This is a genomic window from Nocardioides sp. YIM 152588, from assembly GCF_040191335.1.
Lineage (GTDB): Bacteria > Actinomycetota > Actinomycetes > Propionibacteriales > Nocardioidaceae > Nocardioides.
The window spans coordinates 1-45813 of sequence record NZ_JBEGDJ010000034.1 but is presented as its reverse complement, the minus strand read 5'-3'; the positions used below and the strand labels follow the sequence as shown (position 1 = coordinate 45813).

At 73.1% G+C, this 45813-nt stretch carries 46 protein-coding genes and 1 pseudogene; 23 read left to right on the top strand and 24 right to left on the bottom strand.

All coding sequences use genetic code 11. The annotated features are described in order from the left end of the window. The 3 genes and pseudogenes from ABLM29_RS15565 to ABLM29_RS15555 all read right to left on the bottom strand — a co-directional run. A pseudogene (locus ABLM29_RS15565) lies at positions 1–304 on the bottom strand (thiol reductant ABC exporter subunit CydD); the annotation flags it as partial. 7 nt (positions 305–311) lie between these two features. After that, positions 312–1352: a cytochrome d ubiquinol oxidase subunit II gene (gene cydB / locus ABLM29_RS15560; RefSeq protein ID WP_349715086.1), complete on the bottom strand. Its 1041-nt coding sequence runs from the start codon at positions 1350–1352 to the stop codon at positions 312–314. 24 nt (positions 1353–1376) lie between these two features. Continuing rightward, entirely contained in the window at positions 1377–2837 is a 1461-nt protein-coding gene (locus ABLM29_RS15555) for a cytochrome ubiquinol oxidase subunit I (RefSeq protein WP_349715083.1), read from the bottom strand. Positions 2838–3052: 215 nt separating this feature from the next. Here ABLM29_RS15555 and ABLM29_RS15550 point away from each other — a divergent pair, with 215 nt between their 5' ends. After that, entirely contained in the window at positions 3053–3874 is an 822-nt protein-coding gene (locus tag ABLM29_RS15550) for a DUF1206 domain-containing protein (RefSeq protein ID WP_349715082.1), read from the top strand. 24 nt (positions 3875–3898) lie between these two features. Here the strand turns inward: ABLM29_RS15550 and ABLM29_RS15545 are convergent, their stop codons facing one another. The 6 genes from ABLM29_RS15545 to ABLM29_RS15520 form a co-directional block, all read right to left on the bottom strand. Continuing rightward, positions 3899–5089 (bottom strand): lipid-transfer protein, encoded by a 1191-nt coding sequence (locus tag ABLM29_RS15545; RefSeq protein WP_349715080.1) that lies wholly within the window; start codon positions 5087–5089, stop codon positions 3899–3901. After that, entirely contained in the window at positions 5086–5529 is a 444-nt protein-coding gene (locus ABLM29_RS15540; protein WP_349715079.1) for a Zn-ribbon domain-containing OB-fold protein, read from the bottom strand. Before ABLM29_RS15540 ends, ABLM29_RS15545 begins: the two co-directional genes overlap by 4 nt. 143 nt (positions 5530–5672) lie before the next feature. Then, positions 5673–7472: a VanW family protein gene (locus ABLM29_RS15535; RefSeq protein WP_349715078.1), complete on the bottom strand. Its 1800-nt coding sequence runs from the start codon at positions 7470–7472 to the stop codon at positions 5673–5675. A gap of 9 nt (positions 7473–7481) precedes the next feature. Beyond that, the gene (locus ABLM29_RS15530; protein ID WP_349715077.1) at positions 7482–7856 is read right to left on the bottom strand and encodes a DUF6113 family protein; all 375 of its coding nucleotides are present in this window, start codon (positions 7854–7856) and stop codon (positions 7482–7484) included. 18 nt (positions 7857–7874) lie between these two features. After that, positions 7875–8798 carry an N-acetyl-1-D-myo-inositol-2-amino-2-deoxy-alpha-D-glucopyranoside deacetylase gene (gene mshB / locus ABLM29_RS15525; protein WP_349715076.1) on the bottom strand — a complete coding sequence of 308 codons (924 nt, stop codon included), beginning with the start codon at positions 8796–8798 and terminating at the stop codon, positions 7875–7877. A 157-nt stretch (positions 8799–8955) separates the two neighbouring features. Continuing rightward, the gene (locus tag ABLM29_RS15520) at positions 8956–9228 is read right to left on the bottom strand and encodes a hypothetical protein (protein ID WP_349715074.1); all 273 of its coding nucleotides are present in this window, start codon (positions 9226–9228) and stop codon (positions 8956–8958) included. A 66-nt stretch (positions 9229–9294) separates the two neighbouring features. Here ABLM29_RS15520 and ABLM29_RS15515 point away from each other — a divergent pair, with 66 nt between their 5' ends. The 6 genes from ABLM29_RS15515 to ABLM29_RS15490 all read left to right on the top strand — a co-directional run bounded on the left by ABLM29_RS15515 (position 9295) and on the right by ABLM29_RS15490 (position 14775). After that, on the top strand, positions 9295–10410 hold the full coding sequence (locus tag ABLM29_RS15515; protein ID WP_349715073.1) for a hypothetical protein: 1116 nt from the start codon (positions 9295–9297) through the stop codon (positions 10408–10410). After that, positions 10407–10907: a nucleoside deaminase gene (locus ABLM29_RS15510; protein ID WP_349715072.1), complete on the top strand. Its 501-nt coding sequence runs from the start codon at positions 10407–10409 to the stop codon at positions 10905–10907. Before ABLM29_RS15515 ends, ABLM29_RS15510 begins: the two co-directional genes overlap by 4 nt. Before the next feature lie 182 nt (positions 10908–11089). Further along, positions 11090–12196, top strand: coding sequence for an ABC transporter substrate-binding protein (locus tag ABLM29_RS15505; protein ID WP_349715069.1), 1107 nt, complete (start codon positions 11090–11092; stop codon positions 12194–12196). A gap of 43 nt (positions 12197–12239) precedes the next feature. Next, positions 12240–13064, top strand: a complete 825-nt coding sequence (locus ABLM29_RS15500; protein WP_349715067.1) for an ABC transporter ATP-binding protein — start codon at positions 12240–12242, stop codon at positions 13062–13064. Positions 13065–13066: 2 nt separating this feature from the next. Then, a complete protein-coding gene (locus ABLM29_RS15495; protein ID WP_349715065.1) occupies positions 13067–13882 on the top strand; it encodes an ABC transporter permease in 816 nt (271 codons plus the stop codon). Next, entirely contained in the window at positions 13879–14775 is an 897-nt protein-coding gene (locus ABLM29_RS15490; protein ID WP_349715064.1) for an ABC transporter permease, read from the top strand. Before ABLM29_RS15495 ends, ABLM29_RS15490 begins: the two co-directional genes overlap by 4 nt. A gap of 516 nt (positions 14776–15291) precedes the next feature. On the opposite strand, the gene ABLM29_RS15485 is transcribed toward ABLM29_RS15490, so the two are convergent. The 4 genes from ABLM29_RS15485 to ABLM29_RS15470 all read right to left on the bottom strand — a co-directional run bounded on the left by ABLM29_RS15485 (position 15292) and on the right by ABLM29_RS15470 (position 19916). Beyond that, positions 15292–16767: a peptide MFS transporter gene (locus ABLM29_RS15485; protein ID WP_349715062.1), complete on the bottom strand. Its 1476-nt coding sequence runs from the start codon at positions 16765–16767 to the stop codon at positions 15292–15294. A 75-nt stretch (positions 16768–16842) separates the two neighbouring features. Continuing rightward, positions 16843–17004 carry a hypothetical protein gene (locus ABLM29_RS15480; RefSeq protein ID WP_349715061.1) on the bottom strand — a complete coding sequence of 54 codons (162 nt, stop codon included), beginning with the start codon at positions 17002–17004 and terminating at the stop codon, positions 16843–16845. Positions 17005–17160: 156 nt separating this feature from the next. Continuing rightward, positions 17161–18210, bottom strand: a complete 1050-nt coding sequence (locus ABLM29_RS15475) for a GNAT family N-acetyltransferase (RefSeq protein ID WP_349715060.1) — start codon at positions 18208–18210, stop codon at positions 17161–17163. Continuing rightward, complete coding sequence (locus tag ABLM29_RS15470) at positions 18207–19916, bottom strand: ABC-F family ATP-binding cassette domain-containing protein (protein WP_349715059.1); 1710 nt, start codon at positions 19914–19916, stop codon at positions 18207–18209. The genes ABLM29_RS15475 and ABLM29_RS15470 overlap by 4 nt, the downstream gene beginning before the upstream one ends. 105 nt (positions 19917–20021) lie before the next feature. Here ABLM29_RS15470 and ABLM29_RS15465 point away from each other — a divergent pair, with 105 nt between their 5' ends. Together ABLM29_RS15465 and ABLM29_RS15460 are read left to right on the top strand one after the other, a co-directional pair. Then, positions 20022–20705 carry a maleylpyruvate isomerase family mycothiol-dependent enzyme gene (locus tag ABLM29_RS15465; protein ID WP_349715058.1) on the top strand — a complete coding sequence of 228 codons (684 nt, stop codon included), beginning with the start codon at positions 20022–20024 and terminating at the stop codon, positions 20703–20705. A gap of 110 nt (positions 20706–20815) precedes the next feature. Further along, complete coding sequence (locus ABLM29_RS15460; RefSeq protein ID WP_349715056.1) at positions 20816–21787, top strand: zinc metalloprotease; 972 nt, start codon at positions 20816–20818, stop codon at positions 21785–21787. 58 nt (positions 21788–21845) lie between these two features. Here ABLM29_RS15460 and ABLM29_RS15455 read toward each other — a convergent pair whose 3' ends face one another. From ABLM29_RS15455 to truA, 3 genes are all read right to left on the bottom strand, one after another. Further along, entirely contained in the window at positions 21846–22895 is a 1050-nt protein-coding gene (locus ABLM29_RS15455) for an NAD(P)-dependent alcohol dehydrogenase (protein ID WP_349715054.1), read from the bottom strand. A 212-nt stretch (positions 22896–23107) separates the two neighbouring features. Next, the gene (locus ABLM29_RS15450) at positions 23108–23716 is read right to left on the bottom strand and encodes a class I SAM-dependent methyltransferase (protein WP_349715052.1); all 609 of its coding nucleotides are present in this window, start codon (positions 23714–23716) and stop codon (positions 23108–23110) included. Further along, positions 23709–24542, bottom strand: a complete 834-nt coding sequence (gene truA / locus ABLM29_RS15445; protein ID WP_349715051.1) for a tRNA pseudouridine(38-40) synthase TruA — start codon at positions 24540–24542, stop codon at positions 23709–23711. The genes ABLM29_RS15450 and truA overlap by 8 nt, the downstream gene beginning before the upstream one ends. Before the next feature lie 88 nt (positions 24543–24630). On the opposite strand from truA, the gene xseA reads away from it, so the two are divergent. From xseA to ABLM29_RS15430, 3 genes are all read left to right on the top strand, one after another. Next, positions 24631–25875, top strand: a complete 1245-nt coding sequence (gene xseA / locus ABLM29_RS15440) for an exodeoxyribonuclease VII large subunit (protein WP_349715049.1) — start codon at positions 24631–24633, stop codon at positions 25873–25875. Further along, a complete protein-coding gene (locus ABLM29_RS15435) occupies positions 25862–26095 on the top strand; it encodes an exodeoxyribonuclease VII small subunit (protein WP_349715047.1) in 234 nt (77 codons plus the stop codon). The genes xseA and ABLM29_RS15435 overlap by 14 nt, the downstream gene beginning before the upstream one ends. Positions 26096–26180: 85 nt before the next feature. Further along, positions 26181–27086 (top strand): hypothetical protein, encoded by a 906-nt coding sequence (locus ABLM29_RS15430; protein ID WP_349715046.1) that lies wholly within the window; start codon positions 26181–26183, stop codon positions 27084–27086. A gap of 46 nt (positions 27087–27132) precedes the next feature. On the opposite strand, the gene ABLM29_RS15425 is transcribed toward ABLM29_RS15430, so the two are convergent. After that, positions 27133–27723, bottom strand: a complete 591-nt coding sequence (locus ABLM29_RS15425) for a DUF4245 family protein (RefSeq protein ID WP_349715044.1) — start codon at positions 27721–27723, stop codon at positions 27133–27135. 131 nt (positions 27724–27854) lie between these two features. Between ABLM29_RS15425 and ABLM29_RS15420 the strand changes: the two genes are divergently transcribed. From ABLM29_RS15420 to glpX, 5 genes are read left to right on the top strand one after another with little or no spacing between them, the layout of a single operon-like run. Next, positions 27855–28250, top strand: coding sequence for a TOBE domain-containing protein (locus ABLM29_RS15420; protein ID WP_349715042.1), 396 nt, complete (start codon positions 27855–27857; stop codon positions 28248–28250). A 14-nt stretch (positions 28251–28264) separates the two neighbouring features. Next, on the top strand, positions 28265–29014 hold the full coding sequence (gene modA / locus ABLM29_RS15415; protein WP_349715040.1) for a molybdate ABC transporter substrate-binding protein: 750 nt from the start codon (positions 28265–28267) through the stop codon (positions 29012–29014). Then, positions 29011–29814, top strand: a complete 804-nt coding sequence (locus ABLM29_RS15410; RefSeq protein ID WP_349715039.1) for an ABC transporter permease — start codon at positions 29011–29013, stop codon at positions 29812–29814. The genes modA and ABLM29_RS15410 overlap by 4 nt, the downstream gene beginning before the upstream one ends. Next, the gene (locus ABLM29_RS15405) at positions 29811–30845 is read left to right on the top strand and encodes an ABC transporter ATP-binding protein (RefSeq protein WP_349715037.1); all 1035 of its coding nucleotides are present in this window, start codon (positions 29811–29813) and stop codon (positions 30843–30845) included. Before ABLM29_RS15410 ends, ABLM29_RS15405 begins: the two co-directional genes overlap by 4 nt. 10 nt (positions 30846–30855) lie before the next feature. Further along, positions 30856–31869, top strand: coding sequence for a class II fructose-bisphosphatase (glpX, locus tag ABLM29_RS15400; protein WP_349715036.1), 1014 nt, complete (start codon positions 30856–30858; stop codon positions 31867–31869). A 326-nt stretch (positions 31870–32195) separates the two neighbouring features. Here glpX and ABLM29_RS15395 read toward each other — a convergent pair whose 3' ends face one another. Continuing rightward, positions 32196–33038 carry an esterase/lipase family protein gene (locus ABLM29_RS15395; RefSeq protein WP_349715035.1) on the bottom strand — a complete coding sequence of 281 codons (843 nt, stop codon included), beginning with the start codon at positions 33036–33038 and terminating at the stop codon, positions 32196–32198. Positions 33039–33097: 59 nt separating this feature from the next. On the opposite strand from ABLM29_RS15395, the gene ABLM29_RS15390 reads away from it, so the two are divergent. Beyond that, a complete protein-coding gene (locus tag ABLM29_RS15390) occupies positions 33098–34024 on the top strand; it encodes an alpha/beta fold hydrolase (RefSeq protein ID WP_349715033.1) in 927 nt (308 codons plus the stop codon). Between the two features lie 218 nt (positions 34025–34242). Here the strand turns inward: ABLM29_RS15390 and ABLM29_RS15385 are convergent, their stop codons facing one another. Continuing rightward, entirely contained in the window at positions 34243–35253 is a 1011-nt protein-coding gene (locus tag ABLM29_RS15385; RefSeq protein WP_349715032.1) for an asparaginase, read from the bottom strand. After that, complete coding sequence (locus ABLM29_RS15380) at positions 35250–36107, bottom strand: arylamine N-acetyltransferase family protein (protein ID WP_349715031.1); 858 nt, start codon at positions 36105–36107, stop codon at positions 35250–35252. The genes ABLM29_RS15385 and ABLM29_RS15380 overlap by 4 nt, the downstream gene beginning before the upstream one ends. A gap of 207 nt (positions 36108–36314) precedes the next feature. Between ABLM29_RS15380 and ABLM29_RS15375 the strand changes: the two genes are divergently transcribed. Genes ABLM29_RS15375 through ABLM29_RS15365 form a run of 3 tightly spaced genes read left to right on the top strand, consistent with a single transcriptional unit; the run spans position 36315 to position 39425 of the window. Then, positions 36315–36905, top strand: coding sequence for a DUF4956 domain-containing protein (locus ABLM29_RS15375; protein WP_349715030.1), 591 nt, complete (start codon positions 36315–36317; stop codon positions 36903–36905). Beyond that, entirely contained in the window at positions 36902–37687 is a 786-nt protein-coding gene (locus tag ABLM29_RS15370) for a polyphosphate polymerase domain-containing protein (RefSeq protein WP_349715028.1), read from the top strand. The genes ABLM29_RS15375 and ABLM29_RS15370 overlap by 4 nt, the downstream gene beginning before the upstream one ends. A gap of 22 nt (positions 37688–37709) precedes the next feature. Further along, complete coding sequence (locus tag ABLM29_RS15365) at positions 37710–39425, top strand: carbohydrate-binding domain-containing protein (protein WP_349715027.1); 1716 nt, start codon at positions 37710–37712, stop codon at positions 39423–39425. 108 nt (positions 39426–39533) lie between these two features. Here ABLM29_RS15365 and ABLM29_RS15360 read toward each other — a convergent pair whose 3' ends face one another. Both ABLM29_RS15360 and ABLM29_RS15355 read right to left on the bottom strand, forming a co-directional pair. Next, positions 39534–40433, bottom strand: a complete 900-nt coding sequence (locus ABLM29_RS15360) for an RNA polymerase sigma-70 factor (protein WP_349715025.1) — start codon at positions 40431–40433, stop codon at positions 39534–39536. Next, positions 40430–41029 carry a carboxymuconolactone decarboxylase family protein gene (locus ABLM29_RS15355; RefSeq protein ID WP_349715024.1) on the bottom strand — a complete coding sequence of 200 codons (600 nt, stop codon included), beginning with the start codon at positions 41027–41029 and terminating at the stop codon, positions 40430–40432. Before ABLM29_RS15355 ends, ABLM29_RS15360 begins: the two co-directional genes overlap by 4 nt. A 105-nt stretch (positions 41030–41134) precedes the next feature. Between ABLM29_RS15355 and ABLM29_RS15350 the strand changes: the two genes are divergently transcribed. Beyond that, positions 41135–42823: a fumarate hydratase gene (locus tag ABLM29_RS15350; RefSeq protein ID WP_349715022.1), complete on the top strand. Its 1689-nt coding sequence runs from the start codon at positions 41135–41137 to the stop codon at positions 42821–42823. 192 nt (positions 42824–43015) lie between these two features. After that, entirely contained in the window at positions 43016–44398 is a 1383-nt protein-coding gene (locus tag ABLM29_RS15345; RefSeq protein ID WP_349715020.1) for a class II fumarate hydratase, read from the top strand. Positions 44399–44504: 106 nt separating this feature from the next. Here the strand turns inward: ABLM29_RS15345 and ABLM29_RS15340 are convergent, their stop codons facing one another. Then, complete coding sequence (locus ABLM29_RS15340) at positions 44505–44759, bottom strand: GlsB/YeaQ/YmgE family stress response membrane protein (protein ID WP_349715019.1); 255 nt, start codon at positions 44757–44759, stop codon at positions 44505–44507. A 75-nt stretch (positions 44760–44834) separates the two neighbouring features. Further along, a complete protein-coding gene (locus ABLM29_RS15335) occupies positions 44835–45491 on the bottom strand; it encodes an aggregation-promoting factor C-terminal-like domain-containing protein (RefSeq protein ID WP_349715017.1) in 657 nt (218 codons plus the stop codon). Positions 45492–45813 lie beyond the last annotated feature (322 nt).

Below are 45813 nucleotides of genomic sequence, written 5' to 3'. Positions count from 1 at the left end.
GGGCCCGCGCCGCGCGGCCCCGCAGGTCGGTGGCGACCGCGGACGCGGCCCGCGCGGCGGCGAGGTCGGTGACCGCACCGGTCAGGCCGCGCAGCGCCAGCAGGCCGAGCACGACCGCGGCCCAGGTGGCCACCGCGTCGCGGTCGAGCGCCGCCAGCACGAGGCCGGTGACCGCCCAGGCCTGGGCGATCACCAGCACCCCGGCCAGGATCGCGGACCCGGTCACCGCCAGCAGCGGGCCGCGGGCGGCCCGCAGCTGGCGGAGGACGCGCGGGTCGGTGGGGCGGATGCTCCCCTCGGGCACCGGCGCCTCAGCCGTCGGTGCCGGTCGCCCCGGCCGCCAGCGCGGCCTGCGGGATGTGGTGCACGCCGATCCGCTTCCGGAAGACCCAGTAGGTCCAGCTCTGGTAGGCCAGCACGATCGGGGTGAAGATCACCGCGACCCAGGTCATGATCTTCAGCGTGTACGCCGTCGCCGCCGCGTTCGTCGTGGTCAGCGACGTGCCGTCGGCCAGCGAGGTCGGCATCACGTCGGGGAAGAGCGCGGCGAACAGGCCGCCGACCGCCAGCGCGATGGCGACGAAGGTGCCGATGAACCCCCAGCCCTCACGGGTGGTGTACGCCGCGGCCAGGCCGGCGACCAGCGACAGCGCCGCGGCCACGAAGAGCACCGCCGAGAGCACCGAGCCGGTGTCGATCTGGGTCCAGACAAGGAAGAGCACCGCGAGCACCGCCGCGACCAGACCGATCCGCACCGCCAGGTTGCGCGCCTCGCCGCGGATCGGGCCCTCGGTCTTGAGCGCCACGAACATCGCGCCGTGGACCAGGAAGAGGGCCGTGGTGGTGAGGCCGCCGAGGATCGCGTACGGGTTGAGCAGCTCCCAGAAGCCGCCGACGTACTCCAGGTCGGCGTCGATCTTGACCCCGCGCAGGATGTTGGCGAACGCGACGCCCCACAGGAACGCGGGGACCACGGAGCCGAAGAAGATCGCCGCGTCCCAGCGCTTGCGCCAGGTCGGGTCGTCCCGCTTGGCGCGGTACTCGAACGCGAGGCCCCGCACGATCAGGGCGACCAGGATCAGCAGCAGCGGGAAGTAGAAGCCGCTGAACAGCGTCGCGTACCACTCCGGGAACGCCGCGAACGTGGCGCCGCCGGCGACCAGGACCCAGACCTCGTTGCCGTCCCAGACGGGCCCGATGGTGTTGATCATGACGCGCCGCTCGGGCGCCTCGGAGTCCTTGCCGCCGAGCACCGGCAGCAGCATGCCGACGCCGAAGTCGAAGCCCTCGAGGCAGAAGTAGCCGATCCACAGGACGGCGATGAGGATGAACCAGAGAGTGGTCAGTTCCATGACAGTCGTTCCTTCCCTGTCGGCTCAGTACGCGAAGGCCAGCGGCCGGTCGGGGTCGTTGTGGTCGTCGCGCACCTGCGGCTCCTGGAACGGCTCGGCGCCCTTGCGGATGTAGGTCAGCATCAGCTTCACCTCGACCACGGCGAGCGCGCCGTACAGCAGGGTGAAGACGATCAGCGAGGTCAGCACCTCGCCCGCGCTCACCCCGGGCGAGACCGCGCTCTCGGTGGTCATCAGGCCGAAGACGGTCCACGGCTGGCGCCCGGTCTCGGTGAAGATCCAGCCGGCCGAGTTGGCCAGCAACGGCATCAGCATCAGGGCGAACGCCCCGGCGGTCCACAACCGGCCGGTGGGCGCGCGCACGCCGCGGGTCACCCAGAGCACCACGGCGCCGAGCGCGGCGGCGGCCACGCCGAGGCCGATCATCCAGCGGAAGGTCCAGTAGGTCAGCGGGATGTAGGGGGTGTAGTCGCCCGGCGAGTAGTACGTCGTGCCGGGATCCTGCCCGTACTCCTCGATGTACTGCTCACGCAGCTGGTTGATGCCCTCGACCTCGCCGTCCCAGGTCCCCGTGGCGAGGAAGGAGAGCAGGTGCGGGGTGGTGATCGACCACTTCTCCTCGGTGCCGTCCGGGGTGCCGATCGTGAGCCAGGAGAAGGCCGCCGGCTGCTCGGTGTCGTAGAGCGCCTCGGCGGCGGCCATCTTCATCGGCTGCACCTCGGTCATCACCTTGCCCTGCAGGTCGCCGCTGATCGCGACGCCGAGGCCGGCGACCATCAGCAGCGCGGCGCCGGTGCGCACGGCCTTGCGGTACATCGGCTGGTCCGCCTCGAGCGTCGCGGGGGCGTCGCCTCCGCGCTTGCGGATCAGCTGCCAGAAGCCGACGGCCATCACGAAGGCGCCCGCGGTCATGTAGGCGGCGGTGATCGTGTGCGGGAACGTCACCATCTGCACCTTGTTGGTGAGCACGGCGGCGAAGTCGTTGAGCTCGGCACGGCCGGTCTCGGGGTTGAACTCGTAGCCGACCGGGTGCTGCATCCAGGAGTTCGCGGCCAGGATGAAGTACGCCGAGAGCAGGGTGCCGATGTGCGCCAGCCAGATGCAGGCGACGTGGAGCTTCGGGTTCAGCCGGTCCCAGCCGAAGATCCACAGGCCCAGGAACGTCGACTCGAGGAAGAACGCGACCAGGCCCTCGACCGCCAGCGGGGCGCCGAAGATGTCGCCGACGAAGCGGGAGTAGTCGCTCCAGTTCATCCCGAACTGGAACTCCTGCACGATCCCGGTCACGACGCCGATGGCGAAGTTGATCAGGAAGAGCTTCCCGAAGAACTTGGTCAACCGCAGCCACTCCGGGTTCTTCGTCCGGAGCCAGGCGGTCTGGTAGGCCGCCACGACTCCCGAGAGCCCGATCGTGATCGGGACGAACAGGAAGTGGTAGACGGTCGTGATCGCGAACTGCCAGCGTGCAATGTCGAGCGGGTCCACGAATGTGAACGTAGACCCAAAAAGTGCTTGTGCATACATTCACAAACAATCCTGAGGCTGTGATTCATCTCGCCTGTGAAGTTGCCGGGTTTCTCTCAGCGAACGAGGCCCGAAGGGCCCGGGAGACGCGGGACCTTCGACCGTAGACCCCGCCCCTGACCTGCGGCAATGCGATCGGATGCATACCCGGCGGCGGTCCTGGGGAGGGTGCCCCCATGGGCGACATCGGCGAGCAGGCACACACCGTCGGGCGGCGGGCACAGGACAGCGAGTGGCTGGAGCGGGCGGCGCGGTTCGGGCTGCTGACCTACGGCCTGGTCCACCTCACGATCGGCTGGCTGGCGATCCAGCTGGCCTTCGGGGACCGGTCCGGCTCCTCCGACAGCACCGGCGCGCTGCGGGCGCTCGCCACCCAGCCGTTCGGCGCGGTCGTCGTCTGGCTGGTCGCGATCGGGATGTTCCTGCTCACGGCGTGGCGCCTGCTCGAGGCCGCCGTCGGCGATCCCGAGAAGGACGGCGCCAGCGACGTCGCCTACCGGCTGAAGGCGGTCGGCCGCGCCGCGATCTTCGGCTACCTCGGTTGGGGAGCGGTCCGGATCGCCCTCGACGAGGGCGGATCGGGCGGGGGCACGGACTCGTTCACCGCGCGGGTGATGGACGCCCCGGCCGGCCAGCTGCTGGTCGGCGCGATCGGCGTCGGCATCATCGGGTACGGCGGCCACCTGGTCTGGAAGGGCTGCACCGACGGGTTCACCGACGACCTCTCCCCCGAGGCGACCTCGGGACGCGCCGGCACCGCCTACACGTGGATCGGGCGGGTCGGGCACGTGGCCAAGGGGGTCGCCCTCGGCATCGTCGGCGTGCTGTTCGTCAACGCCGCCGCCCAGCACCAGCCGAAGAAGTCCGGCGGGCTGGACCAGGCGCTGCGCGAGGTGCTCGACCAGCCCTTCGGCCCGTTCCTGCTCTGCCTGATCGGCGCCGGCATCGCGTGCTACGGCGCGTTCGCCCTGATCCGGGCCCGCCACCTGGACCAGTGACGGGCGCCGTGCGCCGGGCGCCCCTCAGCGGGCGAGCAGCACCGCCGAGCCGTGGCCGAACAGGCCCTGGTTGGCGGTGATCCCGACCCGGGCGCCCTCGACCTGGCGGCCGGTCGCCTGACCACGCAGCTGCCAGGTCAGCTCGCAGACCTGGGCGATCGCCTGGGCCGGCACGGCCTCGCCGAAGCAGGCCAGGCCACCCGACGGGTTGACCGGGATCCGGCCGCCCAGCGTGGTGTCGCCGGCGCGCAGCAGCACCTCGGCCTCGCCGCGCTTGCACAGCCCGAGGTCCTCGATCCAGTCGAGCTCCAGCGCGGTGGACAGGTCGTAGACCTCGGCCACGTCGACGTCGGACGGGGAGATCCCGGCCTCCTCGTAGGCCGCCAGCGCGATCGACTCCTTGAAGGTGCGCTCGGGCTCGCCGGCCACGGCCGAGCAGTCGGTGGCCAGCAGCGGCATGTCGATCACGGTGTTCGGGAAGGTCGGGGTGACCGTCGAGACGGCCTCCACGCGCACCGGGTCGACGAGGCCGTGCCGCCGCGCGTAGTCGAGGCTGGTCAGCACCACCGCCGCGGCGCCGTCGGAGGTGGCGCAGATGTCGAGCAGGTGCAGCGGGTCGGAGACCACCGCGGAGCCGAGCACGTCGGCGACGCCGACCTCCTTGCGGTAGCGGGCGTTGGGATTCTCCAGGCCGTGCCGGGAGTTCTTCACCTTCACCTGCGCGAAGTCCTCGCTGGTGGCCCCGTAGAGGTCCATCCGGCGGCGCGCGTAGAGCGCGAAGTACGCCGGGTTGGTCATCCCGAGCAACCGGAACCGCAGCCAGTCGGGGTCGTTCCACCGCTCCCCGGCGTTGGGCGCCAGGAAGCCCTTGGGCGTGGTGTCGGCGCCGACCACGAGGGCCACCTCCGACATCCCGGCCAGGATCCGGGCGCGCGCGGTGTCGATGGCCTGGGCCCCGGTGGCGCAGGCGGCGTACGACGTCGCGATCCGCGCGCCGTTCCAGCCCAGGGCCTGGGCGAAGGTCGACCCGGCGACGTAGCCGGCGTACCCGTTGCGGACGGTCTCGCCGCCGACCACCAGGTCCACGTCGGACCAGGCGATGCCGGCGTCGGCCAGCGCGGCACGGGCCGCGTGGACGCCGTACTCCACGAAGTTGCGGCCCCACTTGCCCCACGGGTGCATCCCGGCGCCGGCCACGGCGATGGCGTTGCTCATCGGCTCTCCTCCGCGGGCTTCCAGCGCCAGATCGTGCGCTCGCCCGTCTCGTCGGCGTTCAGCGTCTCCACGACCAGCTCCACCTCGGCGCCGACCCGGAGGTCGTCGACGCCGTAGCCCGCCGCGACCTGGCCCAGCACGACCAGCCCCTCGGGCAGCTCGACGGCGGCGAGCGCGAACGGCTCGAACGGCTCGGTGGCCGGCACGTACGGCGCCGGCGGCTGGTACTGGGCGTCGGTGTAGGACCACACCCGCCCGGTGCCCGAGAGCGGGACGGTCTCGTTCTCGGTTCCGTCGCACGCGGGGTTGCGGCAGAAGGTCGCGGCGTCCGCGGGGACGGGCGGGAAGACCAGGTTCGCGCAGGCGGTGCACCGGGACGCGAGCAGCCGGGGCTCGGCGCCGGTGGTGAACCAGCCGTCGACGGCGGGCGTGGCAGTCATGACCCTCCCAGGGCAAGCGGAACTAGAACGTGTTCTCACTCTAGCCCGAGGAGGCCCGGCCGGCGCAGGCCGATCCCAGCCGGTGGTTGAGGTGCGAGCGAAGCGAGCCTCGAAACCACCACCGCCGCCGCCTGTGGTCGGGGTCAGTCCTGCCCGCGGTCCTGGTCCCGCTTCTTCGGCTTCTCCGGCTCGGGCTGCTCGCAGCGCACGGTGTCGGCCGGCGTGTAGACGGTGTGGAAGTTCTCGGTGTGGTCGACCGTGGACTCGCCGGCCTTGCGGAACGTCCGCTTCACGTCGATCTGGAAGCCGGAGTAGCCGGTGAACGGCTCGCAGTCCGCGGTGGTCAGCGTGCGCGTGGCCGGCTCGACGTAGGCGTAGCGGTCGGAGGTCGTGGACTCGATGTCCCAGACCTTGGTGGAGTACATCTGCACGGTGACCACGCCCTGGCTGGAGTAGGTGCTGGGCTTCACGGTCGAGTGGATCAGCACGCCGTAGTCGGTGTCGTTGCGGAACCGGAGGTCGACCGTCGGCCAGGCCACGGTCGCCTCCCGGCCCACCGGGTAGCGGTCGATGTAGAACGAGTGCGGCTTGTGCTCGACGTCCTCGAGGCCGGCGAAGAACATCGCGTTGAACAGGGTCGTCGCCATCTGCGAGACGCCGCCGCCGTAGTCCTTCTTCAGGATGCCGTTGGAGATGATGTAGCCGACGGTGAAGCCGTTCTCCGCCGTCCGCTCGCCGACGGTGCCGTTGAGGGAGAACGTCTCGCCGGGCTTGAGCACGGTGCCGTCGACCAGCTCGGCCGCGCGGCCGATGTTGACGTTGCGGTACTCGGCGTGCGGGTAGTAGGTGGTGAACTCCGAGACCTTGCGCTTGATCTTCAACGCGCGGGCGTCGCGGGTGGTGAACTCGGCCTCCACCACGTCGGCCTCCACCTTGCCGGACCGCTCGCCCTCGGGGGCCGCGACCAGGCCGAGGAACACGTCGGTGACCGTGTCCGGGTCGAACTCGACGCCGGGCTTGGCCGGGACGACCTTCGGCTTGCCGTCGACCAGGCGCACGCTCGCGTCGACCGGCTCGCCCGAGGTGGTCGCGCTCTTCACCAGCCGGGTCAGCTGCTTCTGGTCGACCTCGGGCACCAGCGCGCCGTCCTCGTTGGCCATCGACAGGGCGGAGGCGTACTGCGCGGGCCGGAGCTTGACCTCGGAGTCGCCGAAGACCAGCGTGACCGGGCCCGACATCGCCGGGTTGGCGAACTCGTCGAGCGCCCGCTGCACCTCGGCGTCGCCGATCTCGGGCTGCGCGGCGGTCACCTCCAGCTCGACCTGGTCCCGCTCGTCGAGGTACGCCGCCACGATCGCGTCCTCGGCGGCGTCGGTGTCGACGGCGTCGCCCGGCACGGGGTCGATCACCTTGACGCCCTCCCGGGTGAACCGGATCGCGCCGTCGCGCGGCGGGATGCCGAGGCCCTCGGAGAGCTCGCCGAGCGTCTCGTCGAGCAGCTCCTCGTCGACGGCGACGACCGCCTCGGTCGAGCCGCCCCCGGTGAAGTAGTCCCACTGGCGCTGCGGGCTCCAGCTCTCCCCGGCGCCGGCCGCGTCGACCGACGCCTCGTAGTCGACGGCCAGGCCGATCTCGGCGGGCGTGACCGAGGCGGTGCGGTCGCCGGGTCCGATGCCGCCGCGGCTCACCGACAGCTCGATCGCCTCGTCACCGCGCGCCTCGAAGGCGTCCTCGAGCTCGGCGATCGCGGCGTCGCGCTCCATCCCCCCGACGTCGACACCGGAGATCGAGGCCCCCTGCGGCACCTTGTCGCCGGCGATCGCGTGGGCGCCGGCGTAGAGGCCCCCCGCGAGCAGCACGAGCACGAGCAACAGCACGATGACGAGTCGGCCGCCCGGCCGTTCCCGACCGGACCCTTCCCCGTCCTGGTCCCAGAACGTCACGCCCTCATCCTAGGAAACGGACGGTCGCCCGCCGTCGGAAACCCCCGGGCCGGCGCCCGAGTGGTCCGGACCGGTGGCCCGACCACGGACGCCGACCAGGCCGGCGACCAGCACCACGGGCACCCCGAGCAGCAGCAGGTAGCCCGCGACGTCGGCGGAGACGAGGAAGTCGCCCTCGGGGCGGGACAGGCTGAGCACCACCACGACCACCGACCAGGCCGCACCGAACGGCACGCGGCCCCAGCCGCCGGGCAGGGCGACCAGCGTCGCGGCGGTCGCGGCGAGCCCGAGCACCATCCCCCACCAGTAGTCGTGGAGCAGGACCGTGCAGGTCCCGACCGCCGCACCGAGCGGCAGGCAGGCCGCGGCCCAGAGGTAGCGCACGACGGCTCCGACCCGCGCTCAGTCGGGGTCGACGCCGGCGAAGAGGTCGTCCTCCCAGCCGTTCTCGCCGACGGGACCCGGCACGCCCTTGACGAGCCGGAACTGCTCCATCCCGAAGGCCTGGCTGCCGACGTTGTTGGAGAGCGCGAAGAACGGGCCGTCGGTGGTGATCTGGGTGGCGTGCGCGCGCAGGGCGTCCATCTTGCGCGGCAGGTAGGCGCTGGCATCCACCTCCGCCGTGATGTCCTCGTCGGGCCGGAACATCGGCGGCAGCGGTCCGTCCGGGTCCATCCCCTCGAACGTGGTGGTGTCGCCGGCCGCCCGCAGCCGCCGCAGCCCCTCGCGGATCCGGCTCTCGGCCATGGCGCCCCAGTAGATCTTGGGGATGTCCCACGCCTCCCCGAGGTCGCGCCGGTACGACGGCGCGGCCGCCAGCACGGCGCCGTACATCGCCACCCGGTGGGCCTGGATGTGGTCGGGGTGGCCGTAGCCGCCGAACTCGTCGTAGGTGACCAGCACCTGCGGCCGGACCTCGCGGATCACCTCGACCAGGCGCGTGGCGGCCTCGGTGAGGTCGGCGTGCCAGAAGGCGTTGTCGTGGATGTCGTCGGCGGCGACCGCGTGGCCGTCCTCGTGCCACTTCATCCCGGAGTCGCGGTAGGTGCCGAAGCCGCCGAGGAAGCGGTGGTCGGTGACGCCGAGCGCGGCCATCGCGTCGGCCAGCTCGCCGCGGCGGTGCTCGCCCAGCCCGTCGGTCCTGTCCGCCGCCAGGTGCTCCAGGTCGGGCACCAGGATCTCGCCCATCTCACCTGCGGTGCAGGTGACCAGCGTGACGCCGCGGCCCTCGGCGACGTACTTGGCCATCGTGGCGCCCTGCCCGATCGACTCGTCGTCGGGGTGGGCGTGGACCAGCAGCAGCCGCAGCGAGGGCGTGGAGCTCATGGCGACCAGCGTAGTGAGCGCCGCACGAGTGGTGGTTTCGAGGCTCGCTGCGCTCGCACCTCAACCACCGGCGGGCTCGCTGCGCTCGCACCTCAACCACCGGTTCCGGTGGTTGAGGTGCGAGGCGCCCCGGCGCCGAGCCTCGAAACCACCACCCCTACGGGCGCTTGATGCGCTTCGGCCGGTCGGGCAGCGGCAGGGGCGGCGGGGGCGCCTGCTCCGGCTCGTCGAGGTCCAGCCAGCCGTCGTAGGTCTCGACCAGCAGCTCGAGGACGATCTCGGGGGCGTCGGTGGTGACGGCCCAGGGGTGGTCCTCGTCGTCGTCCTCGCCCGACAGCCTCTCGCGGGTCACCTCGGCGGCGAACCCGCCCTTGACCAGGGCGAGGGCGGCCGTCCTGGCCTCGTCCTCGTCGAAGAAGATCCCGCGCACGTCCACCATCATCGCCCACCGGCCGTTCGACGGCCACGCGGCGGCACACCCGACTAGGTTGACGAGATGCCGTCCGATCGACCCCTCGTCCACCTCGCCCGCAGCGAGCCGGACGCGTACGACGCCGAGGCGGTCGTCGACGCGGTGACCGCGGCGGGCGGGGAGCGGGCCGGGCTGGACGGCGTGCTGGCGGACCTGTCGCGGCGCGGGCGACGGACGCTGGCGCCGCACCCGCGGCTGCTCGGCCTGGCGGTGGACCGGGCGCTGACCTGGGACGCGACGGACCGCCGCGACCGCGACTGGTGGCCGCAGGGCATCACCCACTCCGAGCGCACCGGCACGACCCGCCCGCTGCTGCTCGTCTCCTGGTACCACCGGGGCGAGGCCGGGGCGCGGGTCTCGGTGCTGGACCCGGCGACCCGGCGCTACCAGCACGTGCTGCTGGCGGAGCCGGTGCGCGCGGGCGACCACGCCGGGTCGGGGGTCGCGCTGCGCCCGCTGCGGGTCCACGCCGGCGGGCTGGTCTGGCACCGGCGCCACCTGCACGTGGCGGCCACCGCCCGCGGGTTCTTCACCGCCTCGCTCGACGACGTGCTGCGGGTGCCCGGCGGGGGCCGCGCGGGCGAGGGGGTGCTCGGGCTGGACCCGGCCGGCCACGCCTACGTCCTCCCGGTCCGGCACGCCTTCCGGGCCGGGTACGCCGAGGGCACCGAGCCGCTGCGCTACTCCTTCCTCAGCCTGGACCGGTCGGGCACGCCGCCGGAGCTGCTCGTCGGCGAGTACGGCCGTGCCGGGCAGTCCCGCCGGTTCGCGCGGTTCGAGGTCGACGACGCGACCGGCCTGCCGGCGTACTCCCCCGACGGCCAGAGCGTCAGCCCCGAGGACGGCGGGGAGCTCCGGATGCAGGGCGTCGCGGCCGCCGACGGCGCCCACTACGTCACGGCCTCCGACGGGCCGTGGCGGCCCGGGACGGTGTACGTCGGCCGCCCCGGTGCGCTCCGCGGCCGGCGCTGGGCCACGCCGATGGGGCCGGAGGACCTGACGTGGTGGCCGGCGACCGGCATGCTCTGGACGGCCACCGAGCACCCCCGCCGACGATGGGTCGTCGGGATGCGCAAGGACCGGCTGGACCGCTGGGCGGAGCGCGTCCGCCGCGACGACCCCCGAGGAGGGACCCGATGACCGACCCGACGAGCCCCGCGAGCACCGCCGGCGAGGACGAGCGCTGGCTGGCCGAGGCGGTCGCCGCCGCGCGGGCGAACGTGGCCGAGGGCGGCGGTCCGTTCGGCGCGGTGCTGGTGCGCGGCGGCGTCGTCCTGGGGCGCGGGCAGAACCGGGTCACCCGCGACCTGGACCCGACGGCGCACGCGGAGGTGATGGCGATCCGCGCGGCCTGCCTGGAGACCGGCGACTTCTCGCTGGCCGGGTGCACGCTCTACACCTCCTGCGAGCCGTGCCCCCTCTGCCTCGCGGCCTCCATGTGGGCGCGGATCGACCGGGTGGTCTATTCCGCCGACCGGGACGACGCGGCCGCCGGCGGCTTCGACGACCGCGCGTTCTACGCCGAGCTGCGCAAGCCCCGCACGGAGTGGTCGATGGCGGTCGAGCACCGCCGCACACCCGACTCCACCAGCCCGTTCGACACGTGGCTGGCCCACGAGGGCCGCACGCACTACTGATCCACGGGGCCGAGCGTGTCGCCCGTTCCTCGCGCCGCGAGACGATCGTCACACCCTCGCCAAACGAATTAACACTGCCGTAACAGAGGGCATCGGGCGGCGAAATCGGCGACTCCTAGCGTCGCGGCGCAGCAGCGCCCGCTGCTCTCGGGGTCCCGTACGTCCAGCCAGGAGACAACTCGATGTCGCTCGCCCACCGTCCCGCCCGTCGCGCACGCCGCGCCGCGGCCCTGACCATCGCCACGCTGCTGTCCGCGGCCACGCTGGCCGCCTGCGGCTCCGACGACGAGACCAGCGGCAGCGGCAGCGACGGCGAGGGCGTCTCGGACGCCTCGATCACCATCCAGTACTCCTGGATCAAGAACGAGGAGTTCGCCGGCGAGTTCTACGCCACCGAGAAGGGCTACTACGACGAGGCGGGCATCACCGACGTCACCGCGATCGCCGGCCCCAGCACCGGCGTCGCCGAGCTGATCGAGGGCACGGTCGACGTGGCGCTGAGTGACGCCGCCTCGATCGGTGCCGCGATCGCCGAGCAGGAGGCCCCGCTGAAGATCATCGGCGCCACCTTCCAGAAGAACCCGTTCACGATCCTCTCCCTCAAGGACGGCGCGGACATCACCACGCCCGAGGACCTGATCGGCAAGAAGATCGGCGTCCAGGCCTCCAACGAGAACGTCTTCAACGCGCTGCTCAACGCCAACGGCATCGACCGCGACGACCTGACCGTCGTCCCGGTCGAGTTCGACCCGACCCCGCTGATCAAGGGCGAGGTCGACGGCTTCATGGCCTACCTGACCAACGAGGCGATCACCGTCGGCGCCGAGCAGGAGGTCACCAACCTCGCGTACGCCGAGAACGGCGTGCCCTACGTCGCCGAGACCTTCTCGGTCACCGACCAGTTCCTGGCCGAGAACCGCGACCTGCTCAAGGCGTTCCTGACCGCCGAGATCAAGGGCTGGACCGACGTCTTCACCGAGCCGACCGAGGAGACCGTCTCGCTGGTCGAGAAGTTCTACAACGCGGGCGCCGACGCCGGCGACCTGAACGCGAACTTCGGCCCGCTGCCGGCCACCACCGGCGACAGCCTGGAGGCCGAGAAGGAGCTGATCTCCACCGAGGAGACCGAGGCCAACGGCCTGTTCACGATCTCCGACGAGCTCAAGGCGCAGACCATCGAGTCGCTGGCCGCCGCCGGCTGGGAGGTCGACGCGGACACCATGTTCGACACCTCGATCCTCGAGGAGATCTACGAGGAGAACCCCGACCTCGTGGACTACCTGTCCTGAGCCGCGCCCGACCACTCCCCGACGGAGAGACGTCGCCCACTCCATGACTCTCGACAACACGACCGGTGCCGGTGCCGGTGCCCACATGGGCACCGGCATCGGCATCGACGACCTCACCAAGACCTTCCGCAGCCGGGGGCGCACGACGGTCGCCCTCGAGGACACCCACCTGCACACGGAGCAGGGCTCGTTCCTGGCGCTGCTCGGTCCCTCGGGCTGCGGGAAGTCGACGATCCTGCGGATCCTCGCCGGCCTGGAGACGCCGAGCAGCGGCACCGCCCTCGTCGACGGCAAGACGCCGCGCGAGCTGCGCCGCGGCGGCGAGCTCGGCATCGCCTTCCAGGACCACGCGCTGCTCCCCTGGCGCACGGTCCGCAAGAACATCCGGCTGCCGTTCGAGGTGGCCGGCCTCAGCGTCGACAAGGACTACATCGCCGAGCTGATCGAGCTGGTGGGCCTCACCGGCTTCGAGGACGCCCGCCCGGCGCAGCTCTCGGGCGGCATGCGGCAGCGCGTCTCCATCGCCCGCGCTCTCGCCCTCAAGCCGTCGGTGCTGCTGCTCGACGAGCCGTTCGGCGCCCTCGACGACATGACCCGGCAGAACCTCAACCTGGAGCTGCTGCGGATCTGGACCGAGAAGCCCGCGACCACGCTGCTGGTCACCCACGGCATCTCGGAGGCGATCTTCCTGGCCGACAAGGTCGCGGTGATGTCGCCGCGACCGGGCCGGATCAAGGCGGTCATCGACGTCACGCTGCCGCGCCCGCGCACGCCGGAGATGATGCGCACCCCCGAGTTCCACGCCCTGGTCGACCAGGCCTCCGAGCTGCTCTTCGGCGCGGACGGCCGCGCCGAGGCCGAGGCCTGAGGATGGCCGGCGCTGACCGCACCCGCGGGGTGCCGCGGTGGCTGGCCGGGCTGATCGGCCTCGCCGTGGTGCTCGGCGCCTGGTGGCTGCTCGCCGTCCTGGTGTTCCGCCCCGAGCCCGGGACCACCTACACCCCGCTGCCCACCCCGTGGGCGGTGCTCTCCACGATGGCCTCGGACGGCTTCGCGCCGTACTGGAACATCTTCCAGGTCACCATCTCCGAGGCGCTGGTGGGCTTCCTGTGGGGCAACGGCCTGGCTCTCCTGCTGGCCTCACTGGTGCTCGTGGCCCCCTGGCTGGAGCGCGTCATCGTGCAGATCGCGGTGGTCACCTACTGCCTGCCGATCGTCGCCGTCGGCGGCATCGCGATCATCGTCCTCGGCGGCGCGGACGAGCCGGGCGGGCGCTCCTCCACCGCGGTCTTCCTGGCCGCCCTCTGCTGCTTCTTCACCACCGTGGTCGGCGCGCTGCTCGGGTTCCGCTCCGCCGACCGCGCCAGCCTCGACCTGATCTCCGTGTACGGCGGCGGGCGGTTCACCCAGCTGCGCAAGGTCCGCCTCGTGGCGGCGCTGCCCGCGATCCTCAACGCCCTGCAGATCGCCGTCCCCACCGCCCTGCTCGGCGCGGTGCTCGGCGAGTACATGGGCAAGATCGACGTCAGCGTCGGCACCCAGCTGATCAAGTTCCAGCAGGTGCTCGACTCCGAGCGCCTGTGGGCGCTGTTCCTGCTCAGCGCGCTGGTCGCGCTCATCGGCTACGGCCTGCTCGGCCTCGTGGCCCGCGTGGTCACGCCCTGGGTCTCCGGGAGGACGCGATGACCGCGACCACGACGACCGCACCGCCCGCGGCCCCGACCGGGAAGGAGCGCGCCCGCCGGCTCCGCAGCGAGCGCCGCGCGGCCCTGCTGCGGGCACTCGGCGAGGCGCTGTTCGGCGCCGTCGTCACCGTCCTGGTGGTGCTGCTCGGCTGGCAGCTGCTGCTCGCGGTGGTCGACGTCTCCTCCTTCACGGCCAAGGGCCCGGCGGACGTCTGGAACTTCCTCTTCGTCGACCAGCCCGGCGCGGACGCCGACGACACCGCGGCGGCGCACCGCGCCGCCCTGCTGCCGCTGGTCGGCCAGACCGCCACCGACGCGATGATCGGCTTCGTCGCCGGCATGGCGATCGCCGTGGCCCTGGCCCTGCTGTTCACGCTCTCCAAGACGGTCGAGGCCGGCGTGATGCCGTTCGCGCTCTTCCTGCGCAGCGTCCCGCTGGTGGCGATCGCGCCCGCGATCCTGCTGATCACGGGCCGCGGCACGGTCACGTCGGTCGCGGTGATCGGCAGCATCGTCGTGCTCTTCCCCGCGCTCGCGTCGGTGCTGTTCGGCCTGAGCCGGGCCAACCCCGACAGCGTCGACCTCGTCCACGTCTACGGCGGGTCGGACTGGGCGGCGCTGCTCAAGGTGGCCGTCCCGGGAGCGCTGCCGTCGATCTTCGCCGCCGCCCGGGTCTCGGTGCCCGGCGCGGTGACCGGCGCGATGCTCGCCGAGTGGCTCTCCACCGGCAAGGGCGTGGGCGGCGCGATCCCGCGGTTCACCTCCTCGATCCAGTACGACGAGCTGTGGTCGGCGATCGCGCTGATCACGTTCGGCACGCTGATCGTCTACAACCTCGTGCAGCTGCTGGAGAACGCGGTGCTGGCCCGGATGGGGATGACCGCCACCCAGTGAGGGCTACCGGCCGCCGCGAACCTGGCTGCGGCGCTCCGAGCTGGGGTTGGTCTTGCGGTGCGCCGGGTGCCGAGTGCAGGTGGCGCGGGTCGTGGCGCGGGTCGTGTGCCTGAGAACCCGATATGCCGGGGCGTGGAGCACACGACCCCGAGGCGGCACGCGCCGGCGGTCATGTAACACGCCGTCCACCGCACTACTCGGCGGTCTGCGTTGGTTCCATCCCGCCGCAACGCGCTCGAAGCACCGTGAACGACCGACCAGTCCGGCGGACAGCGTGTGACAGCACCCCGCAGCGGAGACCCGCTCGGCCCCGAGACCACGGCAGTGACGGCTGCCACCGCGGGGAACGCCGGCCGAGCCCGCGGAGGGAGCGACGAAGGAGCGACCGGAGCGGTCGAGGCGGGCTTCCCCGCGCGCAGCCGCCGCAGGCCGCCAGAACACCATGCACCGAGAAGTGCTCGACAGCGAGGCCGGCAGCGCGGCGCAGCGAAGCGGAGACGCGCTCGGCCAGTCGACTCAGTGCACGCCGGCCATCAGCCGCCGGATCGGCTTGGTGAACGCGAGGAGCAGCGCGCCGGCGGCGATCGCGGCCAGCCCGATCAGCAGGAAGTAGACGTGCTCGTCGCCGGGGTCGTAGTACTCGGCGAGCGTGCCGGACATCGCGGTGCCGAGCGCGACGGAGAGGAAGTAGATCGCGACCATCTGGGTCTTGAACTGCGCGGGCGCGAGCTTGGTCGACAGCGACAGCCCGGACGGGGAGATGAACAGCTCCGCGATCGTGAAGACCAGCAGGATCACCACCAGCGCGATCAGCGGCACGGTGTTCTCGCCCGAGGGCATGGGCAGGAAGAGCAGGAAGGCGCAGCCCATGATCACCGTGCCGACGCCGAACTTCACCGGCGTGGACGGCTGCCGGGGCCCGAGCTGGGTCCACACCGCGGCGAAGACCGGGGCCAGCAGGATGATGAAGACCGGGTTGATCGAGTTCACCCAGGAGACCGGCATCTCCCAGCCGAAGATGGACCGGTTGAGCCGCTCGTCGGAGTAGATGGTGACCACGGTGAACTGCTGCTGGTACAGCGACCAGAAGACGGCGTTGATGACGAAGAGCGGGACGAACGACCAGACCCGGCTGCGCTCGATCGCGGTCACGTGCGCGCTGGTCAGCAGCAGCGCGAAGTAGCCGACCGCGGCGACCAGGGTGACGCCGACGACCCAGTCGGAGAGGTTGTCGGTGTCGATCCACCCGACGGCCACCAGCGCGGCGACCAGGACCAGCGCACCGAGCCCCATGCCGCCGTACCGGACCCGCTCCGCCGGGCTCAGCGGGTTGGGCACGTGGTGGGTGCTCGCCGGCAGCCGCTTGCGGCCCAGCGCGTACTGGGTGAGGCCGAAGGCCATGCCGACGGCCGCGGCGCCGAAGCCCCAGTGGAACCCCTCGTTCTTCTGCAGCCACCCGGTGAGCAGCGGCCCGAGGAACGCGCCCAGGTTGATCCCCATGTAGAAGAGCGAGAAGCCGCCGTCGCGGCGCTCGTCGTGCTCGGCGTAGAGCGACCCCACCAGCGAGGTCGCGTTGGCCTTGACGCCACCGCTGCCGAGCGCGATCAGGACGAGGCCGACGCCGACACCGGCCAGCGCGGGGATCACGGCCAGCGCGATGTGGCCGCTCATCACCAGGATCGCGGAGTAGAAGAGCGTCCGCTCCGACCCGATCAGCCGGTCGGCCAGCCAGGCGCCCAGGATGGTGGCCAGGTAGACCATGCCGCCGTAGGCGCCGACGATGCCGGTCGCGGTGGCCTTGTCGATGCCGAGGCCGCCCTCGGCGGCGGAGTAGTACAGGTAGATCAGCAGGATGCCCTGCATGCCGTAGAAGCTGAAGCGCTCCCACATCTCGACGCCGAACAGGTTCGCCAGCGCCCTCGGGTGCCCGAAGAACCCGTGGTCGTCGGGAGGATCTGCGGCGTCAGGCTCCGGACCCGCACCAATGGTCACTCGGGTGAGATTGCCACCCCCCAGCCACACGGGGCAATACCCTCACCCGCCGGTCCCGGCGAGGTCGGGGCGGCGTCAGAGCCGGGCGAGGCGCACCTTCCAGCGGCCGAGCAGCACGACGGTGCTCGACTCGCGACGGTGCCGTCGGCTGTCGCGGGACAGCGGCGCGTCGTGGCGTACCGCCACGGCGTGGTCCGCGTGCTTGCCGCCACGCCCACCGCCGCCGTCGCCGCTCATCGCCGCATCCTCCAGGGCCGACTGGTCCAGAGCCGTCTGCTCCAGAAACGTCCTTCGCTTCATCATGACGACGCACTCCTACCCGGAACGGTTGTCCTTCAACCCCGAATGCGCACGAACCGGCTCGGCTGCGGCCCGACTGCGACCCGACGGCGCTCAGGCGGGCGCGGGCGCCTTCTTCTGCAGCTCACCGCTGCGGCCGGTCGGGACGAACCCCAGCTGCTCGTTGATGCCGATCATCGGGCCGTTGACCTCGGCGTTCCAGGTGACCAGGCGGCGGCCGTCGGCGAGCCCGCGGCGCTGGAGCTCGACCAGGTTGGCCACCTTGACCGCGATCCCGAGCCGGTGGCCCCGGTGCGCGGGATCCACCAGCGTGCCCCACTGGAAGACCCAGGTCGGGTCCGCGCTCGGCACGACCAGGTCCGTGTAGGCGGCGACCTCGCCCGACGCGGCGACCGCGAGCGTCCGGACGACCGTCCGGCCCTGGGCGACCAGCACGTCCTCGTGCTGCCGGAACGCCTCGACGTCGGCCGCCTCCTCCTCCCGCTCGACCTCGCCCATCGGCGCCTCGGTCATCAACCGGTTCGAGAGGGCGACGTACCCCGCGACCAGGTCGTCGGGCAGCCGCCCGACCACCGTGCGCAGCGTGTAGCCGCCGGTGTGCTCCGCGGCCTCCGCGGCCAGCCGGTCCAGCAGCGCGCCGTCGACCGGAAGGACCACCTCCCGCTGGATGTCGCCCAGCCCGAACGCGTAGCCGTGCGCCCGGCCGAACTCCACGCCCGGCGCGCCGGCGCCGTCCGGCGGACCGGCGTAGGGCCAGTCGGTCATGGCGCCGTAGCGGGTGCGCCCGTCCGCCCGGGCCACCTCCTCCAGCCGCGCCAGCACCGCACTGCCGTGGCCGCGGCGACGGTGGTCCGGCAGCACCCAGACCATGAGGTCGGCCGAGGTCAGGTTGTCCTGCAGCGGCAGCCGGATCTCCCCCGCCGCGACGACCGCGCCGTCGACCGTGCCCACGAAGATCTCCGTGCGGCGGTTCTTCTGCGGCGTCCGGAGGTCGGCGAGCACCTCGGGCAGGTACCACGGGGTGGCGTGCTCGCCGCGCTCGTGGCGGTCGACGGCGTTGATGACCTCCAGCCAGGCGGCCACCTCGTCGTCGCGCGCGACGTCCACCCGGCCCACTTCCAGCGCCGCACCGGTCGGGCTCACCGCGCGCGCTCCACCCGGGTCTCGTCCCACACCGGCACGTCGGACTCGTAGACCGTGCCGTCGGAGCCGAAGACGGCGAACCGGTCGAACCCGCGGGCGAACCACCGGTCGTGGGTGACCGCGACGACGGTGCCCTCGAACGCCTCCAGCGCGTCCTCCAGCGCCTCGGCCGACTGCACGTCGAGGTTGTCGGTCGGCTCGTCGAGCAGCAGCAGGGTGGCGCCGGAGAGCTCCAGCATCAGGATCTGGAAGCGCGCCTGCTGGCCGCCGCTGAGCGACTCGAACCGCTGCTCCCCCGAGGACGCCAGCTCGTAGCGGTCCAGCACCCGGCTGGCCTGCTCCCGGCCCATCCCCTGCCGGCCGCCCGGATGGCCGTCGCCGCGGTGCAGGATCTCCAGCAGCGTGCGGCCCACCAGCTCGGGGTGCTCGTGGGTCTGCACGAACCAGCCCGGCCGCACGCGCGCGCCGAGGCGGGCGCGGCCGCGGTGCTCCACCGGCGCGACGACCACGTCGCCGACCGGCTTGTGCTCGACGTCCGGGTCGCTGCCGCCGCCGGCCAGCAGCCGGAGGAAGTGGGACTTCCCGGAGCCGTTGGAGCCCAGCACGGCCAGCCGCTCGCCGTACCAGACCTCCAGGTCGAACGGCCTCATCAGCCCGGTCAGCTCCAGGCCCTCGCAGACCACGGCGCGCTTGCCGGTGCGCCCGCCGGACAGCCGCATGGTCACGTTCTGCTCGCGCGGCTGCTCCATCGGCGGCCCCGCCTCCTCGAACTTCCGGAGCCGGGTCTGGGCGGCCTGGTACTGCGAGGCAAGCCCGTCGTTGTACGCCGCCTTCTGCTTGTACATCAGCACCAGCGCCTTGAGCTTGGCGTGCTCCTCGTCCCAGCGGCGGCGGAGCTCCGCGAAGCGGGCGAAGCGGTCCTTGCGGGCCTCGTGGTACGACGCGAAGCCGCCCGGGTGGGTCCACACCGTGTTGCCCCCGCCGCCGGCGCCGAGCTCGACGGTGACGACGCGGGTCGCGGCGTTGGCCAGCAGCTCGCGGTCGTGGCTGATGAACAGGATCGTCTTCTCCGAGGCGGCGATCCGCTGCTCCAGCCAGATCTTGCCGGGCACGTCGAGGAAGTTGTCCGGCTCGTCGAGGAGCAGCACCTCCTCCGGGCCGGCCAGCAGGTACTCCAGCACGACGCGCTTCTGCTCACCGCCCGAGAGCGTGCGCAGCTCGCGGTGGCGCGCCCGGTCGTAGGGGACGCCGAGCGCCCGCACGGTGCACACGTCCCAGACCACCTCGACGTCGTAGCCGCCGGCGTCGCCGTAGTCGGCCAGCGCTGCGGCGTACCCCAGCTGGGTGGCCTCGTCGTCGGTGTCCATCAGCAGCCGCTCGTAGCGGTCCACCTCGGCCGCCGCGCGGCGCACGGGCGCCGGGGCCAGGTCGAGCAGCAGGTCCGCCACCGTCGGCGGGTGGCCGTCGCGGCCCGGCACCCGGTCGACCATCTGGCGCATCACGCCGAGGCCGCCGCTGCGCACCACGGTGCCCGCGTGCGGGCTGAGCTCGCCGGTGATCAACCGCAGCAGCGTGGTCTTGCCGGCACCGTTCGCGCCGACCAGCGCGACCTTCTGGCCGTCGCCGACGCGGAACGAGACGTCGTCCAGCAGCACCCTCCCGTCGGGGAGCTCGTACCGCACACCTGCAACATCCACGTGACCCACGAGGATGGATTCTCCCAGGGGCCGGCGCCGGAGCGCACCCCCATTCCCCCCCACCTCCCGGCCGTGGCCACCCCGTCGCCGGCGACGGGGTGCCAGGATGCGGGCATGCTCGACGCGCGGGAGTGGACGGACCTGCTGGCCACGGCGGCCGACGACCTGACCGACGTCCTGGCCACCGGCGACCTCGGCGCGGCCGTGCCGGCCTGCCCCGGCTGGACGCTGGCCGACCTCGCCGACCACGTGCGCGGCGTCCACCTGTGGGCCGCGCACGCGATCACCGAGGGCGACCCGAAGGGCGCCGCGCCGCCGGTCGGGCACGCCCGCGACGAGCTGCTGCCGGCGTACCGGGCCGCGGCCGACCGGCTGCTGGAGGTGCTGCGCGGCACGGATCCGCACGCCGCCGCCTGGACCTTCGGCGCCGAGCACACGGCGTCGTTCTGGTTCCGCCGCCAGGTCCACGAGGTCACGCTCCACCTCTACGACGCGCTGGCCTCGCAGGGGCGCGCCGGGGAGTGGCGGATCGACCCGTCGCTGGCCTGGGACGGCGTCGCCGAGGTGACCGGGATGTTCTACCCGCGCCAGGTGCGGCTCGGCCGGACCGAGCCGATGGCCGGCACCCTGCGGCTCGTCGCGGAGGACCTCGACGAGACGCTCGACATCGGCGAGGGCGGGCCGTCGGGGACGGTGGCCGGCACCGCCCACGAGGTGCTGCTCGTGGTCTGGAAGCGGCTGCCGGCCACCGACGAGGTCGCGGCCGAGCTGCTCCGTACCACGGCCCTCACCCCCTGAACCCGGGACCGAGTCCCGAATCGACGGTCCGGACCGGCGCGGCGATGGCGCCGGTTGACACCGCTCACTACGGTGCAGAGCACCGACCCCCAACACCGGAGGAGACCGCCGTGCGGATCCGCCCTGCTCGAGTCGCCGCGCTGGCCGCGGCCACCGTCCTGATCGGAGGGGGCACCGCCGCTGCTCCCGTCGCCGGCTCGGCCGCCGGCGCCAGCCCCGCCGTCGAGGACTGCCCGCCGAGCGCAGCCCGCGTGAAGGCGGGCTCGAAGGCGGAGGAGCCGGCGCTGTACGCGGCCAAGGACGCCAAGAAGTACGGCGTGGTCAAGGACGCCCCGCGGATGGCGAACGGCTCGGTGACGATCGAGACCGTCTTCCACGTCGTCTCCGACGAGAAGCCCAGCGACCTCGACCGCACCCGCCTGGAGGGCATGATCGACGCTCAGGTGGACGTGCTCAACGCCTCCTTCTCCGGCCAGACGGCCGCGGACGCGGCCGACTCCCCGTTCCGGTTCGACCTGGTCGACACCACCTGGACGGTCGACCCGGCGTGGGCGCACCCGACGCCGGGCAAGGGCGAGAAGGAGATGAAGACCGCGCTGCGGGTGGGCGACTCCGAGACGCTCAACGTGTACGTCGCCGACATCGGCGGCGGCCTGCTCGGCTGGGCCTACTTCCCCAAGGGCTACAACAACGGCCGCGACTACCTGGACGGCGTGGTGATCCTCGACGAGTCGATGCCGGGCGGCACGGCCGACCCCTACAACGAGGGCGACACCCTGACCCACGAGGTCGGCCACTGGATGATGCTCGAGCACACCTTCGCCGGCGCCTGCTCGGCCAGCGGCGACGGCGTGGAGGACACCCCCCGCGAGGCGTACCCGCAGTTCTACTGCGAGGAGTCCGACAGCTGCCCGCAGCCGGGTCTCGACCCGATCCACAACTTCATGGACTACACCGAGGACTTCTGCATGGACCACTTCACCGAGGGCCAGGTGGACCGGATGAACGACGCCTGGATCGCCTTCCGCCAGGGCGGCGACGGGGGCAAGACCAACAGCGGCAACGGCAACGGCAACAACTGACCGCGTCGTACCGCACGCACGGCCCCGCCGGGACTCCCCGGCGGGACCGTGCGTCGTCTCAGCCGCGGGTCGGCGCCACGACCGCGCGGGCGCTGAGCTCGCCGGCCTCCAGCCGCCGGTACGCCTCGAGGCCCTCGTCGAGCCCGAAGACCTCCACGTCGGGCGTGATCCGGCCGGCCCGGTAGAGAGCGACGACCTCGTGGAGCTCCTCCAGCGTCCCCCAGTAGGTGCTGGTCATCTCCACCTCGTAGGGCACCCCGAAGAAGCTCCACTCGAAGCTGCCGTCGGCGATCCCGACGATCGTGACCCGGCCGCGGATCGCGACGCTCGCCATCGCCAGCGCGATCGTCGGCGCGGCGCCGACGAAGTCGAAGACCGCGTCCACGCCCTTCCCGCCGGTCAGCTCGCGGATCCGCTCGGCCTGCCCCTCGCCGCCGGGGACGGTCACCGCGCCGGCCTCCTCGGCGCGGCGCATCGCGTCCTCGCGCATGTCCGTCGCGATCACGGTCGCGCCGGTGAGCGCCTTCAGGATCTGCACGCCCATCTGGCCCAGTCCGCCGAGCCCGATCACCAGGGCGTGCTTCCCGCCGCCGGCCAGCTTCGGCAGCGCCAGCTTGATCGCGTGGTACGGCGTCAGGCCGGCGTCCGAGAGCGGCGCCGCGGCCACGGGGTCGGCGTCCCCGAGCGGGACCAGGTTGCGGGCGGGCACGGCCAGGTACTCGGCCATCCCGCCGTCGCGGCCCAGGCCGCTGGCCAGGTAGGGCATGGTCGCGGCGTTCTCGCAGTAGGTGTCCTGGCCACGCGCGCAGGCCGGGCAGCGGCCGCAGCCGATGGGCCCGTACACCAGGTAGGCCCCACCGACCTCGACCCCGGTCACGCCCTCGCCCAGCTCCTCCACCCAGCCGGAGTTCTCGTGGCCGAGCACGAACGGCGGAGGCATCTGCGGCGGCGCCGTCTCGGCGTCGAAGACGCGGAAGATCGTGATGTCGGAGTGGCAGGCGCCGGCACCGGCGACCTTGAGCAGGACCTCGCCGGGCCCCGGCGTCGGCTTCGCGACGTCCGTGAGGACCGGGTCGGACTGGAACTTCTCGAAGACGATGGCGCGCATGGGATTCCCTTCGACGGCGTTGTCGCGGGCCGACCTCCGGCTCTCGGTCCACGCTAGGTCGCCTCCCGGCCGGCCGACACCGCCGAAGGTCCCGGGATGTCACGGCCACCGGTGGTTGAGGTGCGAGCGAAGCGAGCCTCGAAACCACCACGACCCTCGGTTTCGAGGCTCGGCGCCGGGGCGCCTCGCACCTCAACCAGCGGGCAGCGCGCTCAGGCGGGGCGGCGGACCTCGAGGATCCGGAAGCCCTTGGCGCTGGCCGGCCGCTCGGTCGGGTAGCCCTGCTCGACCAGCCAGCGCTGCAGCGAGTCGGCGCCGAGGTTCTTGCCGACCACCATCACCGCCCGGCCGCCGGGGACCAGCCGCGGCAGCCAGGTGAGCAGCAGCGCGTGCAGCGCCTGCTTGCCGATCCGGATCGGCGGGTTGGACCAGATCTCGTCGAAGACGGCGTCGGCGGCGACGCCGTCGGGCTCGACGGCGGCGTACCGGTCGGCGACGCCGAGCGCCGCCGCGTTCTCGTTCGCCAGCAGCAGGGCGCGGCGGTTGACGTCGACACCGGTCACGATCGCACCCGGGGCCGCGACGGCGCAGGCGAGCCCGATGACGCCGTACCCGCAGCCGAGGTCGAGGATCCGCCCGCCGGCCGGCGGCTCGGTCTCCCGGAACAGCACGGCGGTGCCGACGTCGAGGCGGCCGCGGGCGAAGACGCCGGAGCCGCTGGTCAGCTCCAGGTCCAGGTCCCAGACCGCCGCGCGGACCGGCACCCGCTCGAACGGCGCCGCCGGGTCGGCGGAGAAGTAGTGGTCCTCGGCCTCAGCCATGCGTCTCCTCCTCGGTACGCCGGGCGGAGGTGAGCAGGACCCGGGCGGCGAGGTCGGCGTCGTCGGGGTAGCCCACCTCCTCCAGGGTCAGCCCGTGTGCGTGCACCACCACGACGCCGGGGTCGCGCCGCCGGCCGGCCAGGATCTCGGCCGCCCAGGCGGGCTCGCGGCGCCCCTCCCCCACGGCGATCAGGCAGCCGACCAGCGCGCGGACCATCGAGTGGCAGAACGCGTCGGCCCTGACGTGGCCGACAGCGATCCCGTCCGCGTCGCGCGACCAGCGCAGCTCCTGGAGCGTGCGGATGGTGGTCGCGCCCTCGCGCTGCTTGCAGAACGCCGCGAAGTCGTGGAGGCCGACGAGGCCCGCGGCGGCCTCGTTCATCGCGTCCAGGTCGAGCGCGCGCGGCCACGCCAGCACGTGGCGGCGGCGCAGCGGGTCGACCAGCTCCGGACGGTCGGCGATCCGGTAGGCGTAGCGCCGCCAGAGCGCGCCGAACCGGGCGTCGAAGCCCTCGGGCGCGACGGTGAGGGCGTGGATGCGCAGGTCCGGGTCGAGGACGCCGTTCAGGCGGCGGGTGACCGGCTCCAGGCTGTCCGGCAGCCGGTCGACGACCTCGGCCGGCAGGTCGCAGTGGGCGACCTGGCCGCGGGCGTGGACCCCGGAGTCGGTGCGCCCGGCGCAGGTGACCTGCAGGGTGCCGGCCGGCACCCGCAGCACCGTGTGCAGCGCGGCGGTGAGCTCACCCTGGACCGTGCGGAGCGCGGGCTGGCTGGCCCAGCCCTTGAAGTCGGTGCCGTCGTAGGCGAGGTCGATCCGGATCCGCACCGCCGCAGCCTACGGCTCCGCGTGCTTTGCGGCACGACGGCGGGGCGCCGCGCACGCATCGTCGGGGGCATCACATAGGTTCGGCGGCGTGGCCATGGAGACCTCACCGGAGAAGCCGGCACCGGTCCGGCAGATCGCGAACGCGATCTCCGGCTGGGTGGACCGGCTGGGCGTGGTGTGGGTCGAGGGCCAGGTCGCCCAGGTCAGCCGCCGCCCCGGGCTGGGCACGGTCTTCCTGACGCTGCGCGACTCGGTCGCCGACGTCTCGATCACGGTGACCTGCTCGCGGGTGCTCTTCGACGGCCTGGAGCCGCCGGTGGTCGAGGGCGCCAGCATCCTGATCCAGGCCAAGCCGTCGTTCTACGCCAACCGCGGCACGCTCTCCCTCCAGGCCCGCGACCTGCGGATGGTCGGGCTCGGGGAGCTGCTGGCCCGCCTCGAGCGCCGCCGCCAGCTGCTCGCCGCCGAGGGGCTCTTCGCCGCCGAGCGCAAGCGGCCGCTGCCGTTCCTGCCGCGCAGGGTCGGCCTGGTCACCGCCCACGGCTCGGCCGCCGAGCGCGACGTCGTGGAGAACGCGAGCCGCCGCTGGCCCGGCGTGACCATCGAGCCGGCGTACGCGACGATGCAGGGCTCCCGCTCGGCCGCCGAGGTGATCGAGGCGGTACGACGCCTGGAGGCCCGCGACGACGTCGACGTGATCGTGATCGCGCGCGGCGGAGGCTCCGTGGAGGACCTGCTGCCCTTCTCCGACGAGGGGCTGGTGCGGGTGGTCGCGGCGGCGCGCACCCCGGTGGTCTCGGCGATCGGCCACGAGCCCGACACCCCGCTGCTGGACCTCGTCGCCGACGTCCGCGCCTCGACGCCGACCGACGCCGCGAAGCTGATCGTGCCCGACATGGCCGCCGAGGCCGCCGGGCTGGAGCACGCCCGGGCGCGGCTGCGCCGGGCGCTGGCCGGCTGGATCGCGCACGAGCAGACCCGGCTGGACGGGCTGCGCTCGCGTCCCGCGATGGCCGACCCCCGCGTGCTCCTCGACGCCCGGACCGCCGAGCTGGACGGCTTCCGCGACCGGATGCGCCGCACCCTCGGCCACCGCCTGGACCGGGCCGCCGACGACATCGGCCACCACCGCGCCCGCGCCCGCGCGCTCTCCCCGCTGGCCACCCTGCAACGCGGCTACGCGGTGCTGCAGGACGCCGACGGCCACGTCGTCACGAGCGTCGCGGGCGTCGCGGCCGGCGCGCCGATGAGCGTCCGCGTCGCCGACGGCCGCATCCACGTCACCACCACCGGCACCACCACCGCGACCGAGGAGTCCGATGAGCAGCAGTGAAGAGACCGAGCTCTCCTACGAGGCCGCGCGGGCCGAGCTGGTCGAGGTGGTCGCGGCACTGGAGGGCGGCGGCACGACGCTGGAGGAGTCGCTGGCGCTGTGGGAGCGCGGCGAGCGGCTGGCCACGATCTGCCAAGACTGGCTCGACGGCGCCCGCGAGCGACTGGACCTGGTGATCGCCGGCGACGCGGCCACGGACGACGACGCCGACGAGGACTGACGGCCCGACCGGTGGTTGAGGTGCGAGCGACGCGCGCCCTACCGTGAGGCAGGCGCTCCGCCCGCATCCCACCCCGGAGGCACCGATGAAGGTAGCCAGGCCCGTCGCAGTCGTCCTGGTCGGCCTGGTGGCCCTCGCGGCCCCGCCGCCCGCGCAGGGCGCGGAGGACACCACGCCCCCGGCGATCGCGGCCAACGACGCGGCGGCGTTCGTGGTGGGCAGCACGATCAACGCGAGCGACCCGACGATCAACGACACGTTCGACCGGTACACGACCGTCCGGCAGCGGCTCCGGTGGACGGTCACCGACGACTCCGGGAGCCTGTGCGCGTTCGACCTCTACCGCGCGGCGAACGAGGGCTACTCGCCCGGCGACGTCGACGAGCTCGACTACTACCGCCACCTGCTGTCGACGCCGAGCCAGCGACCGACACCCTGGCCGGGCGAGTACGTGGACACGATCGACGACTACGACGGCGCGCTGGGCAGCGGCGGCGACGCCCCCCGCGCCTGGGTGATGACGGCCGAGGACTGCTCCGGCAACACGTCGCGGTTCGACATCGTGATGTTCCGGGAGCTCAGCGTGCTCCAGGAGGACAACACCTACGCGACCGACTACCAGGGCTGGGGCACCACGGACCCGGGCAGCCTGAGCTACACCGGCACCTGGCGGAAGGTCTCCTGCGCGTGCGCGTCCGGAGCGGCCATGCGGAGGACCCGGGCCCGCGGCGCCTCCGTCACCTTCACCCGTACCTACGAGCGCGACGACCACGTCGCGCTCGTCATGGCGAAGGGTCCGAGGCGCGGTGCCGCCGACGTCTACGTGGACGGCGTCAAGCGGGCCACGGTCCGCACGCACGCGGCGAAGGTGCGGAACCGCGTCGTGGTCTTCGACCGGTGGATGCCGGCCGGCACCCACACGGTCCGGGTCGTCAACAGGGCCACGCGCGGCCATCCGCGGATCGACCTGGACGCCGTGCTGACCAACTAGGTGCGGCCCGTCGAGCCCTCCCAGCCGGTCGAGCCCGTCGAGACCCTCAGCCCCGGGCGACCTCGTCCCGCGTGAGCAGGTCGACGACCTGCTGCAGGTCCTCGGCCGGCGCGGAGCCGTAGACGAGCACGGCGGTCTCGCCGATCTCGACCGCGTAGCCGGTGTCGCCGCCCTCGTCGACGTACCCGTCCCACTCCGGGGCCAGGGCGTCGGCGGCGCCGCTGCTGTAGGCGTCGGTCTCGGTGGCGTCCTCGTCGACCCACCGGCGCACCAGGGCGGTGTCGGAGGAGTCCTCCTGCCGGATCCCGACGAAGTCCCCGTCGGCGGTCAGCAGGCGCAGGCCGAACACGTCCTTGTCCTCGTTGTCGAGGTCGACACCGGTCGCGGTCCACCCCTCGGGGAGCTCGCTCGGGTACGTGGCGGTCACCCCCGCGTCCTGGGCGGCGGCGACGGAGCCGAGGTAGTCGATGTCCTCCGGCTCGTAGACCGGCGTCTCCCGGAACAGTCCGGTGAACCAGAACAGGGCACCGAGGCCCAGGACCGTGACCACCAGCGAGACGACCAGCCCCGCGGTCGAGCGCTGGTAGCGGCCGGGCTTGCCGGCGGGCTGCGGGGTCGGCGTGGTCTCGGTGCTCATCGCCCGCCATTGTCCCCGACGCCGCCCACGCCGACCAAAGGGGCGCAGATGCCGGACGATCCGCCACCAACCAGATGCATCCGCGTTCCGATACCGGTGACAATCCGTCGCAGATGCGACACGCTGGGGGCATGACCGACTACCGCGTGGCCGAGGCGGCCGAGATCCTCGGCGTCAGCACGGACACGGTGCGCCGCTGGATCGAGGGCGGCCGGGTGCCCAGCCGCAGCGCCGACGGCCGCACGGTCGTGGGCGGCGTCGACCTGGCGGCGTTCGCCGCCTCGCTTGCCGACGAGGACGAGCGCACCCGCACCCGTGCGGACGCCGTCAGCGCCCGCAACCGCATGTCCGGCATCGTCACCAAGGTCGTCAAGGACACCGTGATGGCCCAGGTCGAGATGGTGTGCGGCCCGTACCGCGTCGTCTCCCTGATGAGCTCCGAGGCCGCCACCGACCTCGGCCTGGAGCCCGGCGTCCGCGCCATCGCCTCGGTGAAGTCCACCAACGTCGTCGTCGAGCGGCACTGAGGCGGCCGCACCCGATGCCCCGCCACCACCGGATCGCCCGCGCCCTCGCCGCGCTGCTCGCGCTCGGCACCGCGCTCTCGGGACTCGCCGGGTGCGCCGCCGCCGAGCCCCTGCGCGTGCTCGCCGCCGCCAGCCTCACCGACGTCTTCGGCGAGCTCGCCACCGACTTCGAGGACGAGCACGGCGTCGAGGTCGCCCTCTCCTTCGGCTCCTCCACCGACCTCGCCGAGCAGGCCGCCGACGGCGCCCCCGGCGACGTGCTGGCCACCGCCGACACGGCGTCGATGGCCGTCGCCACCGCCGCCGGAGCGGCCGCCCACCCCAGGCTCCTCGCCACCAACGTGCTCGTGATCGTGACCCCGCCGGGGAACCCGGCCGGCGTCACGTCCCTCGACGACCTGGCCGGCACCACGTGGGTGCGCTGCGCCGACGAGGCGCCCTGCGGGCGCGTCGCCACCGCGGTGCTGGCGGACCACGGCGTGGAAGCCGAGCCGGCCAGCCTCGAGGTCGACGTCCGGGCCGCGCTGGACAAGGTGACCTCCGGCGAGGCCGACGCCGCCCTCGTCTACGCGACCGACGCGGCCGCAGCGGGCGCGGCGGTGGAGACCGTGACGGTCCCGGGCGCGGCACGCGAGCGGACGACGTACGAGGTCGCGGAGCTCGACCAGAGCACCGACCCCGAGCTCGCGAGGGCGTGGGTCGACCTGGTCACCGGCGCCACCGGGCGGGCGGCCCTGCGACGGGCGGGGTTCGCGCTCCCATGACCGCGCGGACCGCAGACCCCCTCGGCCGGGTGCCGGTGGCACTGGTCGTTCCGGCCGCGCTCGCGGTGGCGCTGCTGCTGGTGCCGCTCGCCGCGATGGTCGCCGCCGCCGACCCGGCCGCGATCCTCGACGCCCTGCGCTCCCCCGCGCTGCAGGACGCCCTGTGGCTCTCCGTGCTCACCTCGACGCTCGCCATGCTGGTCTGCCTCGCGCTCGGGCTGCCGCTCGCCTGGCTGCTCGCCCGCGTCGCGTTCCGCGGGTGCCGCCTGGTCCGGGCCCTGGTCACCGTGCCGATGGTGCTGCCGCCGGTGGTCGCCGGCATCGCGCTGCGCGAGGCGTTCGGCCGCGGCGGGCTGCTCGGCGCCCCGCTGCTGGGCGCCACCGGGTTCGCCTTCCCCTACACGACCTGGGGCGTCGTGCTCGCCCACGTCTTCGTCTCCCTGCCGTTCGTGGTGATCAGCATCGAGGGCGGGCTGCGCTCCGCCGGGCAGGAGTACGACGCCGCCGCGGCCACGCTCGGTGCCTCCCGGTGGACCACCTTCCGCCGGGTCACCGTCCCGCTCGCGCTGCCCGGCATCGCCGCCGGGATGGTCCTCGGCTGGGCCCGCTCGCTGGGCGAGTTCGGGGCCACCATCACCTTCAACGGCAACTACCCGGGGACCACCCAGACGATGCCGACGCTGATCTACGTCGCCCGCCAGGCCGACGGGGACACCGCGCTCGCGCTGAGCCTGGTGATGCTGGCGGTCTCCATCGGGATCCTGGTGGCGCTGCGCGACCGCTGGCTGGTGCCGGGATGAGCGGGACGCCCGGCGAGCTGGCGGTCCGCGTCGCCGTACCGGGCCGCCTCGACCTCGCGTTCGACGTGCCGCGGGGCGCCGTGATCGCGGTCGTCGGGCCGAACGGCGCCGGCAAGTCGACGCTGGTCCAGGCCCTGGCCGGGCTCCAGCCCGCCACCGGGTCGGCGCTGATCGACGGCACCGACCTGCTCGCACTGCCGCCCCAGCGACGCCGCGTCGGGCTGGTCTTCCAGGACCGGCGCCTCTTCCCCCACCTGTCCGCCCGCGAGAACGTCGCGTTCGGCCCCCGCTCCCGCGGCGTCCCGCGTGCCGAGGCGCGCGCCGCGGCGCAGGACTGGCTGGACCGGCTCGGCGTCGGCGACCTGGCCGAGCGCCGCCCCGGCGAGCTCTCCGGCGGCCAGGCGCAGCGCGTCGCGATCGCCCGGGCGCTGGCCTGCGAGCCGGAGCTGCTCCTGCTCGACGAGCCGTTCGTCGGCCTCGACGTCGGCGTCGCCGCGGCGCTGCGGATCGAGCTCGCGCAGCACCTCGCGGACTTCGGCGGCACCACCTTCCTGGTCACCCACGACGCCCTCGACGCGCTCACCCTGGCCGACCACGTCCTGGTGCTCGACCACGGCCGGCTGGAGCAGGCCGGGCCGCCCGCGGAGGTCGCCGCCCGGCCGCTGACCGAGCACGCCGCGCGCATGGTCGGACTCAACGTCATCCGCGAGCGGACCCGGATCCGGGCGTTCCCGCCCTCGGCGGTCTCGGTCTCGCTGCACCAGCCGGAGGGGTCGGCGCGCCACCGGTGGCAGGGCGTCGTCCGCAGCGCCGCCCCGCACGGCGACGCGATCCGGCTCCGGATCGACCTCCCCGGCGGCCCGCAGACCGGTCCGCAGACCGGCCGGCCGGCCGTCGGGGAGCGGTCGCTGATCGCCGACGTCACACCCTCCGCGACCCGGGACCTGGCGCTGTCGCCGGGCCGCCCGGTCTGGGCCGCGGTGAAGGAGACGGCCATCACGTCGTACGACGTGCCGGCGGGCGCCGGTTAGTATTCGCCCCATGACCGACGCCTTGGCCGTGGAACCGCCCGCCCCCGACCGGAACCTGGCCCTGGAGCTGGTCCGGGTCACCGAAGCCGCCGCGATGGCCGCAGGCCGATGGGTCGGGCGCGGCGACAAGAACGGCGCCGACGACGTCGCGGTCCAGGCGATGCGGGTGATGATCTCCACCATCGGCATGGACGGCACCGTCGTCATCGGCGAGGGCGAGAAGGACAACGCCCCGATGCTCTACAACGGCGAGTCCGTCGGCGACGGCACCGGCCCCGCCTGCGACGTCGCGGTCGACCCGATCGACGGCACCACCCTGACCGCCAAGGGCATGACCAACGCCGTCTCCGTGCTCGCCGTCTCCCCGCGCGGCTCGATGTACGACCCGTCCGCCGTCTTCTACATGGAGAAGCTCGTCACCGGCCCCGAGGCCGCCGACGTCGTCGACATCCGCTACCCGGTCGCCGAGAACATCCACCAGGTCGCCAAGGCCAAGGGCTCCAACCCCTCCGACGTGACCGTGGTCCTGCTCGACCGCCCCCGCCACAGCCAGCTGGTCGACGACATCCGCGCCACCGGCGCCCGGATCAAGTTCATCTCCGACGGCGACGTCGCGGGAGCGATCATGGCCGGCCGCCCCGACACCGGCATCGACCTGCTGATGGGCGTCGGCGGCACGCCCGAGGGCATCATCACCGCCTGCGCCATGAAGTGCATCGACGGCGTCATCCAGGGCCGCCTGTGGCCGACCGACGACGAGGAGCGCCAGCGCGCCATCGACGCCGGCCACAACCTCGACCCCGACCACGTCCTCACCACCGACGACCTGGTCACCGGCGACGACTGCTTCTTCGTCGCCACCGGCATCACCGACGGCGAGCTGCTCAAGGGCGTCCGCTACCGCGCCGGCGGCGCCGTCACCCAGTCCCTGGTGATGCGCTCCCGCAGCGGCACCACCCGGACGATCACCTCCGAGCACCGGCTGAGCAAGCTGCGGAGCTTCTCGAGCATCGACTTCGACTAGCTGGGATGGCGCGAGCGCGTCTCCGCTTCGCTCCGCCGCGCTGCCGCGCGCGCCGTCGGCCGGCGCGGTGGTCGCGCGCCGCTGGCGGCTTGCCGCGGCTGCGCGCGGGGAAGCGCCGCTCGCGCCGTCCGGTCGCTCCTTCGTCGCTCCCTCCCGGCTCTCGCCGCGCGTTCCCCGCGGTCGCAGCCGCCATTCCGCCGAACCGGGGCTTGAGGCAGGCCGAACCGGGGCTTGAGGCAGGCCGAACCATGGCTTGGGGCAGGCCGAACCGGGGCTTGAGGCGCGTCAGGAGAGGGCGCGCCACCGAGGCGCGGGAGAACGGCGGGTCAGGCGGTGGCGCCGCCGGCGACCAGCCCGTCCTCGGACGCGGCCGACGCGGGCGCCTGGAGGACGAGGGCCTCGTGGACCAGGGCGATGGTCTTCGGGTCCACGACCAGGCCGACGTGCGAGCCCTTGACCTCGATCGCCCGACCCTCGGGGTCGATGCAGGCGCGCCAGTCGACGATCCCGTCGCCCTTGGAGTAGATGTTCGTCATCGACACGCCCTGCAGCGGCTGCTGGCTCTCGGTGAAGCTCGCCTCCGCGCACGAGCCGCCGACGCACTCCGCCGACATCACCCCCGGTACGCCGACGCTGCTGAGCTTGCTGAGCAGGCGCACGCCGCCGCTGAGCACCCGGTGGTGCGCGGCGGGGGCACGCATCGGCGAGCCCAGCGTGACGATGCCGGAGACGAGGTCGGGTCGGCGGACCGCCAGCCCGCGGGAGATCATGCCGCCGAGGCTGTGCCCGACGAGCTGGACGCGGGTGCCGCGGCGCTCGGCGATCTCCTCGAGCCTCTCCTCGACCAGGGCCGCCGCGTCGAGGACGCAGCCGACGTTGGCGTGGATGCCGGAGCGGTAGGTGCGGAAGCCGGCATCGCGCAGCCCGCGGGACATCGCGGTCAGCGTCCAGTCACCGGCGAGGAAGCCCGGCACCAGCAGCACCGGGTCGGGCGCGCGGGTCACGGCCCGCCGCGCGTAGGAGGTACGACGCCGGGTCCGCCGCGCGCTCGAGCGGTGCACCGCGAGCCGTCCGGCCTCGGCGGCCAGCGTGCCCTCGCGCAGCAGGGCGGCCAGAGGGGGACGTGAGAAGCCCTCCGGCATCAGGAACCCTGCCATGATCTGCGTCACATCAGTCATGTTACGTGCTAGAAACACAAACTGTTGGAAATTGTCTGCAAACTGGACATGTGACCAACGAACCCCCAACCTCGGCGGAGCTCATCGCGCCGCTCAGCCACGGGGTCGACCTCTGCTACCAGACCTTCGGCGACCCCGGCGACGAGCCGCTGCTGCTGATCATGGGGCTGGGCGGGCCGATGACCTGGTGGGACGTCGACCTGTGCCACCGCCTGGTCGAGCGCGGCTTCTACGTGATCCGCTACGACAACCGCGACACCGGCCGCTCGACCCGGCTCGAGGCCGGCGTCGGCCCCCAGCACGTGGCGCGCGCCTTCCTCACCGGCCGCACCGCAGCAGCGCCGTACTCGATGGCCGACCTGGCCGCCGACGCCGCCGGACTGCTCGACCACCTCGGCATCCCCGCCGCGCACCTGGCCGGGGTGTCGATGGGCGGCATGATCGCGCAGACCCTGGCGCTGGCCGCCCCCGAGCGGGTGCTCAGCCTGACCAGCGTCATGTCCACCACCGGTCGGCGCAGCGTGGGTCGCCAGCACCCCTCGCTCCTGCCCCTCCTGCTGACGCCGCGCGGAGGTGGCCGCGACGCCTACGTGGCCGCCAGCATCAAGGTGTGGCGCGCGATCAGCTCGCCGGGCTTCCCCGCCACCGAGGAGCACCTGGCCGAGCGGGCGGCGCTCACCTACGAGCGCGGCTACGCACCCGAGGGGGTGCTGCGCCAGATGATGGCGATCCTGACCCAGCCGGACCGCACGGCCGCGCTGGGCACGCTGCGGATGCCGGTCCTGGTGCTGCACGGCCTGGCCGACAAGATGGTCCACGTCTCCGGCGGCCGCGCGACCGCGGCGGCGGTCCGCGGGTCCGAGCTGATCCTCATCAACGGGATGGGCCACGACCTCCCGCCGACGCTCTTCGAGTCCTTCGCCACGGCGATCCGGCGCAACGCCGACCGGTCGCGCGCCGACCGGCACCGCGCCTGAGACGCCGGCGCCACGACCCCGGGGCCCCGCCCGGCTGGACAAACCCACCCCTCCTATACAAATGTGGCTTATGTCACACTTGTAACGGCGTGGACCTGGCCGCCCCGGTCAAGACGGAACGGGGACACCGGCGGCGGCCCGCCCCACCACCCGTCCGGCGCAGTATCGGGAGCTACCTGCGTCGGACGGGTGCTGGCGCGCCCGCGGCACCCCGAGGATCAGGGCCGACCTCGGTCGGCGAACGCCTCCGCGACGCCGCCGCCCAGGCCGGTCAGCAGCAGCGACCACAGCAGGAGGCGTGCCTTGACGGGCGGCAGCCACCCCGCGCCCACCGCACCACGCGCGAGGAGGTCGACCTCGGAGCCCGGGTAGCCGTACATCGCGCGGCCGGTGGGACCCGAGCCGGTCCGCGACGCGAAGACCACCGGCATCACGGCGGCGGCCCGGCCGACCGCCTCGGCCATCGCGGCCGACACGTGGCCCGCACCGAAGCCGGCGACCACCACGCCGTCGGCCCGGCCCGTCTCGGTGAGCACGTCGAGCAGCGCGCCGCCGTCGCCGAGGTGGGTGCCGACCAGCGCGACCCGCGGCAGGCCCGCCACCGGCATCGGGTCGGGCAGCGCCAGCCGCGCCGGGTGGCGGACCGTGGCGCCGTACACGGTGGCACCCTCGACCACGCGTCCGACCGGGCCGAACACCGGCGAGCGGAAGGCGCCCGTCGAGATCGAGTCCGTCTTGGCCACCCAGCGCGCCAGGTGGATCTGGTCGTCGAACGCGACCAGGACGCCTCGGCCGCGGGAGTCCGGCGCCGCCGCGCAGGTCACCGCCGCGACCAGGTTGGCGGGCCCGTCCGCGCCCGGCGCCTGCGGCGAGCGCATCGCGCCGGTGACCACCAGGGGCTCGGGCAGGTCCCAGAACAGGTCGAGCAGGTACGCCGACTCCTCCAGCGTGTCCGTCCCCTGGGTCAGTACGACGCCGGCGGCGCCGCCCGCGACCGCGGCCCGCGCCCAGGCCAGCGCGGAGAGCACGATCGACTCGTCCAGCGACCCGCTCGGCAGCATGGCCAGCGTCTCCGCGCTCAGGTCCGCGAGGGTGGCCAGGCCCGGCACGGCCGCGGTGAGGTCCGCGGCGCTCAGGCTCGGCGAGACGGCGCGGCCGTCGGCGGACGTCATCGCGATCGTCCCGCCGAGCGCTCCGACGGCGATCCGCGGCAGGTCGGGCGCGCTCACCGCGGCACCCCGGCCACCAGCCCCCGACAGGTCTCCAGCAGGCGGGCCCGCTCCTGCGCGGCCAACGGCACCTCCAGCAGCTCGAGCCAGCCGGTCAGGTCGACGGGGCTGATCCTGCGGTGCTGCGTGGGCTCGCCGGCGCGGCGCACCGTGACGGAGTCGTGGGTGAGCGTGACGTGCCGGTCGGGCAGGTAGCGGGCCACCATCAGGCCGGACCTGAAGTGGGAGGTGGGGAACGTGCTCGTGTAGTGGTGCCCGACCACGGGGTCGATCGGGTGCACCGGCAGCGCGTCGACGGAGTGGAGCCGCTGCCACCCGCCGTCCCGCATCCGGTGCAGCTCCCACCCCTCGGGGGCCGCGGCCACGCGGCTGCGCCAGCCGTAGTGGTCGGCCTCGACGCCGTCGCTGAGCGGGATAGGCCGGATCAGGCTCATCCCGAACCCGGGGTCGCACAGCCACCAGCGGTCGGCCAGCCGGACCGCTACCGTCATGTGCGTGCGGGCGCCGACGGCGGGCGTCCCGGTGTCGACGCGGCCGAGGTGCCGCCGTACCTCGTAGCCGAGCCTCTCCAGCACGGCCGCGAAGAGCGTCGCGTGCTCGAAGCAGTAGCCGCCCCGCCCGCGCCCGAGGAACTTCTCCTGCACCTGCGCAAGCCCGACGCCGGGGTGCTGCCCGAGCAGCACGTCGATGTTGTCGAACGTGAAGGTGCGCACGTGCGCCTCGTGCAGCGCGCCCAGCTCGATCAGGTTCGGCGCCGTCCGCTCGGGACCACGCAGCACGCCGACCCGGTCGAGGTAGGCGCCGAGGTCGAGGTCGGCGGTGTGCCAGGGGTCGAGCGGCGGGTGGTCGGGCACCCGGTCAGCCTAGTGGCCGGCCCCCGCCGACCCGTCTGCCCGTGGCCGGGTCGTGTGCCTGACGCCCTCCCACAGCGCGTTGTGAGGCACACGACGCCCACCGCGAGACGCTCACAGACGGCTCACAGGAAGGACAGGCGTCGCACCCAGGCTCGTCTGGCGCAATGAGGGAGTACGTTCACCGACCGTTTCCTGGGAGTTCGCCCGATGTCCTACCCGCTCATCGCAGCCGACCTGTTGGCCCTCGCCGTCCTCGTCTTCGGCCTCTTCTGGCACCGGGACGGGCGTCGCGAGCTCGTGGTCGCCTACCTGACGGTCAACATCGGCGTCCTCGGCGTCACCATGGCCCTCTCCAGCGCCACCATCGGCGCGGGCCTCGGCCTCGGCCTGTTCGGCGTGCTGTCGATCATCCGGCTGCGTTCCGAGGAGCTCGCCCAGCGTGAGATCGCCTACTACTTCGCCGCGCTCGCCCTCGGCCTGCTCGGCGGCCTGGCGCTCTCCCCGACCTGGCTCGGCTGGGCGCTGATGGCGGCGATCGTGGCCGCCGTCGCGATCGGCGACCACCCGTCGGTCTCGCCGCGCACGAGCACGAGCCAGATCCGCCTGGACCGCGCGTACGCCGACCACACCGAGGTCACCGCCCACGTCGAGCGGCTGCTGGGCACCGAGATCCTGAGCGTCGACATCGTCAAGCTCGACCTGGCCGACGACACCACCCTGGTCCGGGTCCGCAGCCGCGCCGCACGACCGAGCGGCCAGGCCGCCCCGGGCACCGTCGACCAGGTGGCCGGCCGATGACCGCGCTCGCCGTCCGGACCGTGACCACCGACCCCGTCAACGCCCTGGAGCCGATCGCGCTCGACGACCTCGTCGCCACCGCCGCGCTGCTGACCCGGGTGGACCGCAAGTACGTCGTACCGCTGGCGACGCTCGACGCGATCCTCGCGGAGCTGCCCGCCGGCGCCCGGGCGCTCGAGATCGACGGCAGCCGGTCCATGCGGTACCGGTCGGTCTACCTCGACACCCCCGGCCTGGACAGCTTCCACGCCGCCGGCCGCAGCCGCCGCCGGCGCTGGAAGGTCCGGACCCGCGAGTACCTCGACACCGGCGCCAGCTTCCTCGAGGTCAAGACCCGCGGCGGCCGCGGCACGACGGTGAAGGAACGCGTCGCGCACGCCGCCGCGCACGCCCCGGCCGGCAAGGGCGAGCGGCTGGTGACGGACCGGATCGGCGCCGACACCGCCGCGTCGCTGCGGCCCACGCTGGAGACCACGTACCGGCGCAGCACCCTGCTGCTGCCGTCGGGCGCCCGCGCCACCATCGACCGCGACCTCTCGGTCCGCTCGCTGCTCGCCGACCGGTCCGCCTCCGCCCAGCGGGTGGCGATCGTCGAGACCAAGTCCGGGGCCACCCCCGGCGAGCTCGACCGGCTGCTGTGGCAGCACGGGCTGCGCCCCGTCCGGATCTCGAAGTACGGCGCCGGCCTCGCCGCCCTGCACCCCGAGCTGCCGCGGATGAAGTGGCACCGCGCGCTCGACCACCACCTCGACCTGCCCCGACCCATCGCTCCCCGCGTCTGACCGCGAACCACCAGGAGACCCCGTGAAGAAGCTCGTCCGTGCCACCGCCACCGCCGCCGTCAGCGCGGTGGCCCTGCTCTCCCTGTCCGCCTGCTCCACCGACGCCGCCGAGACCGCGGCCGACACCGGCTCGGACACCGCCGCGACCAGCACCGCCGCCTCGGGCGACGCCCAGGAGCTGGCCCGCGGCAGCAGCAACTACGTGACCACCCTGGAGGACACCCACGCCGACGCCGACGACGGCGAGTACGACGCCGCCGACGCCACGACCATCGCGCTGAAGGATGGCGGGAGCAGCGTCGACGGCGAGGGCGCCGAGGTCGACGGCGACGTCGTCACCATCACCGACCCGGGCACCTACCTGGTCTCCGGCACGCTCAGCGACGGCCAGCTCGTCGTCGACTCCGAGGCCGACGGCAAGGTCCGGATCGTGCTGGACGACGCCGACATCACCTCGGCCTCCACCTCGCCGCTGTGGATCGTGGAGGCCGACGAGGCCGTGCTGATCCTGGCCGACGGCAGCAGCAACACCCTGGCCGACTCGAAGGCCTCCGGCGAGGACGACGAGGAGGACGACGCCCCGAACGCGACGATCTACTCGAAGGCGGACCTGACCATCGCCGGCTCCGGCTCGCTCGACGTGACCGGCGCCAGCGCCGACGGCATCACCAGCAAGGACGGCCTGGTCATCCTCGACGGCGAGATCACCGTCGACGCGGCCGACGACGCCATCACCGGCAAGGACTACCTGGACGTCGAGGGCGGCACCATCACCGTCACCGCCGCGGACGACGGGCTCAAGTCCGACAACGAGGACGAGGCCGACCTCGGCTCGCTGGCGGTCAACGGCGGCACCATCACCGTCGAGGCCGGCGACGACGGCCTCAAGGCCGAGGGCGCGCTCACCATCAACGACGGCAGCGTCACGGTCACGCAGTCGGAGGAGGGCATCGAGGCCGCCGACATCGTGATCGCCGGGGGGACGATCGACGTCACGTCGAACGACGACGGGATCAACGTCGCGGGTCCGGACGTGCTGACCGACGCCACGGCGACCAGCACCGACACCAGCACCGACAGTGACACGGACACCGGCGACGCCCAGCCCGCGGCCGACGGCGAGCGCCCCGAGCCCCCGAGCGACGGCCAGATGCCCGAGCGCCCCGAGGGCGACATGGGCGAGCGTCCCGAGGGCGGCCCCGGCGGCGAGATGGGCGGCGACATGGGCGGCGGTCCCGGCGGCATGGGCGGCGAGTCCGACACCGGTGGCGTGCTCACCATCAGCGGCGGCGACATCACCGTCACCGCGGACGGCGACGGCCTCGACTCCAACGGCTCGCTCGCGATCACCGGCGGCACCCTGGTGGTCAACGGCCCCGAGTCGTCGGGCAACGGCGCGATCGACGTCAACGGCAGCTACGTCATCGACGGCGGCACCGTGTACGCCGGCGGCAGCGCCGGCATGCTCGAGTCCCCCGACGCCGGGTCGGGCCAGGCCTGGCTGGTCGCCACGCTGAGCGGCACCGTCACCGCGGGCAGCACGATCGAGGTCCAGGACGCCGACGGCGACACGGTCGGCACCTTCACCGCGACCAAGGCGACCGCCGCCCTCGTGGTCTCCGCGGCCGACCTGGCCGACGGTGAGACCTACACGCTGGTGGTCGACGGCGCCGAGGTCGGCTCCGCCACCGCGGGCGAGTCCACCGGCGGCGGCATGGGCGGCGGTCCGATGGGCTGAGCCCGAGTCGGCACAAACTGACAGGCAGAGGCGCGAGTCGGCAGAAAGTTTCTGCCGACTCGCGCCGTGCGGTCTGGACCGGCCCGTCAGTTTCGGCCGACTCGCGCCTCACCGCGCCAGCGGGGCCGCCCGGTCGAGCCCGCCCAGCTTCTCGGGGTTGCGCATGATGTAGACCCGGCTGACCAGGCCGTCCACGACGTCCACGCTCACCACCGCGTCCAGGCGGCCGGAGTCGTCGATGCGGGCGCCGGGTGCTCCGTTGACCATGGCCGGCTCGATCACCATCGACGGAGCCATCGCCCGGAACCGGCTCAGCAGGAAGCCGACCTTCTCGGCGCCCAGCACCGGGTGCCGGACCGCGGGCACGAGGCCCCCTCCGTCGGCCACCAGCACCACGTCGGGGGCGAGCACGTCGAGCAGGCCCTGCAGGTCGCCGCCGTCGGCCGCTGCCAGGAATCGCTCGACCACCGCCCGCTGCTCGTCGCGCTCCACCGCCACCCGGGGCCGCCGGGCGGCGACGTGCGCCCGCGCCCGGCGCGCGATCTGGCGGACCGTGGCGGGCGACTTGCCCACCGCGTCGCCGATCTCGTCGTACGGGACGTCGAAGACCTCCCGCAGCACGAAGACCGCCCGCTCCGCCGGCCCCAGGGTCTCCAGCACGGTCAGCATCGCGATCGAGACGCTCTCGGCCAGCTCGATGTCCTCGGCCACGTCGCGGCCGGTCAGCAGCGGCTCCGGGAGCCACTCCCCGACGTACTCCTCCCGCCGCCGGGAGAGCGACCGCAGCCGGTTGAGCGCCTGCCGGGTGACCGTGCGGACCAGGTAGGCGCGGGGGTCGCGCACCTCCGCGCGGCCACCGCCGCCGAGCCCCTCCCAGCGCAGCCACGACTCCTGCACCACGTCCTCGGCGTCGGCGGCGGAGCCGAGCATCTCGTAGGCGACGGTGAACAGCAGCCCGCGGTGGGCCACGAACGGCTCGACGAGAGCACCGGCGTCCGGGTCGCTCATGCGTCCGACGGTACGCCGCCGGTCGCCGAGTGCGGACGCTCAGCGAGCGGCGCGAGCCCGCAGGCCGCCGCGAAGCCCTCGGACTCGATCCCCAGTGCGATGTTGGAGCGGGTGGTGAGGTTCGCGAACCCGATCACCGTGGTCAGCTCCAGCAACGCCTCGGGCCCGAGCTGGTCGAGCAGGCTCGCCACCATCTCGTCGGTCACCGTGGGCGGCGTCTGGCTCGCCGCCTCCGCGTAGCCCAGCACCTCGCGCTCCAGCGGGGTGAACGCCGTCGACTCCCGCCAGCGCGGCACCTCCCGGGCCTTGTCCAGGTCGAGGCCCTCGTGGTGGGCCATGAAGTAGTTGTAGTCGAGGCACCACGAGCAGCCGACGTACGACGCCACGGCCATGTGCGCGAAGGCCTTGAGGCCCGCGTCGCAGCGGTCGAGCCGCTGGATCCTCTGGCCCAGGCCCATGCTCGCCCTGAGCACCGGCTGGTGGTGCCACATGACGCCGAGCGACTCGGGCACCCGCCCGAGCATCCGGGTCGCGAACCGCTTCACCAGCGCGCCGTACAGGCCGGTGATCTCCTTCGGGGGGACTCGCGTGCTCATCTCTCTCCTCCTCGTTCACATCCGCCCCACCGCTCGGCGGGGTCACCCATCCAGACACCGGCCACGAATCGGCTGTGACACACGCGGCGGTTATCCTCCCGAGTTGTGGCTGAAGCAGAGTTCCGGTACAGCGACCTCCTCCCCACCGGCAAGGACGACACCCCTTACCGGCTGATCACCACCGAGGGCGTCGAATCCGTCGAGGGCCCGGACGGCCGGACCTTCCTCAAGGTCTCCCCCGAGGCGATCCAGAGGCTGACCGCCGAGGCGATGCACGACATCAGCCACTACCTGCGCCCGGCGCACCTGCGGCAGCTGCGCAAGATCATCGACGACCCGGAGGCGTCCGGGAACGACCGCTTCGTCGCGCTCGACCTGCTCAAGAACGTCAACATCTCCGCCGGCGGCGTGCTGCCGATGTGCCAGGACACCGGCACCGCGATCGTGATGGGCAAGAAGTCCGAGGGCGTGCTCACCGGCGCCGACGACGCCGAGGCGGTCAGCAGGGGCGTGTACGACGCCTACACCAAGCTCAACCTGCGCTACTCCCAGCTCGCGCCGCTGACGACGTACGAGGAGAAGAACACCGGCACCAACCTGCCGGCGCAGATCGAGATCTACTCCACCCCCGAGTCGTCGGGGAAGCCGGAGTACAAGTTCCTCTTCATGGCCAAGGGCGGCGGCTCGGCCAACAAGTCGTTCCTGTTCCAGGAGACGAAGGCGATCCTCAACCCGAAGCGGATGCTGACCTTCCTCGACGAGAAGATCCGCTCGCTCGGCACGGCCGCCTGCCCGCCTTACCACCTGGCGATCGTGATCGGCGGCACCAGCGCCGAGTTCGCGCTGAAGACCGCGAAGTACGCCTCGGCGCACTACCTCGACAACCTCCCGACCGAGGGCTCGATGGACGCCCACGGCTTCCGCGACCTCGAGCTGGAGGAGGAGGTCTTCAAGCTGACCCAGTCCTTCGGCATCGGCGCGCAGTTCGGCGGCAAGTACTTCTGCCACGACGTCCGCGTCGTCCGACTGCCCCGCCACGGCGCCTCCTGCCCCGTGGCGATCGCGGTCTCCTGCTCGGCGGACCGCCAGGCGCTCGGCAAGATCACCGCCGAGGGCGTCTTCCTCGAGCAGCTCGAGATGGACCCGGCCCACTACATGCCGGAGGCGGGCGTGGCCGAGGACATCTCCGGCGGCGAGGTGGTCGAGGTCGACCTGAACCGCCCGATGGACGAGATCCTCGCCCAGCTCTCGCAGTACCCGGTGAAGACCCGGCTCTCGCTGACCGGCCCGCTGGTCGTGGCCCGCGACATCGCCCACGCCAAGATCCAGGAGCGCCTGGACGCCGGCGAGGAGATGCCGGACTACATGAAGAACCACCCGGTCTACTACGCCGGCCCCGCCAAGACGCCCGAGGGCATGGCGTCCGGCTCCTTCGGCCCGACCACCGCCGGCCGGATGGACTCCTACGTGAAGTCGTTCCAGGCCGCCGGCGGCTCGATGGTGATGCTCGCCAAGGGCAACCGCTCCAAGCAGGTCACCGAGGCCTGCGACCAGTACGGCGGCTTCTACCTCGGCTCCATCGGCGGTCCCGCCGCCCGGCTGGCCCAGGACTGCATCAAGAGCCAGGAGGTGCTCGAGTACCCCGAGCTCGGCATGGAGGCGGTCTGGAAGATCGAGGTCGAGGACTTCCCGGCCTTCATCGTGGTCGACGACAAGGGCAACGACTTCTTCACCGACCCCTCGGGCGAGGTCGTCGTGCCCGTCACCGGCATCCGCGTGCGTTCCAAGGAGTGACCCGGAGGACCTGCCGCCTCGGCACCCGGGCGCACGAGCCGCACGCGCGGCCGCAGCGCACCCGGGTGGCCCGGCACTCCCCCGCGCGGCGGCGCGCGCAGCCGGCGCGGCGGCTCCGGCGTACGTCGACGCGCCGGTGGTGCTGGTAGCGGCCACCGGCTCCGCGCCCGGCTCGCGCCTAGAGTCGACGGCATGAGTGAGTTCCGCATCGAGCACGACTCCATGGGCGAGGTCCGCGTCCCCGCCGACGCGCTCTGGGGCGCACAGACCCAGCGGGCGGTGGAGAACTTCCCGATCAGCGGTACGCCGATCGAGCCCGCGCTGATCCACGCCCTGGGCCGGGTGAAGGCGGCCGCCGCGGTGGCCAACACCGGCCTGGGCGTGCTGGACGAGGAGCGCGGCGCGGCGATCCTGACCGCTGCCCGGAGCGTCGCCGCGGGCGAGCTGGACGCCCACTTCCCGATCGACGTCTTCCAGACCGGCTCCGGCACCTCGTCGAACATGAACGCCAACGAGGTGATCGCCACGCTGTGCTCCCGGGCCGGCGTGGACGTGCACCCCAACGACCACGTGAACGCCTCCCAGTCCAGCAACGACACCTTCCCCACCGCGATCCACGTCGCCGCGGCGACCGCGGTCGTCGACGACCTGCTGCCGGCGGTCGGCATCCTCGCGGCCTCCCTGGAGGCCAAGTCCGACGAGTTCGGCGGCCTGGTGAAGTCCGGGCGCACGCACCTGATGGACGCGACGCCGGTGACGCTCGGGCAGGAGTTCGGCGGCTACGCCGCCACGGTCCGGTACGCCGCCGAGCGGCTCGACGCCGTGTTGCCGCGGGTGCGCGAGCTGCCCCTGGGCGGCACCGCGGTCGGCACCGGGATCAACACTCCCGCGGGGTTCGCGCCCGCCGCGATCGAGGCGCTGAGCGCGGCCACGGGGCAGCCGTTCACGGAGGCCCGCGACCACTTCGAGGCCCAGGCGACCCGCGACTCGCTCGTCGAGCTGTCCGGCGTGCTGCGGACCGTCGCCGTCGGGCTGACCAAGATCTGCAACGACCTGCGCTGGATGGGCTCGGGCCCGACGACGGGGCTGGCGGAGATCCACCTGCCCGACCTGCAGCCCGGCTCCTCGATCATGCCGGGCAAGGTGAACCCGGTGCTGCCCGAGGCGACGCTGATGGTCTGCATGCAGGTGATCGGCAACGACGGCGCGGTCACCGCGGCCGGCTCGAGCGGGTCCTTCGAGCTCAACGTCGCGATGCCCGTCCTGGCGCGCAACGTGCTGGAGTCGGTGCGGCTGCTGGCCGCGGCGATGCGGGCCCTCGCGTCCCGCTGCGTGGACGGCATCGCGGCGGACGCCGAGCGGATGCGGCGCTACGCGGAGTCCTCCCCCTCGGTCGTCACGCCCCTCAACCGCTACATCGGCTACGAGGAGGCCGCGAAGGTCGCCAAGCGGGCGCTGGCCGACGGGGCGACGATCCGCGAGACGGTCCTGGCGATGGGGTACGTCGACCGCGGCGACCTCTCCCTCGAGCAGCTCGACGCGGCGCTCGACGTGGAGTCGATGACGCACCCCTGACTGCCACGCGGCCGGTGGTTGAGGTGCGAGCGCAGCTGACCGGCCGGTGGTTGAGGTGCGAGCGCAGCGAGCCTCGAAACCACCGGCCGGCGGCGCCTGTCGGGACCTAGCTGCGCTCCTTGCCCGTCACCGTCTCGGCGACGCCGATCAGGAGCACGGCCGCCACCACGGCGAGGATGAAGCCGAGGATGTTCAGCTCCCAGATGTCGCCGGTCCCGAAGAACTGGGCGATGAGGCCGCCGATCACGGACCCGACCAGGCCGAGGCCGAGGGTCGCGAGGAGGCCGAGGTTCTGCTTGCCGGGCTTGAGGAGGCGCGCCAGCGCGCCGATGATGAGGCCCGCGATGAGGAATCCGATCATGCGGACCACCTACCCGCGCCGGCGCCGCGGAAACGCGGCGCGCGTCGGCAGAAAAGTTCCTGCCGACTCGGCGTCTCAGTACCAGCCGGTGGCCTGGCTGTGGCCCCAGGCGCTGCACGGGCTGCCGTAGCGGTCCTGGATGTAGCCGAGACCCCACTTGATCTGGGTGACCGGGTTGGTCGCCCAGTCGGCGCCCGCCGAGGCCATCTTGGAGCCCGGCAGCGCCTGCGGGATGCCGTAGGCGCTCGAGGACGGGTTGTCGGCGTACGGGTTCCAGTTGGACTCGCGGGTCCACAGCGAGTCGAGGCAGCCGAACTGGGAGCTGCTGAACCCGAACTCGGCGAGCAGCGCCCGGGCGATGTCGCGCGGGTCGGAGTCCGACAGCGAGCGGCTGTCGGTCATCGCCGCCGGCTCGCTCGCGACCAGGCTGGCCTGCTTGGCAGGGTCGGCCTCACCGCGCTGGTCGGACCGGGAGAGCACCGGGGCCCGCTCCGCGGTCACGGTCTCCTCCGGCGGGATGACCACGTCGCTCAGGTCGGCCGCCACGGTCGAGGCGCCGCCGCCGCCCGCACCGCTGCCCAGCACACCGGCGCCCACCGACACCCCGGTCACCGCGGCGGCGACCGTAGAGAGCAGCACCGCGTGGCGGGCGGCCTTCTTCGGCGTCTCCTTGATGTGGGCGTGACGGGGCGTCCCGCGGTGTCTGGGCGCAGGCTTGACAGGCTTCGACAAGAGTTCGTTCCAGGGCTCGACGACGGGGAGCAGCCGCCTCCGAGTGGACCCGACATCGTTGTCGGCGCCGCTGGCGACCGGTCCACCATGCCTGACGGCACGGCGCCGTGCAAACTGAACCACCGAGAATCCACCCCCTTTGTGGCGCGGTGTGTCGACACTCACCACATCGGCACCGCGCGGCGCCGGCTGTAGGGGGCGGCATGAAAAATGCCAGAGGGCCATCACCGTGTGGTGATGGCCCTCTGGGGAATGTTTGTCCGGCGGCGTCCTACTCTCCCACAGCCTCTCGGTTGCAGTACCATCGGCGCTGGCAGGCTTA

What these genes read in the sequence shown, in the direction of transcription:
- cydB (WP_349715086.1), bottom strand. Translation starts at nt 1,352, where the DNA reads ATGGAACTGACCACTCTCTGGTTCATCCTCATCGCCGTCCTGTGGATC.
- ABLM29_RS15550 (WP_349715082.1), top strand. Translation starts at nt 3,053, where the DNA reads ATGGGCGACATCGGCGAGCAGGCACACACCGTCGGGCGGCGGGCACAG.
- ABLM29_RS15545 (WP_349715080.1), bottom strand. Translation starts at nt 5,089, where the DNA reads ATGAGCAACGCCATCGCCGTGGCCGGCGCCGGGATGCACCCGTGGGGC.
- ABLM29_RS15540 (WP_349715079.1), bottom strand. Translation starts at nt 5,529, where the DNA reads ATGACTGCCACGCCCGCCGTCGACGGCTGGTTCACCACCGGCGCCGAG.
- mshB (WP_349715076.1), bottom strand. Translation starts at nt 8,798, where the DNA reads ATGAGCTCCACGCCCTCGCTGCGGCTGCTGCTGGTCCACGCCCACCCC.
- ABLM29_RS15515 (WP_349715073.1), top strand. Translation starts at nt 9,295, where the DNA reads ATGCCGTCCGATCGACCCCTCGTCCACCTCGCCCGCAGCGAGCCGGAC.
- ABLM29_RS15510 (WP_349715072.1), top strand. Translation starts at nt 10,407, where the DNA reads ATGACCGACCCGACGAGCCCCGCGAGCACCGCCGGCGAGGACGAGCGC.
- ABLM29_RS15505 (WP_349715069.1), top strand. Translation starts at nt 11,090, where the DNA reads ATGTCGCTCGCCCACCGTCCCGCCCGTCGCGCACGCCGCGCCGCGGCC.
- ABLM29_RS15500 (WP_349715067.1), top strand. Translation starts at nt 12,240, where the DNA reads ATGACTCTCGACAACACGACCGGTGCCGGTGCCGGTGCCCACATGGGC.
- ABLM29_RS15495 (WP_349715065.1), top strand. Translation starts at nt 13,067, where the DNA reads ATGGCCGGCGCTGACCGCACCCGCGGGGTGCCGCGGTGGCTGGCCGGG.
- ABLM29_RS15490 (WP_349715064.1), top strand. Translation starts at nt 13,879, where the DNA reads ATGACCGCGACCACGACGACCGCACCGCCCGCGGCCCCGACCGGGAAG.
- ABLM29_RS15480 (WP_349715061.1), bottom strand. Translation starts at nt 17,004, where the DNA reads ATGAGCGGCGACGGCGGCGGTGGGCGTGGCGGCAAGCACGCGGACCAC.
- ABLM29_RS15465 (WP_349715058.1), top strand. Translation starts at nt 20,022, where the DNA reads ATGCTCGACGCGCGGGAGTGGACGGACCTGCTGGCCACGGCGGCCGAC.
- ABLM29_RS15455 (WP_349715054.1), bottom strand. Translation starts at nt 22,895, where the DNA reads ATGCGCGCCATCGTCTTCGAGAAGTTCCAGTCCGACCCGGTCCTCACG.
- ABLM29_RS15450 (WP_349715052.1), bottom strand. Translation starts at nt 23,716, where the DNA reads ATGGCTGAGGCCGAGGACCACTACTTCTCCGCCGACCCGGCGGCGCCG.
- ABLM29_RS15435 (WP_349715047.1), top strand. Translation starts at nt 25,862, where the DNA reads ATGAGCAGCAGTGAAGAGACCGAGCTCTCCTACGAGGCCGCGCGGGCC.
- ABLM29_RS15430 (WP_349715046.1), top strand. Translation starts at nt 26,181, where the DNA reads ATGAAGGTAGCCAGGCCCGTCGCAGTCGTCCTGGTCGGCCTGGTGGCC.
- ABLM29_RS15425 (WP_349715044.1), bottom strand. Translation starts at nt 27,723, where the DNA reads ATGAGCACCGAGACCACGCCGACCCCGCAGCCCGCCGGCAAGCCCGGC.
- ABLM29_RS15420 (WP_349715042.1), top strand. Translation starts at nt 27,855, where the DNA reads ATGACCGACTACCGCGTGGCCGAGGCGGCCGAGATCCTCGGCGTCAGC.
- modA (WP_349715040.1), top strand. Translation starts at nt 28,265, where the DNA reads ATGCCCCGCCACCACCGGATCGCCCGCGCCCTCGCCGCGCTGCTCGCG.
- ABLM29_RS15410 (WP_349715039.1), top strand. Translation starts at nt 29,011, where the DNA reads ATGACCGCGCGGACCGCAGACCCCCTCGGCCGGGTGCCGGTGGCACTG.
- ABLM29_RS15405 (WP_349715037.1), top strand. Translation starts at nt 29,811, where the DNA reads ATGAGCGGGACGCCCGGCGAGCTGGCGGTCCGCGTCGCCGTACCGGGC.
- glpX (WP_349715036.1), top strand. Translation starts at nt 30,856, where the DNA reads ATGACCGACGCCTTGGCCGTGGAACCGCCCGCCCCCGACCGGAACCTG.
- ABLM29_RS15375 (WP_349715030.1), top strand. Translation starts at nt 36,315, where the DNA reads ATGTCCTACCCGCTCATCGCAGCCGACCTGTTGGCCCTCGCCGTCCTC.
- ABLM29_RS15370 (WP_349715028.1), top strand. Translation starts at nt 36,902, where the DNA reads ATGACCGCGCTCGCCGTCCGGACCGTGACCACCGACCCCGTCAACGCC.
- ABLM29_RS15360 (WP_349715025.1), bottom strand. Translation starts at nt 40,433, where the DNA reads ATGAGCGACCCGGACGCCGGTGCTCTCGTCGAGCCGTTCGTGGCCCAC.
- ABLM29_RS15355 (WP_349715024.1), bottom strand. Translation starts at nt 41,029, where the DNA reads ATGAGCACGCGAGTCCCCCCGAAGGAGATCACCGGCCTGTACGGCGCG.
- ABLM29_RS15345 (WP_349715020.1), top strand. Translation starts at nt 43,016, where the DNA reads ATGAGTGAGTTCCGCATCGAGCACGACTCCATGGGCGAGGTCCGCGTC.
- ABLM29_RS15340 (WP_349715019.1), bottom strand. Translation starts at nt 44,759, where the DNA reads ATGATCGGATTCCTCATCGCGGGCCTCATCATCGGCGCGCTGGCGCGC.